We start from the raw sequence: 57671 nt of genomic DNA on the forward strand, positions 1-57671 counted from the left end.
CGTATGACACGAAGCGGCCGATCGTCCCCGGCCGGTTGGTGCCGTGAATGGCGTATTGCCCGCCGCCGGAGAGCGTCATCGCTGCGACGCCCATCGGATTCGCAGGCGAACCGCCAGCGATCACGTCCGCGATTTTCGGATTGTCGCGTTTTACATCGTCCGGGGGCGCCCATGCCGGGTCGCGATACTTGCCCTCGATGCTCGCGGTGCCTGTCCATTGCTTGCCGGCTTTGCCGACGCCAACGGGATATCGCAGCGCGCGATTCGAATCGATGATCAGATACAGCCGGCGCTCGTTGGTTTTCACGACGATGGTACCGGGCGCATAGTCGCCCTGATAGCCGACCATATCAGGCCGCGCTTCGGCTGATGGGATGCCGGAAAAGCCCATTGTGATCATGGCGGCAAACACCGCCGCAACCCGCCTCAACATTTTTCGCTCCAATCCGCTTCAAAACGAGTCCGCTTCAGAAAAAGTCCTGCTTCAAATCTGTTTGCAAATGAGCGGAGGGAGAAAGATGCTAACCCGCCCGCGCCAAGGTGCCGTCTATCATCGCGATGGCATTCTGCGCGCCGTAGACCGCGACGAACGAGCCGAAGCGCGGTCCCTTCTCCTGACCCAGCAACACCTGATAGAGCATATTGAACCAGTCGAGCGAGACGCCGGGCCGTCCGTCCTTGGCGAGCTTTTTGTGGTTGAGAAAAGGTTCGCGGCGGCCGATCTCGTAGACCGTGTTCTGGATGTCTTCTGCCGAGACGTCTGCGGGCAGTTGTGACAACGCATCGCGCAGGTCTTGCAAGGCGGCTCGTTCGCTCGCGGTCGGCTCGCGGAACGTTTTGGTCGGTGCCACGAAATCGCGGTAATAGTTGATGGCATAGCCGACCAATGCATCAAGCTTCGGATGGGTGGTCGGCGTGACGCCCGGCCGATAGCGGCCGATGAAACCCCACAGGGTTTCGGCATTCTCCGCGTTCGAGGACGAGACCAGCGTCAGCAGCAACTGGAACGTGACCGGCATGTCGGCCGCGGGCGGATGGCCGGCATGAATATGCCACACCGGATTGACCAGCTGCTGCCTCGCATCCTGACGCGGATAACCTTCGAGGAACTGCTGATAGTCGTCGACGTTGCGTGGGATCACGTCGAAATGCAGCCGCTTCGCCGCCTTCGGTTCGCGGTACATGAACAGCGACAGCGATTCCGGCGAGGCGTAGCGCAGCCACTCGTCGATGGTCAGCCCATTGCCCTTCGACTTGGAAATCTTCTGGCCCTTGTCGTCGAGGAACAGTTCGTAGTTGAAGCCTTCCGGAGGCGTGCCCCCGAGCGCCGAACAGATTTTGCCCGACAGTTTGACCGAATCGATCAGGTCCTTGCCGGCCATCTCGTAATCGACGCCGAGCGCGGTCCAGCGCATCGCCCAGTCCGGCTTCCATTGCAATTTGCAATGCCCGCCGGTGACGGGGACTGTGACCCGCTCTCCGGTTTCGGGGTCGTCGTAGGAAACCGTGCCGGCTGCCGCGTCGTGCGCGACAATCGGCACCTGCAGCACCGCGCCGGTGCGCGGGCAAATGGGCAGAAACGGCGAATAGCTCGCCGCGCGTTCCTCGCGCAAGGATGGCAGCATGATCGCCATCACCTTGTCGATGTTTTCAAGCACCTTCAGAAGTGTCGCATCGAAGCGGCCCGACGTGTAGTAGGCGGTCGAACTGGCGAACTCGTAGTCGAAACCAAAGGTGTCGAGGAAAGCGCGCAGCCGGGCGTTGTTGTGCTCGCCGAAGCTCGGATGAGTGCCGAAGGGATCGCGGACTTTCGTCAGCGGCTTGCCGAGATCCAGCGCCAGCAGCTCTTTGTTGGGCACATTGTCCGGCACTTTGCGCAAGCCGTCCATGTCGTCGGAAAACGCCAGCAGCCGTGTCTTGATTTTGTCTTCGGTCAGCACGCGAAAGGCGTGACGCACCATCGTGGTGCGCGCGACCTCGCCGAAGGTGCCGATATGCGGCAGGCCGGAGGGGCCGTAGCCTGTCTCGAACAGCACCTCATCCTTCGGCGCCTTCTTCAGGCGAGCGACGATCGCCTTGGCCTGTTCGAACGGCCACGCATTAGATTGATCGGCGAGTTCACGAAGATCGCTCGCTGATGGGACGTCAGACATTCTGCTCTCCATGGCGCGGCGTCTTCCGCTGCGCCACATTTTTTCAGGATCGTGCTCTAAAACGGACTGACGGAAAAATACCGCAGCCACAGATCGGTATACCGGCCTTTCTCCCAGATCCGGAATAGCGCCCAGTTCAGTGTCTGGCGCAGCACGTCATTGCCCTTTTTCACAGCAATGCCGATGCCCTCGCCGAAATAGCGGCTCTCGATAAAGGGGCCGCCGCTGAATGCGCAGCAGCTTTCCGAATCGGTGCCGTTGATCCAGAACGCCAGTGAGATGGCGTCACCGAAAATAAAGTCGACTTCGTTCCGGCGCAGCGCCTGCCGCAGCGTCTCGTCGTTCGGATAGCCGTGGAGTTCGGCGTCGGTGAAGAAAACCTTGAGGTAGGCCTCGTGCGCGGATCCCCCGATGACGCCAACCTTCTTACCCTCGAGATACTCCGGGCGCACCTCGGCCATGACGACGTCGCGCCGTGACACGAAGCGGGCAGGCGTTCGATAGTAAGGGTCGGTGAAATCCACACGCTTGCGTAATTCCGGAGTGACCGCGAGAGAGGCGATGATGGCATCGCCCCGGTTACTGGAAAGCGCGTCCACCAGCGTCTCGAATCGCCGCATCTGTACCGTGCAGGTGACCTTGATCTCCTCGCACAGGGTGCGCGCCAGATCGACATTGAAGCCGGCCGGGTTGCCGTCGGGACCGGTATAGTTGAAGGGCGGATAGTCGGTTTCCGTCAAAAAGCGAATCACGGTGAGGCGGGACAGATCGGGCCGGTCCGGACGGTGGCGCGGATCCCAGAAGCCCGGCACGGCCTGCGGCGCGACGGTTGCGGTCTGCGCGCGCGCGCAGCCGGTCGCTGCTCCGGCAACCAATATCCAGCCGGCGGCGAGCAAACAACCCAGCGTGGCCGCGCCGCGGCGGATCAATCTTTCGTTGTCGGAAACTGTAATCTGTGGTTGCATTGACGGGGGCTTTTCGAACGGAGGGTTTTATAGACCATCCGGAACGGGATGCGAGTATCGTTTGCGTGGGGACGCGACTTGCCGGGGCGGAATCGTGTAGAGGATGGCGGCCGGGCCGACGCGCTCCGCCGTGCTGTGCCTGAGAGTTCGGCGCTTGCTCCCGGCTTCATTTGCATCCCGCGGTCGAGCAACGATAACTGGTTGGGCGACCCCGAGCCCGGTCCGGCGAGCGAACTGGATTGCCTGCGGCATGTTCTCGCTCCGGCGCTGCTGAGCGCTGCCGAGGCGCGCGGCCGGGAAGTGGGCACCGGCGCGGACCAAGCGCTGATCCGGTCGGGCGTCATTGATAAAGACGCTTATCTGCAAGCACTTTCCTTTCAAACCGGTCTTGCGATCGAGACGTTCGCCGAGATTTCCCGCTCCGATTGCCCCTTGCCCGATCGTTACTTATCCCGCGTCGCACAACACGGGCTGCTTCCGCTGCGCCAGCGAGGACAGTTGCTTTGGGTTGTCGCGCCGCGCGGGTTCACGGTACGGCGACTCTGCCGTCTCGCCGCCGCCTATCCATCTTTACGCGACCGGGTCCTGCTGACATCGAAGCAAAACCTCGATCACTTTCTGCTGCGGCAGGAGGCGGGCGACGCGCTCGGCCGCTCCGCCGCCAATGCGCTCGGCCGACGATTCCCGGCCCTGTCCGCTGCGCCGGCTGCCGACGACACCTCCCGCGGACGCCGGCTGCGCACAATGCGACGGCTTGCTCAGACTGTCCTCCTGAGCGTTATGATGACGCTGACGCCGACGGTCGTCCCGGACATCTGGAGCAGCGCGCTGGCGCTGTGGTTCCTCGCATTTATCGGCTTGCGGCTCGCGGCCAGCTTGACGCCGCGGCGCTCGGTCCGGAGCCCGCCACGCATTCCCGATAATTGTTTGCCGGTCTACACGGTGATTGCGGCGCTTTATCGCGAGGCCTCATCGGTCGCGTCGCTCTTACAAGCCATCGGAGCCTTGGACTACCCGCGCGAAAAGCTCGACGTTATCATCGTGATCGAGCTTGACGATCTCGAAACCCGCGCCGCTCTGGCAAGACTTGGGCCGATGCCGCAAGTCCAGGTCCTGCTCGCTCCGGCGGAAGGGCCGCGCACCAAACCGAAGGCGTTGAACTGCGCGCTGCCGTTCGCGCGCGGCAGCTTCACCGCCGTATTCGATGCCGAAGATCGTCCTGATCCCGGCCAGTTACGCGCCGCGCTCGATGCCTTCCGTACTCAAGGCGTCGATGTCGCCTGCGTGCAGGCCAGCCTTTGCATCGAAAACCAGTCGGACAGCTGGCTCTCGCGCATGTTTGCCGCCGAATATGCCGGACAGTTCGACGTCTTCCTTCCCGGGCTCGCGTCCTTCGGCGTGCCGCTGCCGCTCGGCGGATCGTCGAACCACTTCCGCACCGCGGTCCTTCGCGAGGTGGGCGCCTGGGATGCTTACAACGTCACCGAGGATGCCGACCTCGGCTTTCGGCTGGCGCGCTTCGGCTATCGATCGAGCACCTTCGCGTCGACGACTTTCGAGGAGGCGCCGGCGCGTTTCGGCGGATGGTTGCGCCAGCGCTCGCGCTGGATGAAGGGTTGGATGCAGACCTGGAGCGTGCATATGCGCCGGCCCCGGCGGTTATGGAAGGACGCGGGCGCAAAGGGGTTTTTCACGCTGAATGCCATCATCGGGGGCAACGTGCTGACGGCGCTGACCTTTCCGATCCTCGTCGTCGATATGACGTTGCGCTTGCTGGCGGATGCCGGCGCCATCAGCGGCGGATTTGCCACGGGCGCGGTCACGCCGCTGCATCTGACCACAATCGCCGCCGGCTTCGTCTCCACGATCGTGGTTGGCCTGATGGGCCTTGCGCGGCGCGGGCAGTTGCATCAGGGCTGGATCCTGGCGTTGACGCCGATCTATTGGGCTTGTCTTTCGATTGCGGCGTGGCGCGCGCTGTATCAACTGCTGAGCGAACCATATAAATGGGAAAAGACCGAGCATGGCCTTTCCCCGCAAATCCGATCAGCCGCCGCCTCGCGGATGCTCGTCCCCCGCGACACGGCTGCGCAACGGTGGCAGCGCTACAGATAACGCTTGAGATCGGCGGCGGCCGCTTCAGCCGAACGTTTGAGATCGAACGGCGAGACGAAGCGGCCCTCGCGATCCATCAGATAGATCAGCGCCGTGTGATCCATCGAATAGGCACCATCCTTCAGCGGGACTTTTTTTGCGTAAACCCGAAAGGCGGCCAGGGCTTTCTGGACAGCCGCCGGATCGCCGGTCAAGCCTTTCAGATGTGGGTCGAAGCTGGAAAGATAGCTTGCCATCGTTTCCTGCGTATCGCGTTCCGGATCGACCGTGACGAAATAGGCGTTGATGCGGTCGGCGTCCGGCCCCATCGCCCGCAACACCTCCGACATCTCGAACAGCGAGGTCGGGCAGACGTCGGGGCAGTGGGTATAGCCGAAGAAAATAATTGTCGGCCTGCCGACCATGCTCTTTTCGGTGACAGTCTGACCGGTCTGGTCGGTCAGTTTGAATGGGCCGCCGCCGATCGACGTTGCGGTGCGCGTGCCGGCGAACCCGCCGAGCAGCCAGAGCACCACCGTGAGACCGACGACGAGACTACCGGCGAAGGCCGCAAACAGGATCAGCGGACGGGCGAATCTATTTGACATCGGGTATCCTTGGTATCGCGCCTTCCGAAGGCCGCGTCCTCGCTATCAAGCCTTCGTAACTTGCGGAAAAGCCTAGAGCATTTTCGCTTCTGACGAATCAGAGGCGAAGCTCTAGATTGTTGTTTGACGCGTTTTCTTCACGCGAACAGGTCACCACTTCGCTCGAAAACGCTATGGAAGCGGGCGGCGAGGCCGGAAGCGTGCGTCGCGAAGACCCAGTGGTTCCGTAGCGCGCCCACAGCGCCCTGCCGACACGGCGAGGCTTCAGATAAGGCCAGTCTCGCCCTTAAGGCAAGCGCAACCGGGTGCGATCACGTGGTGATGAATTGGCCACTTTTGACGATGAATTGGCAATGTCAGATCAGCGCGCCGACGATGCCTGCGCGTCAAGGTAGCATGGACGATACATGTCAGCGAGTTGGCGGCCACGAAGAAAGATCATGCGCCGCGTCAAACCACCGCGCTCTTTGATCCAGCGCTGGATTGCGGAAGGGTACATCGAATACAGCATAAGGGTCGCCTCGGAATTGGTGACGGCGCGGCCGTTCGATCCGAGATCCCAAGCGGCATGAAACCCGAGAGCAGCGTGGGACGTCACGCAAATCTTGTCATGCGGGACCGTACCGAGAACGATGGTGCAAGCTGATGCACATAGACCGTCGATGATGACGGACTGGCCAGAATTGCGAACGGCCTCATATTTATCAAGATAGGTTCCGATCCGGCCGCCCCGATCCTCTCCGATCCGAACCACGGCATGACTTGCAGCAACATGTCCCAGCAGGAATATCACTGCAAGCAATCCCGTCACGACCCTCATCATCTGCCCCGTGTCGATTTCGAATCGGCGGTGATCTTTGTGCGACTCCAAGTCCGTAGCCTCTGGTGAGATTGGCGTTTTGTCCAGATCGCCTTGATCACTCAAATAAGATTCGAATTCAGTGTTGCCGACGCGCTGCACTTACCCGAGCGTGTTCGGCTTAAACCCAGGTCGCGTGAAGAAATGCTTGATCAATTTGCTCGGATACCGAGGCAAAACCAGTATCTACTTTTTCTCACGCCGCTCGAACGGGACGATTCATCGGGACAGCGGAATTATGGTTAACAAACTAATGCCGGGAACCTGGCCGACTTTGCCGCATCTATTCCTCTAACGGTGGAGTATCCCGAGATCCGGAGTGAGGCGCATGCAACAGGTTCAGTCCCGGCTCGTCGCCGGCCCGTGCGACGACGATCTAGAACTGGTTCGCCGCGCTCGTGCGCGCGACGAAGGCGCAATCCGTGCCATCATGCAGGCGAATAATCGCAAACTGTACCGGATCGCGCGTGGCATCCTGCGCAACGATAGCGAGGCCGAGGACGTCGTGCAGGAAACCTACGTTCGTGCCTTCACGCATCTTGAGAGCTTTCGTGGCGACTCCCGTCTCGCAACCTGGCTGGCGCGTATCGCCATCAACGAGGCGCTTGGCCGGAGGCGACGCCTGCGCCCCACCGTCGACTGGACCACGCTGGAGCCGGGTGTGCTGAACGCCCAGATCATCCAGTTTCCCGTGTCCGCCGTTTCCGATGACCCCGAAAAAACCATGGCCCAGCGCGAAATACAGCACATCGTCGAGCAGGCGGTTGACGAACTGCCCGAGGCATTCCGCATCGTCTTCATCACCCGCGTGATCGAGGGAATGAACGTGGAGGAGACCGCTGAGCTCCTCGATCTCAAGCCGGAAACCGTGAAGACGCGGCTTCATCGTGCTCGCACGATGCTGCGTGCGAACGTGGAAAAGAAGGTCGGCCCGGTCATGATGGAGGCCTTTCCCTTCGCCGGCAAACGATGCGCGCGCCTGACCGATGCGGTTCTCGGCCGGCTTGGTCTGACTAGATAATTCGGGAACCTGTTCCGCGGGGCCGCATCCAATCCTGTGTATCGCAACAAAACGTCCGGCGATTTTCGAATCGCGGCGTCACAGGAGTATCAAGAATGTTCGTTCGACTGAGCACGGCGATCGCCGCCGCAGCACTGCTAAGCAGCGGTGCCTTCGCGCAGGGCGCGAAACCCACCGATCCGCAGATCGCGCATATCGCCTACACCGCCGGCGTCATCGATGTCACCGCGGCGAAGCAGGCGCTGGAGAAATCCACCAACAAGGACGTGAAGGCCTTTGCCGCCGATATGGTGCGGGATCATGAGGCGGTGAACGACAAGGCGCTCGCACTGGTCAAGAAGCTGAAGGTCACCCCTGAAGACAACGACACCAGCCGCACGCTGTCCAAGAACGCCGCCGCCAAACTCAAGGAGTTGTCGAAACTGAAGGGCGCCGCGTTCGACAAGGCCTATGTCGACAACGAGGTCGCCTATCACAAGGCGGTCGACAACGCCCTTGAAACCCTGCTCATTCCGTCGGCCAGCAATGACGAGCTGAAGAGCCTGCTGCAAACGGGGCTGAAGATCTTCCAGGGCCACGAGCAACATGCCGAACAAGTCGCGGCCGAACTGAAGTAGGGCGCGCCATGAAACCGGACGGATATCTCCCGATTGCCGCAGCCTTGGTAATCTCAGCCCTGAGCATCGTGGGCATGGGGGTCGCGACCTTGGGACTATCCGCCGCGGCCCGCGCGGCGACGGTTCGAGTTTCGATGCAGGACCTCGCTTTCATGCCGGTCGAGACGGAGGCCAAGGTCGGCGACACCATCGAATGGGTCAACGAGGACATCTTCGCACATACCGCGACAGCGCGAAACGGCGACTGGGACGTGACGCTGCCGCCGAACAAAACCGTCAGGCTCGTTCTGAAAAAGGCGGGAATGATCGACTACTACTGCCGCTTCCATCCCAATATGAAAGCCAGGCTGACGATCGCGCCGTAGTCCTTGGAAGCCGGAAGCGCACGGTCGAGCGGCAGGAGACCACCGAACGACGTTGGAGCGGGCGAAGGGAATCGAACCCTCGTATGCAGCTTGGGAAGCTGCCGTTCTACCATTGAACTACGCCCGCTTATCGGCTCTCCATCCCCTGATGTAACCGATGGCGCTCAGCCCGCCAAGACGTCAAGCGAGCGAACCGCTCCGCAACAGCGGGGAAAATGTCCGAAGGATCGTTCTAAAGCACCCGCACGATCTGTAAGCCCGCGATCACCGCGCCAACCGATAGCACGACGGAAACGATCATGTAAAAGGCGGCGGCAGCCACTTCGCCCCGCTGGATCAGATAGAATGAATCGAGCGAGAACGTGGAGAACGTGGTGTAGCCGCCGCAGATTCCGACGATAAGGAAGATGCGTACGGCTTGAGGCAGACTCCATCGGACAGCGAACAGGCCGGCGAACAGTCCGATCAGAAGCGACCCCGTGACATTGATGACGAGCGTTCCCCACGGAAACTTCGGGCCCAGCAATTTGCCGAAACCGATGGCGACGAGATAGCGGGCCACCGATCCCAGCGACCCGCCGGCTGCGACGGCCAGGATATACGTCCACTTCAAGGCTTTTGCTCCTTCTGCGGCCATTCGGCCATACCGCCCAAGACGCCGATGACCACCAGAGGGATCGCCAGAAGAACCGCCAGAGAGATCAATAGGGAAATCACCGGGAGGGTCTCGGAATCCATCAGGTAGCCGATCGCAACGGCCACCCAGCAAACGCCGACGCCCCACAACGAGACCGATAGCGAACTCGGAAGTCTGTTCATCACGCGCCCTTTCTCGGGCGCAGCGGGGAAGGAAATAGCTCCTACCGACGCAAAGGCGCCCGGTAGGAGTCATCAGCCTGCGGCGGTTGTCGGGGGACTCCATCCCCATCGATTTCGGTTATGCTAGAGCATGATCCCGAAAAGGGGAAGCCGGTTTTCGGATAAGATCATGCTCAATCAAAGGATGAGGCTAGTGCCTTTCCGCTTCTGATGGACTCAGCAGCAGGCCTTTACGATCTTACAGCCGGAAATGCTTTGACAACTTGAGGCCCTGGGCCTGGTAGTTGGAGCCGATGCGCTGGCCGTACATCGCGTCGGGCCGCGACAGCATCTTCTCATAGACGAGGCGGCCGACGATCTGGCCGTGCTCGAGAATGAACGGCACCTCGCGCGAGCGCACCTCGAGCACCGCACGTGACCCCTGTCCGCCCGCGCCGGCATAGCCGAAGCCGGGATCGAAGAAGCCCGCGTAGTGCACCCGGAACTCGCCGACCAGCGGATCGAACGGCACCATTTCCGCGGCGTAGTCCGGCGGCACCTGAACAGCTTCCTTCGAGGCGAGAATATAGAACTCGCCAGGATCCAGGATCAGGCTGCCGTCCGGCCGCGCCGCGATCGGCTCCCAGAACTCACCGACCGCATAGCCGCCGCGGCGATCGATATCGACCACTCCGGTATGGCGCTTGGCGCGATAGCCGACAAAGCCGTTGGCATAGTCGCCCGAAAGATCGACGCTGAGCGCCACGCCGTTGACGAGATCGGCGTCGTCGACATCGACGAGCCGCTCCCGTTCGTGCAGGGCTTCGAGCTCGTGGGCATCGAGAACGGCCTCTCCGGTGCGGAAGCGGACCTGCGACAGCCGCGATCCCTCGCGCAGGAGCACTGGAAACGTCTTGGGACTGATCTCCGCATAGAGCGGCCCGTGATAGCCGGCGCCGATCATGTCGAAGCGCCGGGTGCCGTCGGCGATCACGCGCGTGAATACGTCGAGGCGGCCGGTCGAGCTTTTTGGATTAGCGGCGGCGATGATTTCGGGCGGCAGGGCCAGGCTCTCCAGCAGCGGCACGATGTAAACGCAGTTGGTCTCCAGCACCGCGCCGTCGGAAAGATCGACTTCGTGCAGCTTGAGCTCATCAATGCGTTCAGCGACGGTTGCGTCAGGCCCCGGCAGAAAGCTGGCGCGCACCCGATAAGCCATGGCGCCGAGCCGCAGATCGAGGCTTGCCGGCTGGATCTGGCTCTCGACAAACGGATATTCCGGCAGGATCAGGCCTGCGTCGGCCATCGCCGCGATCATGCGGTCGGGCAGAATGCCGTTGGCGTCGGGAGGGAGCGAGAATGACACGATGTCGTCTTTACGGCCTGGGCGATATCGACCCGAAACAGGAGCAGGGGCTTTAGTGCTTGTCCGTCGGCGAGAGGCAGGGTTCTGGCGTCTGAATCCGGATTTGCAGCCAGCCGATTGCGATTGTCAATTGATTGGCTTGACGGACGGGAGAGGCGGGACTAGGCATGACAGCGTTCCGTGGTGATTTGAGCCGGCCGGCTTGCAGCCACGTTAAATAAGTCGCTAAACAGGCCGGGGACAATGTGATCCCGGCTTGTGGAGTTCTTCCAGGCCGGTTTTTTTGTGGCCGCTGTCCGCGGTGGACACGCAGGAGATCATATGTCCGAGACCAAGTCCGCACCCCGCTATCACCCTGAAACCCGGCTGGTTCATTCCGGCACGCTGCGTTCGCAGTTCGCCGAGACCTCGGAAGCCCTGTTCCTGACTCAAGGTTACGTCTACGACACCGCCGAACAGTGTGAGGCGCGATTCAAGGGCGACGATCCCGGCTTCATCTACTCGCGCTACTCCAACCCGACGGTCGCGATGTTCGAGCAGCGCATGGCTGCGCTCGAAGGCGCGGAGACCGCGCGCGCCCTCGCGACGGGCATGGCCGCGGTGACCACCGCGATGCTGGCGCCGCTGAAGGCGGGCGATCATGTGGTGGCGGCAAAGGCCTTGTTCGGCTCCTGCCGCTATGTGGTCGAAGACCTGCTGCCCCGCTACGGCATCGAATCCACGCTGGTTGACGGCCTTGATCTCGATCAATGGCGCAAGGCGATGCGGCCGAACACCAAAACCTGCTTCATCGAAAGCCCGACCAACCCGACGCTCGACGTGCTCGACATCGGTGGCATCGCCGAGATCGCGCATCAGGCTGGCGCTCGGCTGATCGTCGACAATGTGTTCGCGACGCCGATCTGGCAAAGCCCGCTGGAGCTCGGCGCCGACGTCGTGGTGTATTCGGCCACCAAGCACATCGATGGCCAGGGACGGACGCTCGGCGGCGTCATCCTGTCGTCGAACGCTTTCGTCCAGGATCATCTCCAGACCTTTATACGCCAGACCGGACCGTCGATCTCGCCGTTCAACGCCTGGATTCTCCTGAAGGGATTGGAGACGCTCAGCGTCCGCGTGCGCCAGCAAACCGAGAGCGCCGCGGCGATCGCGGAGGTGCTGGCGTCGCATCCGAAAGTGTCCCGCCTCATCTATCCCGGCCGGCCGGACCATCCGCAGGCGGCGCTGGTGAAAAAGCAGATGCGCGCCGGCTCGACGCTGATCGGCTTCGATGTCAAGGGCGGCAAGGCGGCGGCGTTTCGGTGTCTCAACGCGTTGAAGCTCGCGCGCATCTCGAACAACCTCGGCGACGCCAAGAGTCTCGTCACCCATCCGGCAACCACCACCCACCAGCGTCTTGCCCCGGAAGTCCGCGCCGGGCTCGGGATCGGCGAAGGCTTCATCCGCTATTCGGCCGGTCTCGAACACAAGGACGACCTGATCGAGGATCTTGTTGCCGCACTGGAAAAGGTGTGAGGCTTTCTTCCCTTTCCAACAAGGAGAGGGGGTAAAGTCTCACAAAGGCCGATTGACAGTCGCAGCCGCCGGTAAACTGGCGCCAGCCTGGACCTGATCCACCGACTTGATGATGTTGTCGCCGAGCAACTGGGCGAAACAGGCATAACCCCAGTCGTTCATGTGAAGGCCGTCCTTGGTCACGAAGGTGTCGAACGGTAGCGACTGCCGGTCGTGCCAGTCGCGCATGACCTCGAAGCGCGGGAAAATCCCCACATGCCTGTAGTGCGCGACCCGGTTCAGCAGACCGACCATTCTGCCGGCACTCTCGCCCCTGGCATTGACGGCGGGCGCGTATTGCGGATCGATCAGGACCAGATCGGCGCCGGAGGCCTGAATGGTCGCGACGCCGTCTTCGACGGTTTTTGCGGTGCTCGCGGGATCGAGATTGCGTAGCACCGCGTTGGTGCCGACCTGCCAGATCACCATGTCCGGCTTGGCATCGATCACTTCCGTTCGCAGCCGCTTTATCATCTCGGGCGCGTCCTCGCCGCCCTTGCCGCGATTGAGCACGGTGATGGCGGCGGCCGGATATTTGCGGTGCAACTGGGCCGCCAGGCGGTTCGGATAATTGAATTCTGGCGACGTCGCGCCGTAACCCTGCGTCGAGGACGAACCGAAGGCGACGATGACAACCGGTTTGTTGGCTGCAAGCTTGGCCGCCACATGAGGCAGTGATCCCACCGACTGCGAGACACCCTTCGGCGGCAGGCAAGGGACGCGATTGAAGATGTCGCGCGCGCGGGCAGCAATTGTCGCTACCTTGTCGATCGTCCTTCCGGACAGGCTCTGCGTCGGCGTGCCGGATTGCGCGGTTGCGACCGAAGAAACGGGTGCGGTGCTGCCTGTCGACAGCGCGGAGGCGTTGGCCGGCGCCGTTTGTGCGAGCGCGGTGGAGGCCGATACTGCCGCCAGTATGACCGCCGCGGCCGGGCCGAGGGTTCTGCGGAAGCGAAGGATCATCATCAACGCTTGGTCCCGAGTTCGGTGGGGTTGATGCGAGCGGTCTCGATCACGAAGGTCGATAAGGCGCTACCGAGACAACTGTGAACGCGTTTGGCAAGGCTTACTCCCCGCACTGGGCTGAATAGATCGAATTCACCGCTCTCGTTCCACTTACTCATGATTGTAAAGCGGTCGAACACTGGTACGTCGCGCTGCTGCGCGACGACGCGCATGTTGTCGATGTAAGATGTCATTGAAACCATGGTTTCCGTGCGCGGGCTGTACTGCATGTTCATCAGCACGACATCCGCTCCCGCTTTCTGCAATGAGGTCACGCCTTGGTCGAGGGCCTCGCGAAAGTCGTCGATGTCGACGGACCGGATGGCATCGACAATGCCGGTCTGCCACACCACCAGAGTTGATTTTTTCGCCTCCGCGAGCTTGCCGAGGCTGGGCGCGACATCCTCGGCGGTCTTGCGCAGAGCCAGTTCCACGGACACGTTCACGAGAATGCCCGGCAATTTCTCGCGAAGTGCAGCCTGCAATTTCGCCGGATAGGCTTCCTCCTCGGCTCCGGATATTGATGAGGAACGGCTGCCCACCACCAGAATGTTGAGCGGGCCGCCCGCCCTGACCGCCGAGGCGACCCGGGATAGTGTACTATCGCTGGTCAGTAGATAGGCCGGCACGGCGCAGTTTTTGGTCACATCGTCAGCACACGCGGAGACGCTGGCCGATGAAGCGGCCAGCGCGATCAAGACCGACGCCAAGCCGGTCCTCATGCTCCTCCTCCCGCAAGATCCGAGTCGCCATCGGCAGGTTTGGCGCGGCTTCCGCCCTTGCCCGCAACCCTCTTGTACCACGAAAACACCCATGCGGCGGCGGACATGATCAGGATTCCGCAAATGCTGATAATGAGGTGAATCGTGGCGCCGCCGGAGCACTCTGCGAGGATGAACTGCCCGGCGAAGGCCAGAAAGACCCCGATACAGAAGATCTGGAGCGAACTCTGGCCGCACAGGATCAGCGGCTTAAGCCAGGGGGACGCCAATCCCGGCCAGTTCCTGGGCAGGAAGCGGACGGCCAGCGCGGCGAGCGCCAAAAAGTGGATGATGCGCAGCACGTCGAGATTGGTCTTGTCGATCGGATACATCCACTGTTCGGCGATGTCCGGCATCAAATGATTGAGCTGCGGCACATGCCAGGTCAGCGTGGTGTAGAAAGCGAACAGCAGATAGGTGACGCAAATCCAAAGTGTTGCCGGCAAAGACAGGATGCGCGAGATGCGCTTGGCGCCTCCGAGCGCGCACCATGCGCCAAACACGAACAGCAGTTGCCAGGCGAACGGATTGAAGAACCAGACCCCGTTGGGATAGGCGGGGAGTGCCAGCTCGAACCACCGGGTGAGTGCATAAAAACCGACCGACAGCGCTAGCCCCAGATCAGCCTTGCGCTGCATCACCAGCAACACCGGCGGAAAAAAGAGCATCAGCGCGACGTAGAGCGGCAGCACGTCCATGTTGACGGGGCGGAATTTCAGAAGCAGCGCCTGCACGATCGTGACGTCGGGCTGCTTGAGAAAATCGAGGATGCCCATTTCCTCGGTGTAAAGCGGGTTCTCAAAGCTGCTCGCGACGTAGGAAATTTCCGCGAGGAAAATCGTGAATAGAAAGATATGTGCTACGTAGATTTGCCAGACTCGCCTGAGAATGCGCGCGGCGGCGACGACAAATCCGCGCTCGCGCATAGCGCGTCCGTAAACGAGGGCGGCGGTATAGCCCGAGATGAAGATGAAAATCTCCGTGGCGTCACTGAAGCCATAGTTGCGGAGAGTGAGCCAGGTCAGGAGGTTCTGCGGCAGATGGTCAATGAAAATCAACCATAGCGCGAGCCCGCGAAACAGATCGAGCCTCAGCTCGCGCTCGCGCGGCGGGGTCGGAATCAAAACGGCCGGCGCATCGCGCGTGACGCCCGCAGGGGCCGCCCTCGTGCGCGCTCCGACAATCTGATCGGTAACTGGCGGCATACGCTCGGCTTCGATAAGGCCATCTCAATCGCCTGCGCGATCGAGATGGATTTACGGGAGGACAGCTTCACGCTAACGGTGGCAAAAAATCAATATTGCCGCCGGGATCATAGTGTGGAACCAGGCTGACGCACGATCACAACGAAGGGGGCTGGTTCATGCGCCTGTTTTGGCTATGATCGCTCGAATACTAGAGAGTTTGCGATGTACCGTGCCGTTACCCGCCAGATCGAAGTCACCGTTGAACCGAATTTCATGCCGGAGAGGTCGTCCGCCGAGCGAGGCCATTTTTTCTGGTCCTATACGGTGGTTATCATAAACGCCGGTCCCGAGACCGTGCAGTTGCGCACCCGGCATTGGATCATCACCGATGCCTCGGGAAGGAAGCAGGAAGTCCGCGGCGAGGGCGTCGTGGGCGAGCAGCCGGTGCTTGCGCCCGGCGAGCGCTTCGAATACACGAGCGGGGTTCCTCTGCCGACCGCCACCGGCTTCATGAGTGGCCGCTACCAGATGATCTCGATCCGAAGCGGCGAACCCTTCGAAATAGACGTTCCGACCTTCTCGCTCGACAGCCCCGACAGCAAGCGCGTGCTGAACTAAGGTCGCGTCCAATCGCGCCTACTCCACGCCGGCTTCCTGCGGGGTAAATTCGTACACCGAATTGCAGAACTCGCAGGTCACGGCAACCTTGCCATCCTGCACCATGCCCGAGCGGTCCTCCGGCGTGAAGCTTTTCAGCATGGCCGCCACGGCGTCACGCGAGCATGAACACCGCGCGTGCAGCGCTTGCGGCGAAAACACCCTGACGCCGCGCTCATGGAACAGGCGGTAAAGCAGACGTTCACCGGACAAGTCGGGATCGATCAGTTCGAGGTCCTCGACGGTGCCGATCAGCGACTGACCCTCGGCCCAGGCATCATCCTCGCTCACCGTATGCACGGCGCCACCGTCGGGGGCATCGCCGGGATGGAGATCGGCCTGGCGCGCGCGCTCCAGCGCCTTGGGCAGGAATTGCAGCAGCATGCCGCCGCCACGCCAGCCGCGCTTCGGTCCATCCCCCTCCCGGCGCCACTCCTCGCCGACCGCGAGCCGGACCCGCGTCGGAATCTGTTCCGAGCGCAGAAAATACTCATGCGCCGCATCTTCGAGGTTGCCGCCTTCCAGTGCCACAAGACCCTGATAGCGGTTCATGTCCGGACCCTGATCGATGGTCATCGCGAGATGGCCGCGGCCCAGCAGCGCGCCCGAGTCGGAAGCATCGCCGAGCCGGGCCTTGTCGAAACGGGCATAGGCTCGCAGCCCGGCCGGGGCCCGAAAGTCGACAATCAGGAACGACACCGGTCCATCGGTCTGGGTTTGCAGGATGAACCGGCCCTCGAACTTGAGCGATGAGCCGAGCAGCGTCGTCAGCACGATCGCCTCGCCGAGCAGCTTGGCGACCGGTGCGGGATAGTCGTGCCGGACCAGCAACTCGTCGAGCGCCGGCCCTAGCCGGGTCAGTCGTCCACGCAGGTCGAGTGTGCTCACCTCAAACGGAATCACGGCGTCGTCGACCGGAATGGATGAGGGCGCGCGCACGGGGGTTTCACGCGACGTGGCGGGGTCGGGCATTTGTGAGGTCATGCCCTCTATCTGGGGTCGACTGGCCGGGATCGAAACCCCATGAGAGGGAGGAGCGTCATATAAAGCTCCGTTTGAGGATGGGCTGCGGAATATCGGCGCAGCAGCTGAGAAATAAAAGTCACGCGTTTCAAATATTTAGGGGATTTCCGTCAACGAGAAAACAGATATTCTGGAGATGCCGGCTGCAGCGCATCATTGCTCAAACCGGTGGGTTGAAGCATGGATCCGTCACATGCAGTTCACAAACTGCGGTGACAGCGCGCGCGGCCTCCGTTATCCGGATAAGCGATGGACCTCGCAACGACAAAAGAAGCGGCGGACGGCGCCGGTTTCGATACCGTCCGGATCATCGGCGAAATTGATGCGCTGGCCGAAAAGCACGCTGGGCACGGGGACGTTTTCCGTTCTGCCGTGTCCAGGTTGTTGAAGGTCGAACTCGCGAAAGTGCGCGATGCGGCGCAGGCGAGGCTTCTGCGTGACCGCCACGGGCGGCGCTGCGCCGAATGGCTTTGCTTCGTTCAAGACGAAATCATTCGTCTGGCGTTTTCGGCCGCGACCCGTCATCTCTATCATTCCCCTATTCCGTCCGATGGCGAGCGCATGGCCGTGGTGGCGACCGGCGGCTACGGGCGCGGTTTGATGGCGCCGGACTCGGATATCGATCTGCTGTTCATTCTGCCTTACAAACAGACGGCGTGGGGCGAACAGGTCGCCGAGGCTATCCTGTATTGTCTATGGGACATGGGGTTGAACGTCGGTCACGCGACGCGCTCGGTCAATGAATCGATCCGGCAGGCGCGGGGCGACATGACCGTCCGCACCGGAATTCTGGAAGCCCGCTTCGTCACCGGCGACCGGGCACTTTACGACGAACTGGTTAGCCGCTTCGACACCGAAGTGGTGCGGGGAACAGCGGCGGAATTCGTCGCTGCCAAACTTGCCGAGCGCGAGGAGCGCCATCACCGCGCCGGCCAGTCGCGCTATCTGGTCGAGCCTAACGTCAAGGATGGCAAAGGGGGATTACGCGACCTGCATACGTTGTTCTGGATCGCGAAGTATGTCTATCGGGTGCGTGAAAGCCACGAATTGCTCCAGTGCAATGTGTTCGATGTTCGCGAATACCGGACCTTTAGCCGCTGCGCCGATTTTCTATGGTCGGTACGCTGTAACCTGCACTTCGCGACAGGGAGGGCGGAGGAACGGCTGTCGTTCGACTTGCAGCGGGAGATCGCGGTCCGGCTCGGATATACGTCTCATCCGGGGATGCAGGATGTCGAACGCTTCATGAAGCACTACTTCCTGACCGCCAAGGATGTCGGCGACCTCACCGCAATTCTATGCGCGAAGCTCGAGGATCAGCAGGCTAAGCCGGCACCGGTTCTCAGCCGCGTGATGTTGTGGCCGCGGGGCACGGAGGTTCGGCGGGTTCCGGACAACGACGACTTCATCATCGACAACAACCGCATCAATCTCGCGACGCCCGATCTCTTCAAGCGCGACCCTGTCAATCTGATCCGTTTGTTCCGCCTCGCGCAGAAGAACAACCTGGCTTTCCATCCGGACGCCTTGCGGCTGGTGACGCGGTCGCGACGGCTGATCAACGCGGAGCTTCGCGAAAACCCGGAAGCCAACCGGCTGTTCATGGAGATCCTGACCTCGAATGATGCGGAGACCGTGCTGCGCAGGATGAACGAGACCGGGGTGCTAGGTCAGTTCATCCGCGCCTTTGGCACGATCGTCTCGATGATGCAGTTCAATATGTACCATCACTACACGGTGGACGAGCATCTGATTCGCTGCATCGGCATCCTTCAGGATATCGAGCGCGGCGACAATGACGAGGTCGCGCTCGCCAGCGAGCTGATGCGCAAGATTCTTCCCGAGCACCGGCCTGTCATCTACATCACCACACTGCTTCATGACGTTGCAAAGGGCCGGCCCGAGGATCATTCGATCGCAGGCGCCAAGGTAGCGCGCAGATTGTGCCCGCGCCTTGGCTTCAACGCAGCCGACACCGAACTGGTCGCGTGGCTGATCGAACAGCATCTGACGATGTCCAAAGTGGCCCAGTCTCGCGACCTATCCGATCGCAAGACCATCGAGAATTTCGCGGCCGTGGTCCAATCGGTCGAGCGGATGAAGCTCTTGACCATCCTGACGACCGCAGACATTCGCGGCGTCGGCCCCGGCGTCTGGAATGGCTGGAAGGCCCAGCTGCTCCGCACTCTTTATTATGAGACAGAACCCGTGCTGACCGGCGGCTTCTCCGAGGTCAATCGCGCGCAGCGCATGGCGGCGGCTGAGGCCGAGTTCCGTGCCGCTTTCACCGAATGGCCCGACCATGAGCTTGATGCCTACATTGTCCGGCATTATCCGGCCTACTGGCTCAAGGTCGATCTCGAGCACAAGATCAGGCACGCGCGCTTCCTGCGCGCCAGCGAAGGAAGCGGCAAGAAGCTTAACATCAACGTCGGCTTCGATGAGGGGCGCGGCGTCACCGAGCTGACGATCCTTACCGCCGATCATCCCTGGCTGCTGTCGATCATTGCGGGAGCATGCGCGTCGGCCGGGGCCAATATCGTCGATGCCCAGATCTATACGACCATCGACGGGCAGGCGCTCGATACCATCGCGATCTCACGCGAATATGAGCGCGACGAGGACGAAGGCCGGCGCGCCGGCCGCATCGCCGAGATCATCGAGCAGGTGCTCGAAGGCCGGTTGCGCCTGCCCGACGTGATACCGAGCCGCGCCGGGGGAAAGAGGCTGCGGCCGTTTGTGGTCGAACCCAAGGTCACCATCAACAATCAATGGTCGGACCGCCACACCATGATCGAGGTTTCAGGGCTTGATCGACCTGGGCTTCTGTTTCAGCTCACCACGGCGATCTCGAAGCTCAACCTCAATATCGCCTCGGCCCACGTGGCGACATTCGGCGAGCGCGCGCGCGACGTGTTCTACGTCACCGACCTGCTCGGCGCCCGGATCACCGCTCCGACACGGCAGACCGCGATCAAGCGCGCGCTGGTCCATCTGCTCGCTAACGGCAGCACTGCGAAATAATTCGCCGTCGGGAGGCAGCGTCTTGCAAACTCCCCTTGCAATGGGTTTGGCCCTCATTCTGGCCGGACCAGCCGGTCGGGCTGTGAACGTCGCGCGGATGACAGGACGCGGCTTGTTCGACTTGGGTCGGCGGTTCCAGCCCTAATGTTGCATTAACTTTCAGGTAACCGCGCCTTAAAGCCCGGCCGCTAGGGTCCGTCTGATTTTGACGTTCGCATCAACGGTTGCTGCAAGAACATGCGAACTTCGAAATCGGCACACTGGCGTGCAGGGTCGGCGTGAGCGTTGTTGCGTATGGCGTGGGGACAAAAAAAGCGTAGCGGGCGCAAAGAGCCGGTATTCAGTGGGTTCGCAGCTTCGCTTTCGGAGTTGCGCATCAATCCGCTCGACCGCGTTACGATCGCTGACGACAAGCCGCCGGACAGGCGAGCCCGCCCGCGCAAAGCAGCCGCTCCGAATACTGAAGGCCCGCGCAGGCCTCCGGGTGAGGGTGGACGGCGAGCGAAGAAGCGTACACGCGCGCGTCTCTCGCGGCTGTTTTATTGGGGCGCCGTCCTCGCATTGTGGGCGGTTATCGCTGTCGTCGGCCTGCTGATCTATATCGGCGCGCATCTGCCGCCAATCCAGTCGCTCGAAATTCCAAAACGTCCGCCGACCATTCAGGTTGTCGCTGCGGACGGCAGCGTGCTGGCGACGCGCGGCGAAATGGCCGGAAACAACGTCTTGCTCAAGGACGTGCCGTCCTATTTGCCGAACGCCTTCATCGCGATCGAGGATCGCCGGTTCTATTCGCATTACGGCGTCGATCCGATCGGCATCCTGCGCGCAGCCGTTGCCAACGTGCTGCACTTCGGCGTATCGCAGGGCGGCTCGACGCTGACCCAGCAACTTGCCAAGAATCTGTTCCTGACCCAGGAACGTACGCTTGAGCGGAAGCTCCAGGAAGTCGAACTCGCGCTCTGGCTGGAGCGCAAGCACACCAAAGCGCAGATTCTCGAGCTTTACCTCAACCGCGTGTACTTCGGGTCTGGCGCGTATGGTGTCGAAGCGGCGGCGCAGAAGTATTTCGGAAAGCCCGCGAAGAACGTCACGCTCGCCGAAGCCGCCATGCTGGCCGGTCTCGTCAAGTCGCCGTCGCGGCTCGCACCGGATCGCAACCCGGAAGGTGCCGAAGCCCGCGCAAAGATCGTGCTCGCGGCAATGGCGGACGCTCACCTCATCACGGCGCAACAGGCGCACGCCTCGGCCGCCCAACCCTCCTACGCCGTGAAGCCGGCCAGCGCCGGTACCACCAACTACGTTGCTGACTGGGTCGGCGATGTCCTCGATGATCTGGTGGGCCAGGTCGATCAGAACATTGTCGTCGAAACGACCATCGATCCGAAATTGCAGAGCGTGGCGGAAGCCGCCTTGATCGACGAACTGGCCGCGAAAAGCGTCAAGTTCAATGTCAGCCAGGGCGCATTGGTGGCGATGACGCCCGACGGCGCGGTCCGCGCCATGGTCGGCGGCCGCAACTACGCCGACAGCCAGTTCAATCGGGCGACCATGGCAAAGCGTCAGCCCGGCTCCGCGTTCAAACCGTTTGTGTATCTGGCCGCGATCGAGGCCGGGCTCACGCCCGAGACGATCCGTCAGGACGCTCCGCTCGACGTCAAAGGCTGGCGGCCGGAGAACTACTCTCATGAGTATTTCGGCGCGGTGACGCTAACTCAGGCGCTCGCAATGTCTCTCAATACCGTCGCCGTCCGGCTCGGACTGGAAGTCGGTGCTGCAAAAGTGGTGCGAACCGCGCACCGCCTCGGCATCACATCAAAACTTGAGACGAACGCATCAATCGCGCTTGGCACTTCAGAGGTGTCGCCGCTGGAGCTGGTTGGTGCCTACGCGCCATTCGCAAACGGCGGATATGCCGCCAGTCCCCATGTCGTCGAGCGCATCCGCACCGTCGACGGCAACAAGCTTCTCTATGCGCGCGGGAAGGAAGCACCCGACCGGGTGATCGATCCACGGGGGGTCGCCATGATGAACACGATGATGGAGCAGACGCTCATCAGCGGCACCGCGCGCAAGGCCGAGATTCCCGGATGGACAGCCGCCGGCAAGACCGGAACCAGTCAGGATTTTCGCGATGCATGGTTCATCGGTTATACCGCGCGGCTCGTGACCGGGATTTGGCTCGGCAACGACGACAATACGCCGACCCGCAAGGCGACCGGCGGCGGTCTGCCGGTGGAGGTCTGGACCCGCTTTATGCGAGCCGCTCACCAGGGCGTGCGGCCCGAGCCGATTCCCGGCACACAGCGGGGCGGCTTCCTGCCTGAAGTCGCGCAGTTCGGCCAACCCGTCGACGTACCGGTCCCTGCGGCTTCGCCTGCGGTCGAGCGCCAGCCGCAGCCGGTGCGGACCAATGTGCGGCCGGAAGCTGCTGGCGGTCTGGATGGCTGGCTCGTGGACCGGCTGTTCGGCGGTCACTGAAGCATGACAAAATAAGATGAAAGCACTCAACGCGTCATTGCGAGATCGCGACAAAATTGGCTGCCAATTTTGTGCTGAGCGAAGCAATCCAGATAGCAAGAAAGAGAGTTGGATTGCTTCGTCACCGTCGTTCCTCGAAGACGAGGAACTGTGCTCCTCGCAATGACGAAGCGCTTCAGTTCCAACCAAAGCAATCAAGCCCTCGTACGGCTTCGGCCGCGTCGGCAGTTCCGAGGTTAGTCCTGAATACCGTAGCGATGGAGGTCGTTGCCTTCAACGTCGAGCCACTTCTTGGCCCGCTCGACATGATTACAGATGCGAGCCACCACCTTCCAAAACCGTGGCGAGTGATTCATTTCAACGAGATGGGCGACCTCGTGCGCGGCGAGATAATCCAGCACGAACGGCGGCGCCAGGATGAGCCGCCATGAGAACGAGAGCGATCCGGAGGACGTGCATGATCCCCAGCGGCTCGATTGGTCGCGGATCGAAAGGCGCTTGACCTTGACGCCAAGCGCGTCGGCATGGCGCTGCGAAGCTTTTTGTAGGTCTCGTCTTGCTTCCCGTTTCAGGAAATCATGGACCCGCCGGTCGAGATATTCGAGTTCGCCGGCGACACAAAGAATACGCTCGCCGCTATCGCGCGTCTCGGTCCACACGGTACCGCGCTCGCCGGCGCGATGCACGATCCGATGGGCGATGCCGCGCAGCGGAATGACCGCGCCGTGGTGGAAGGGCGCCGCCTTCGGCAGCCGCCCGAGACGCGCCGCGATCCAGCCGCCGTGACGTTGCGCAAAGTCTTTTGCTTCCGCGAGCGTTCCTCGCGGCGGCATCGTCAGGATCGCTTCGCGGTCACTCGGATGGATTCGCAAGGTGTAGCGGCGCGCGCGGCGATGCCGGCGCAAGCGGACTGAATAAACCTGGGATCCATGCTTGATGAGAAGCCGGGATGGTTCGGCGGGACGTCGATAAAGGAGCGCACGGGCCATGTCTGCAAATCCGGGACGGGAAATCTCGCCCGGATTCTGCCATATCCGGCGCCACTCAAATCGATCGGCGCAAAAACAAATCATTTGCCCAATATACAGGGGTAACCTATCCCTGATTGGCTATATAAGGGGTGCAGGAACAAGAAAATTTATACTTCATTCGGCTGAGTTGACCCTCGAAGCGATGAAAATGAGTTCATCTCTTGAAAACGAAAGAAATGAACCGATCATGGGAGGGTTGCCGCAGGATCCCGCGCCCCTGACTGCGGGATCGATCAGGCGATTGTTTCCGTTCGGATTTACGTGCGATCGATGCAGCGGCCGCAGCGTGCGATGCTTACGCTGGCTGTCTGGCGTTCGACTGCATGAAGTCATTGATGCGAGGGACGATCTCCGATCTGAACCGCGACCCGTTAAACACCCCGTAGTGACCAACATCCTTTTGCACGTAATGGGTTCGCCGGTTGTTTGGGATCGATGTGCATAACGCGTGCGCCGCTTCGGTCTGGCCGAGACCGGAAATGTCGTCCTTCTCACCTTCGATCGTCATCAACGCGACGCGCGTGATCTTCGAAGGTTCGACCAGCCGGCCGCGATGGGTCATCTCGCCCTCGGGCAGCGCGTGCTTGACGAACACCAGATCGACCGTTTGCAGATAATACTCGGCGGTCAGATCCATCACAGCGAGATACTCGTCATAGAAATCGCGATGCTTGTCGACCAGGTCGCCGTCGCCTTTAACGAGATTCTCGAACAGACTCTTGTGCGCCTTCATGTGGCGATCGAAATTCATGCTGATGAAGCCATTGAGCTGCAAGAAGCCGGGATAGACGTCGCGCATCACCCCAGGGTGCGGAAACGGCACCTTGGTGATGACGTTATTGCGGAACCAATCGGTGCCCCTTTCGGCGGCGAGATTGTTGACCGCGGTCGGATTCTTGCGGGTATCAATCGGCCCTCCCATTAACGTCATCGACAGCGGAACATACGGATCGCGCTCGGCCTCCATCACCGACACGGCGGCCAGCAACGGGACCGACGGTTGGCAGACAGCGATGACGTGGACGTTTCCGCCGAGCACATGCAGCATCTCAATCAGATAGTCGACGAAATCATCGAGATCGAAGCGCCCCTCGGCGACCGGTACCATTCGGGCATCGGACCAGTCGGTAATGTAGACGTCATGCGTCGGCATGAACGCTTCGACGGTTCCGCGCAGCAAGGTCGCGTAGTGACCCGACATCGGAGCCACCAGCAGCAGGCGCTGCTGCGGCACGCGCAGTGGACGTGTGTGCATTCGATCGAAGTGGAGCAGACGACAAAAGGGTTTCTCCCAGACCGAGCGGATCTCGATCGGTGTGCGCACACCGTTGACTTCGGTTTCGTGGAGGCCCCATTCCGGCTTCGCGTAACGGCGGGTGGTGCGTTCGAACAGTTCGCAACCCGCGGCGACGGATTTGCCCAACTCGGTATGCGCCCACGGATTGAGCGGGTTCTGGAACAGCATCCTGGTTGCATCGGTGATGGCGCGAGCCGGGTTGAGCGACGCCTGAGCCATTTCGTACATCCAGTACATCGGCGCCGTCATCGACGGGCTGACTTCCGCCGGCATCTCCGGCGGCCGTCCAAATTCACCGATCGGCATTGGCTTGTTCCCCTTTTTGCGTCGCAACATAGTGACCGTTGCGATACAGAGCGTCAATCCACCGCTTGCCTAGATATAGTAGGTTGATGCTTTTAGAGAAACCTGAGGTGGAAAAAATCTCTTTCCGGCCTCGTTTGAGGCCAGAACGCTGCTATGCCGCGCAAGGTGGCGCTGTGTTATCAGTCTCGGAAATTTCATGCGGGCTTGGCCCGGTCCCATGAAATGAAAGCCGGCTCCGCATTTTATTTTAAGATGTCTTCTCCGAAAGCAGTTCTCACCTTTCAGAATGATGCTCTAGTCTTCGAGAATGACCGACGTTGCTGCTTCCGATTTCCGCCATCCCCGCCGCTACGTCCGGCTGGACACTCTTTTGCGGCTGCGGTGGCTTGCGGTATTGGGGCAGCTCGCGGCGATCTTCGTTGTCGAGCAGGGACTTGAGTTCGATCTGCCAACCGCTCCCTGTTTGACGATCGTCGGGTTGTCGTCGCTACTCAATCTCGCTTTGCAAGTCAGCTTCAATCCGATGAAGCGGCTCGAGCCATGGCATGCGGCAACGCTGCTTGCGCTGAACATTGCTCAACTAGCCGCCCTGCTGTTCTTCACCGGCGGTTTGCAGAATCCATTCTCCTATCTGTTTCTGGCGCCGGTACTGATCTCGGCCACCGCCTTGCCGACGCAAATGACCATGGCGCTCGGCGGCTTCGCGGTCGCCTGCGCGACGGTCCTGGGCTTCACGCATTTGCCACTGCCGTGGGATGCGTCCAATCCGCTCGTCTTGCCGCCGATCTATCTCATAGGAGTCTGGCTATCGATCGTCCTGGCGATCGGTGTCACGAGCCTTTACACATTCCAGGTGACGGAGCAGGCGCGCAAGCTGTTCGACGCCCTGGCGGCGACCGAACTGGTGCTGACCCGCGAACAGCATCTGACCCAGATCGACGGCCTTGCTGCCGCGGCCGCCCACGAACTCGGAACACCGCTCTCAACCATCTTTCTGATTTCGCGCGAGCTGGAAAAAGCCTTGCAGGAGAATGGCGCTCAGGATCCACAACGGCTCGCCGGCGATCTCGGGATCGTACGGGAGCAGGCGCAGCGTTGCCGCGATATTCTCGCCAAGATCGCGCAACTGTCCTCATCTGGCGCGCCCTTCGATCGTATGCCGCTGTCGACGCTGATTGAGGAAACCGTTGCCCCGCATCGTGACTTCGGCATCGACATCAAGACCCGGATCGAGGCCGCAGGTGACCACGAACCGGTCGGCATGCGTAACCCCGCGATCCTTTACGGCGTCGGCAACATTCTCGAGAACGCCGTCGACTTCGCCCGCAGCGCGGTCGAAGTGAATGCCTGGTGGGACAGAGACAATGTTGAGATCGTCATTGCGGACGACGGACCGGGCATTGTCCCCGACATTCTGAAGAGGATCGGCGAGCCTTATCTGTCGCGCCGTCGCAACGCCGGCGATGCCCAGGGCGGACGTACAGGACTGGGTCTTGGAATTTTTATCGCCCGAACCTTGCTGGAGCGAACCGGCGCTAAGGTATCATTCAAGAACCGAAAGTTTCCTGAGCATGGCGCGGTGGTCAGGATTGTGTGGCCACGTGTCCGTTTTGAAACAGCAAAAACGATTGCGGAGACAATAGGATAGAGATCGCGGCCGTGGATTTGGGCAACAATTGCTTGCGGTGCGGTGTTCAGCGATCATATGATTTCAGACCAATCACGCGAGGTATCAATGTGAACGCCACCCCCGACGTTATCCCGCAAGCCGACCGCTCGCTGCTTATCGTTGAGGATGACAAACCGTTTCTGGAGCGGCTGTCGCGCGCCATGGAAACGCGCGGCTTCACTGTGACCTCATGCGGCAGCGTCTCTGATGGTCTTGCGCATATCGGAAAGTCCGCGCCGGCTTTTGCCGTGGTCGATTTGCGGCTGGGCGATGGCAATGGCCTCGACGTTGTGTCAGCGCTTAAGCGCGAGCGGCCCGATGCTCGAGCGATCGTGCTAACCGGCTACGGCAACATCGCGACCGCTGTGACGGCGGTGAAGATGGGGGCGATCGATTATCTGTCCAAGCCTGCCGACGCCGACGACGTGGTCGCAGCGCTGCTTGCCAGCGGTACAGAAAAATCCGAGTTGCCGCCGAATCCAATGTCCGCCGATCGCGTGCGCTGGGAACACATTCAGCGCATTTACGAGATGTGCAGTCGTAACGTGTCGGAAACGGCGCGGCGGCTCAACATGCACCGCCGCACGCTGCAACGTATTCTGGCGAAACGCGCGCCTCGCTGAGACTGAATTGTTATCCTCCGTTCAAGGGGCGACAGCCGTTCAGCTTTAAGTCAGACGCAGCGTTTCGAGCGAAGTGGCTTATCGCCTTGCGCTGGCGCCGCCCTCGAGTCACATTCATGCTTTAAAATTCACCGTCGGTGTAGCCCTGCGGATCGGCCAGGCGATTGAGACGTTGCGCCGCCGCGATCCCGAAGCGCAGCATCATCGCCTTGCGCGTCGGTGCCGACAGGCGGTGCTCGGGCGCCTCGCAATGCAAGTAGGCGCCATAGGCGTCTGCAACGATTAGCCCCGTATCGCCGGGGAAAATATCGCACGGCAGATCGCGCGTGAAAGCGAAGAACAGGCGATCACAATGCTCTCGGTAATCCTGCCACTTCCTGTCCGCACGCAAATCCTCGGCCGATGACTTGATCTCGACGATCCAGATCTCGCCGCGTGCATTCACTGCAACGAGATCGGCACGGCGCCCGGACGGAAGCGACAATTCGCTGAGACACGCAAATCCAAGCGATCGCAAAAGTCTGCCGGTCCCGCGCGCGATCGCCAGCGCGGTCTCCGACTGGCGGCGATCCGGCAGGGCCACAAAGGCGATGTGAGCGGTATTCGTTTCCATGCGACTATAGCGTCTTCGAGCGACGTGGGTGCCGGTTCGCGTGAAGAAAACGAGTCAAATCAAAACCATAGAACACTACTTCTGATTCCGTCAGAAGCGGAAGGGCTTAGAGCATTTTCCAGCTAAGTGGAATCCGGTTAGCCGTACGAAAATGCTCTTAATCAATAACGTGTGCGTACTCTGACCGCAAAACGGTATCCACCTTTGCGGAGTACGCGCTAGGCTCGGTGTGTCGCCGGTGATGACGTTAAATCGCTTGGCGAGGCCGTAAAAATCGGCATTGTGCGCGTATGAGCCGGGACGACCAAAGCAGCACCAAAGTCGGCGCCACCATCATCCCGGTGACGCCGTTCCGACAGAACTGCACCCTGTTGTGGTGCGAAGCCACCAAGGATGGGGTGGTGATCGATCCTGGAGGCGATATTCCGCTTGTCAGGGCCGCCATTAAAAAGGCCGGTGTGAGCGTCGGACGGATCTGGCTGACGCACGGCCATATTGATCATGTGGGCGGCGCCGCGGAGTTGCGCGACGTGCTGAAGGTCCCCATCGAGGGTCCGCATATCGCCGACAAGTTCCTGCTCGACCATGTCGTCGAAAGCGGATGCCACTACGGCATGACCGGAATGCGCAATTTTGTCCCGGACCGCTGGCTCGAGGAGGGCGACCGGGTCGAGTTCGGCCAACTTGCATTCGATGTGCTTCATTGTCCCGGCCATTCGCCGGGAAGCGTGGTTTTTTTCAGCCCGGAGATGCGCTTTGCGCATGTCGGCGACGTGTTGTTCAACGGTTCCGTCGGCCGCACCGACTTGCCAGGCGGCAGCCATGCCATGCTGATCAAGTCGATTACCGACAAGCTGTTGCCGCTTGGGGATGACGTTGCTTTCATCTGCGGACATGGTCCGGGGTCGACCATCGGCTACGAGCGCGCAAGCAATCCGTTCCTGACCGGCAACGTGTGACTCCTCTCAGGTTCGAGACCAAGAGTGATCGCCTGTCGGTCTCGACACAGAACGGATCACGCCATGCGCAGGACCGCCGCCACTCTCCACGGCGATGGATGATGGATGGTGCCGACACACATCTCGCAAGCCGATATCAGCGGGAAATGATGTCGCGGACACGCTGCGAAAGATGGCTGAGATCGAACGGCTTGGTGATCATGTCCATGCCGGGCCTGAGGAAGCCTTTGGCGTTTGCGGCATTGTCGGCATAGCCGGTCATAAAGAGGATTTTCAAATCTGGCCGGAGTTCCCGCGCCTGATCCGCCAGTTGGCGTCCGTTCATGCCCGGAAGCCCGATGTCGGTGAGCAGGAGATCGACGGGAGTGTCCAGTTGCAGGATCCGCAAGCCCGCCGCTCCGTCCGCGGCCTCGCGTGTGACATAACCTTGATCGTGCAGCATTTCGACAATGATGCTGCGCACGACCGGTTCATCCTCGACCACCAGCACGGTCTCCCCGGTCGCGGTGATCCTGTTCACGGGAGACGCCTGATGAGCCTCGGCAATGCTATCATGGCGCGGCAGAGACAGGCTGATCGATGTGCCTCGTTCCGGCACGGTGTCGAGTGCGATGTGGCCATTCGATTGCCGGGCGAATCCGTAGATCATCGACAGGCCGAGTCCGGTACCCTGTCCGATCGGCTTGGTGGTGAAGAATGGATCGAAGGCGCGCGCCGCTATATCGGCGGTCATGCCTGTTCCAGTGTCGGCGACGGTGATGCAGATATAGTCGCCCGGTTGCTTGGCGGAGGCCCCGGACTCGATGGCCTCGAGGGTCACGTTCGCCGTGGTAATCGTGAGCCTGCCGCCGCTGGGCATGGCGTCCCGTGCATTGATCGCGAGATTGAGCAGCGCGCTTTCGAGCTGATTGGGGTCGCACAGCGTCGGCCAGAGCTGTTTTGATGGGGCGATTTTCAGCTCAATGGTCTCGCCGATCGTCCGGCGCAACAAGTCTTCCAGCGAGAGGATCAGCTGGTTGGCATTGACCGGCTTCGGCACCAGGGGCTGTCTGCGGGCGAACGCCAGCAGGCGGTGCGTCAGCGCCGCGGCCCGATTGGCGGAGGTCATTGCGGCCTCGATGTAGCGTCCCGCGCGATCGGTCCGCCCCTGATTGAGGCGCGTCTGCAATAAATCCAGCGAGCCCACGATGCCGGTGAGCAGGTTGTTGAAGTCGTGGGCGATGCCGCCGGTCAACTGGCCGACTGCTTCCATCTTCTGCGATTGACGTAGCGCTTCTTCGGCCGCCCGCAACCGTTCGGCAGCCGCCTTCTCGGCAGTGACATCGCGCGCCACGGCGTAAATCAGGTCCTGATCCGGAACAGCGGTCCAGGACAGCCACCGGTACGAGCCGTCCTGGTGACGAAGCCGGTTTTCGAATCGAACGGTAGCCTTGCCGCGTGCAAGGCGGCGGACCTCAACTCGGGTCTTAACGATATCTTCGGGATGCTCGATCCATTCGGCGGTGCGCTCCATCAGCTCGGCTTCGCTCCAGCCGAGCGTCCTGGTCCAGGCAGGATTGACGGAGCGCCAGATACCGTTCTGGTCCATGACGAGCAGCAAGTCCCGGGACACGTTCCAGATTCGGTCACGCTCGCGGGTTTTTTCTTCGACGCGCTCGGCGAGCGTCGCATTCAACTCGGCGAGTTTTGCCGCGATCCGCTTCTGATCGTGGACGTCGGTGTTGGTGCCGATCCAGCGGGTGATACGACCGTCGTCATCGCGCGCCGGCACCGCGCGGGATAGAAACCAGTGATAGCTGCCGTCAGACCTCCGCAGCCGAAACTCGATCTCATAGGGTTCGCCGCTGTTCACCGCGCGGGTTCTTGCGGCGGCAGCGGCCGATGCGTCCTCCGGATGGACGATCTTACTCCAGTCGTAGCCGCTGAGTTCGCCCGGTTTTTTACCGACATAGTCGTAGAAGCGTTGATTGAACCAGTTAAATGAGCCGTCGGACGTGGCGGTCCAGACGTGATGCGGCAGCGCCTCTGCAAGCGTACGAAATTCCTGTTCGCGCTCGCGGATCGAACGCTCCGCTTCGACCTGGTCGGTGACATCGATGTGCGCGCCGAACAGACGGAGCGCTTTCCCCTCCGCATCGCGCTCGATCACTGATCGGGCGGAAATCCAGCGTGTCGCGCCGTCGCTCGGCCGGATGATACGGTAGCGTACCGCGTACTCGCGATCACCGCCCCGCACCGCATCGATGAACTGCCCTTCGGCGACCGCGCGATCGTCGGGATGAACGCGGCGAAGCCAGTCTTCACGATTCTCGTGGACGGCTTCGGGCGGAAGGCCATGTATCTTCAAATACTCGGGCGACTTGCGACTGCGATGCCCGGTGCGCAGATCGACTTCGAGGCCGCCGATCCGTCCAATCGCCTGCACGCGCGCGAGCTCGGTCTCCCGCTCCTGCAAGGCAAGTCTGGCAAAATGTTCACGCGTGACATCGCGGCATACGACGAGCACGCCTCCAACACCTTCATCGTTATCGATGGGGCTGAAGCCGTAGGTCCAATAGACCTGCTCCAACCTGCCGTGCCGCGTGACCGGAACAAGCTGCTCCTCATGCCACGTCGCGCCGCTGCCGGCCATGACGTGCTCGATCTGGGGGCCGATGATGTCCCAGATCTCGGTCCAGCACTCTTTGCCCTTCTGCCCGAGCGCGCTGGGATGCCGCTCCGGTCCCATGGTCTGCCGATAGGCATCATTATAGAACTGGATCAGGTCCGGCCCCCACCAGATGAACATCGGGTGGTTGGTGTTCAGCATGATCCGGACTGCCGTGCGCAGACTCTGGGGCCAGGTATCGGAAGCGCCGACCGATGTAGAGGCCCAATCGAATCGGCGCGTCAAATCACCCATCTCCCCGCCTCCGGCGAGAAAGGCTCCGGAACTGACACCTTCCTTCTCAAACATTGATGGACAAGTTTTGTTAGGTAGCCCGTCGGGAGGGGTGACCCCAATGACGCCGCATACCGGGTCACAATCGGCACAGAACGCGCTGTCCTCCCTTTGGTTCCAATTATTTTTTTGCGGATGTGACGCCGGCGCCCCCGGAGCCGACGTCGCGCCCCGCTCTCGCGGCGGACGGACAGCCGTCAGTTCAGCTTGACCACTTCCACCCGGCGATTCCTGGCTCGGCCGTCGTCGGCGTCATTCGAGGCGGCGGGCGCCATCATGCCGACGCCGGCTGCGCGCAGCCGCTTCGGATCGATCCCGTGGTTTGCCGCCAACACCTTCACTACCGCCTCGGCCCGGCGCCGCGACAGGTCGAGGTTGTGGTCGAACGCGCCCTGATTGTCGGTGTGGCCGACGATCAGCACCGCGAGCTTCGGGTCGTTCTTGAGCAGACCTGCGATCTCGGCCAGCGTGAGGCCGGACTCGGGTTTGAGCTCGGCTTTGTCGGTGTCGAAGAAGATGCCGTAGAGCGCGACTCGGCCGGTCGTACCGATGCTCCGCGCCATCTCCTCGGCCTTAACCACGACCATCTTTTGTTCGCGGGGCTTGGGTTCGACAATATGGACCAGCGCCACGGTTCGTTCATTAAATGCCTTGCAGTACAGGTTGTCCTCGACCTGAAAGGTTTGCACGGTGACATAGGCATCGCCGCCGCCTTGCGGGATCTTCGCAGCGAAGAACCGCTGATCGTCGACATGGGATGTCAGCGCGCATTTGCCGTTTGAAAAGTCGGCGTCCTTCAGCTGGTTTGCGTAAACGAAATACATCATGAGGCTCATTTCGCCGCCGCCGCCCTCGCTGGAGCGCTCGGGATCGCCGCCGCATTCTTCCTTCTTGCAAGTGTAGAGGATTTCGCCACCGGCCTCCTTCACGACGTCCTGATAGTTGCGCAACACCTCCAGCGGCGAGCGTCCGGCCGGTAGCAGATAGGCAATACGAGTGCGCGCGCCCTCGATTTCGATTTCCTTTTTCGGTTTGAACACCTGATTGTTCATCCGATCGCGCTGATCGTCGCCCGCCTTCTCAAGCCTTGACAGCGGCACCTTGAAATCGGTGAAGGCGAGGCGCTCATAGCTCACGATGAACGAGCCGTCGTAACGCTTCAGCAGCGCGTTATCCCTGGCGCCGGCAATATCCTTGGTTGGAATGACAGCGTCGGCGCGAGCCGCGGTCGCACCGAATAAACCGATCGCAACAGTCAGCATGGCAATCTGCTTGAGCATTCTATGAAATCTCCATGGCAAAGCATCACACCAAGCCGATTGGCTGTTCTCTGACAAGGGACTATCGTGTCGAAGGATCGCTGGGGAAAAGGAGTCGATGGACGTGCGCCGTCGGACTCGCCCGACCGCGCTGATTACCGTTGCTCAATACTTGACGGACTGCGGCTCCTTAACCCCACGGACCCCGGCGAGGGCCACTGTTCCAGGGGCCGCGGGAGTCAGGCGCCGCGCGGGGGGCAAGACCTTCGCCGGACTGCCCGGCGAGCTTCTGCAATGCGGCGATGCGGTTTTCGGTCGAGGGATGAGTCGCGAACAGGTTATCCATACCGTGTCCCGACAGTGGGTTGATGATGAACATGTGCGCGGTCGCGGGCACGCGCTCCGCCTCCATGTTTGGGATCTGATGCGCGGCATTGTCGATCTTGGCCAGTGCCGAAGCGAGCCACATCGGCTGGCCGCAGATGCGCGCGCCCATCTCGTCGGCGGCGTATTCGCGGGTGCGGCTGATCGCCATTTGCACCAGCATGGCTCCGAGCGGCGCGAGGATCATCATCGCCAGCGAGCCGATGATACCGGGGCCGTTGTTGTCGCGGTTACCACCGAAGAACATGCCGAACTGCGCCAGCATCGAGATCGCGCCCGCGAAGGTCGCAGTAATGGTCATCAGCAACGTGTCGTGATGTTTGATATGCGCAAGTTCATGCGCGATCACGCCGGCCAGTTCCTCGCGGCTGAGCGACTGCATCAGTCCCGTCGTCACCGCCACGGCGGCATTCTCCGGATTGCGGCCGGTGGCAAAAGCGTTGGGCTGCGGTTTGTCCATCACGAACACGCGCGGCATCGGCAGGCTGGCACGCGCAGCAAGCTCGGACACCAGCCGGTGCAGGTCTGGCGCGGTGCCGGCATCGGCCTCATGTGCGCCGTACATCGACAACACCATGCGGTCGGAGTTCCAATAAGCGAAGATATTGGTCGCGGCGGCGACGACGAGCGCTATCGTCGCGCCGCTGGCGCCGCCGATCAAATAGCCCACGCCCATGAACAGGCCGGTGAGCCCCGCCAGCAGGATCGCAGTACGGAAATAGTTCATTAAACCTCTCGAAACCCTCACCGGATTTGGTGGCCGGCATCCAGAACATGGGAATTGCGTATCAGGGCGCGCAAGTGCGGCGGCCCGTCGCGGCGCCAGATAGATCGATTTTTCTTCTATGAAGCGATCAGCTGGCCAAATCTGGTTCAGGATCGGCATAGGCATGGCCTGCGACGCTCCCGCCAATTCCAGGACCAGAAACGTCGCCATTCCAGCGCTCCGAAGCTCCGAGTCATCCGGCGAGATCCGGAGCGACAAGCTCGAAGGTCGCGGTCCCGAAACGGACGGCGTGATCGGACTCGGTAATGGCGAGAAGGTCGGCCCCAAAGGGGCTTGGATCAGGTGATGGGGTTATGGCGCGAGGGCTATTTCCGCTTCCGCCGAATAACGGACTGCCTTTGGCCGGACCCGTACCGTGCCGCATATTACGATCGTAAGGCCTTGCGCAAGGACAGCGCATCCGCAGAGCTTCGGTCGCGGAGCAAGAGCGCCGCCTGGCTAGAGTCTTTGATTTGACGCGTTTTTTTCACGCGAACCGGATTCCACTTCGCTCGCGACCGGTTCATGAAGAAAGCCGCATCGCGATGCGATGCGGCTTTCTTGCCCACTCCCCCAAGATTTGTTCCGTCAGACCAGGACTTTGAAACCCTGGCCTTTTCCGATCAGTAGTTTGCGACCGTCGGCGTATTGAAGTGATAGTTCAGGCCGGTGCGGAAGATGTGCTCCTCCGCGCCGGTGCTCATTACGAACGGCCCGCCACCGATATTGAATCGTGAACGGCCGAGATCGACGTAGAGATATTCCGTCGTTGAGGTCCAGTTCGGCCCGAACAGGGGGCCGCCGAACAGGTTCACGATGGGAAGCGGCGTCTCGATGCCACCGCCCACGGTGTAGCCGGTGCGGGTGTTGGAGAAGCTAAAATTGTTGAGCGCAGTCTTGACGTTGCCATAGGCGAAACCGCCGGTCGCGTAGAACATCGAGGGTCCGATGGCGTAGCCGAGGCGGCCGCGCGCGGTGCCAAACCACTGCAGCTTCGAATTGAAATTGACAGAAGCCCCCGGCACGCAGCCGAAGCAGGTCTTGTTGTCCTCCAGGGTCGAGCCCTGGAAGTCGGTCTCGAGGCCAAAGACGATGTTACCAGCCTGCCAGTTGTAGCCGATCTGGCCGCCGCCGATGAAGCCGCTGGGCGCGAGATTGAATCGGGCGAGCGGATTTCCAGCCGCATCGGAGATGGTGTTGCGGTTGCGACCGAGTCCGCCGCCGGCATTGCCGCCGATATACAGGCCGTTCCAGTTTGCCGTGACTGTCGGTACGTACGGGCTGCCGGGGCCGCCGATGCGATAGTTCACGCCGGCGCGGAAGATATTCTCGTGCAGCTCGGAACGCAGCGCCTGACCGGGAAGACCTGCGAAGGCTTGGTTACCCAGATCGAGATAAAGGTACTCGATCTTGCCGGTCCAGTTGCCGCCGAGCGCGGCTTCGACGCCGCTGCCCCAGGTCCAGCCGCTGCGTCCGCCGCCGAACGCGGACGGCACGCCACCTTGAATGACTGTGGTGCCAACGTTACCGTAGGCCCAACCGCCGGTTAGGTAGGTCATCATCGGACCGTTAACCAGACCGACGCGGCCGCGCGCCGTGCCGAACCAGTTGAGTCTCTGATTATACTGGAGCGCGCCGACAAAATTGGTCCGGGTGTCGGTCATGTCGGCGCCTTGGAGGTCAGCTTCGACGCCGAATACGATCGGGCCCAGGAACGAATTGGTCTGCCAATTGTAGCCGATCTGGCCGCCGCCAACCGCGCCGAGCGGCTGCAGATGCGTCGAAATTGCCCCGGGGGGACCAAAATTATGCACGGTTTGATTGCGACCAACCCCGAGGCCGGCGTTCACGCCGAAGTAAAGGCCAGTCCAGTCATAGACCGGAGCCATCGGCGGAGCCTTGGTGTAAGGCCGCGGTGCAAGATCCGCCGCCTGGGCGCTCATCGCGGTGCTGGCCAGCAGAACGCCGAGCAGAATTTTTTTCATTTTCATTATGATGGTCCCCGACTGCAAATGACCGCGAGACTGTACGCTTCGGCGGGAAACTTGTCTGTGGTTCGGTAGCCACACCTGATAGGGAATGATGTGGTGACGGCGAAAACCTTGCAAAATCAGCATCAAAATCAGCATCTGGCATAACAATGCCGGACCCTATCGCGGCTTGTCCGCGCCTCCCAAGCCGCGCTGAACCCCACTCCGACCGTTTGCGGGGGGATGCTGATTCGCTTTCGATCCCCGCCAACTCGACCGGACGGGCGGGACGGCCTACCTTCTCGGAGCGTGGGAATCGCTGATCGCGAAAAGCAGCCCTTGCTGCCTGACGGCTTTCTGCGCTGGTTTGCGGCGCGGGGATGGTCGCCGCGTGCCCACCAGCTGGCGTTGCTGCGAAAGGCCCGTGCCGGCCGTTCGGCGCTGCTGATCGCCCCCACCGGCGCGGGCAAGACGCTGGCCGGATTTCTGCCCACGCTGGTGGACATCTCTTCTCCCTCTCCCCTTGCGGGAGAGGGAAGGCACCTTCACACCCTCTATATTTCTCCACTGAAAGCGCTGGCGGTCGATATCGCCCGCAATCTGGAAACCCCGATCACCGAGATGAATCTGCCGATCCGGGTCGAGACCCGCACCGGCGATACGCCGGTGTCACGCCGGCAGCGGCAGCGGCGTTATCCGCCGGACATCTTGCTGACTACCCCTGAACAGATCGCGCTTCTGCTGGCGTCGGACGATGCGCCGTTTTTGTTTTCGTCGTTGCGGCGCGTTGTGCTCGATGAACTGCACGCGCTGGTGACCTCGAAACGAGGCGATCTGTTGTCACTGGCGCTCGCCCGGCTGTGGCTGCTCGCTCCGCGAATGCGTACGATCGGCTTGTCGGCGACGGTGGCCGAACCGGAGTCGCTGGCGCGATTCCTGGTGCCGCAGCCCGAAGGCAAGGCCGTTTCGGCTGACATTGTCGAGGCCGAAGGCGCAGCCGCTCCAATTGTCGAGATGCTGGATACCAGCGAACGGCTGCCGTGGGCGGGACATTCGGCGCGTCATGCGTTGACTGAAATCTACGATCTCATCAGGCGCAACAGGACCACGCTGGTGTTCGTCAACACCCGGAGCCAGGCTGAGATGTTGTTTCAGGATCTCTGGCGCATCAACGACGACGGTCTCGCCATCGCGCTGCATCACGGCTCACTCGACGTCGCGCAGCGCCGCAAGGTGGAGCAGGCGATGACGGATGGCCGGCTGCGCGGGGTGGTCTGCACGTCGTCCCTGGATCTTGGCGTCGATTGGGGCGACGTCGATCTCGTCATCAATATTGGTGCGCCCAAGGGTGCCTCGCGGCTGATGCAGCGGATCGGCCGCGCCAATCACCGTCTTGATGAAGCCTCGCGCGCAGTTTTAGTGCCGGCTAATCGGTTCGAAGTGCTGGAATGCCGCGCCGCCATTGATGCGGTCAACGAAAATGCGCAGGACACGCCGCCGTTGCGCTCCGGTGCGCTCGATGTGCTCGCGCAGCATGTTCTGGGCTGCGCCTGCGGCGAGCCGTTCCGCGCCGATGAGCTTTATGACGAGGTGCGAACCGCCATACCCTATGCGGCGCTGACGCGTGCTGATTTCGACGGCGTGATCGATTTCGTCGCCACCGGCGGCTATGCGCTGAAAAGCTACGAACGATTTGCCCGCATCCGGCAGGACAAAGAGGGGCGCTGGCGCGTCGCCAATCCGAAGGTAAAACAAAGCTACCGCCTCAACGTCGGCACCATCGTCGAGGAGGCGATGCTGAAGGTGAAGCTGGTGCGCTCGCGGCACGGCGGTTCCGGTTCGACCGGCGCGATCGCGCGTGGCGGCCGCATGTTAGGTGAGATCGAAGAATATTTCATTGAAGGTCTCGTCGTCGGCGACACCTTCGTGTTCGGCGGCGAGATTGTGCGTTACGAGGCGCTGTCCGAGGATCAGGTCTATGTTTCGCGTGCCAATGACGAGAGCCCGAAGGTGCCGTCCTACATGGGCGGCAAGTTTCCGCTCTCGACCTATCTGGCCGAGCGGGTTCGCAACCTGCTCGACGACAAGCGCGCATGGCGCGGCCTGCCGGAACAGGTGCGCGAATGGTTGATGCTGCAGTCACATTTTTCGCGTGTGCCGCATGCGCGCGAGATGATCGTTGAAACCTTTCCGCGCGCCGACAAGCATTATCTGGTCTGTTATCCGTTCGAAGGCCGGCTTGCGCACCAGACTCTCGGCATGTTGCTGACGCGGCGATTGGAGCGTGCGCGTGCGCGACCGCTTGGCTTTGTCGCCAACGAGTATGCGCTCGCGATCTGGATGCTGGGGGACGCTTCGTCGATGATCCGGGAGCGCCGGTTCGATCTCGATGCGTTGTTTGATCCGGACATGCTGGGTGATGATCTCGAGGCATGGCTTGCGGAATCCGCGTTGATGAAGCGCACCTTCCGCAATTGCGCAATCATTTCGGGCCTGATCGCCCGCCGTTTCACCGGGGCGGAAAAGAGCCGACGGCAGGTCTTGTTCTCGACCGATCTTGTTTACGATGTGCTGCGCAAGCATCAACCCGATCATGTGCTGCTGCGAGCGGCCCGCGCCGACGCTGCGACCGGACTGCTGGATATCCGCCGCTTGAGCGATATGCTGGCGCGGATCAAAGGCCGGATTACCCACAAGCCGCTCGATCGCATTTCGCCACTGGCGGTTCCGGTGATGCTGGAAATCGGCCGCGAGGCGGTTTATGGCGAGGCGTCCGACGAGTTGCTCGCGGAAGCGGCCGACGATCTCGTCAAGGAGGCGATGGAGCGGTGATGTCCTCGCGGTCCATATTTGCCGTGTTCCCATGGCCTCCGCTCTTTTCGGAAGATCGTTCGCATGATCTATGAAAGCAACGAGCCTCTTTCCGATTCGGATCATCTCTTGAGCGTGCTTGCGATCAACGACGTCCCGTTCCGCGCGACCGTGCTTGTCGGCGGCGTCGAATTTCTGGCTGATCTTTCGGGCGCGCTGTTCTGGGAACGGGAACGCTTGCTCGTCGTGTCCGACCTGCATCTCGAAAAGGGTTCGAGTTTTGCCATGTGCGGCGTGCTGCTGCCGCCCTATGATACAGTTGCGACGCTCGGTCGTCTCGCTGCGGTCATCGCACGGTTCGATCCGCGTACGGTGATCGCGCTGGGCGACAGCTTTCATGATAGCCAAGCGCATGAACGCCTGTCCGCACTGGACCGCGAGGCGCTTTCGGCTGTGCAGGCGCGCCGCGACTGGATCTGGATTTCGGGCAATCACGATCCGGCGTTGCCATCCGATCTCGGGGGCGTTGTCGCCGAAGAAGTTGCGATGGGTGAGATCGTATTTCGCCATGAGCCGACCGGTGCTTTCGGCGAAATCGCAGGTCATCTGCATCCCAAGGCGCGGGTTTCGACGCGGGGTCGTTCGATAGAGCGGCGTTGTTTCGCCAGCGATGGCGCGCGCATGGTGATGCCGGCGTTTGGCGCCTATGCGGGAGGCTTGAGCATCCGAGACAGAGCGTTCGCCAAAATCTTCTCGGCCGATTTCACCGCGCACGTGCTCGGCTATGCCCACATGCATGCGATCGCGGCCTCGCGCTGCTGTTGAAAGCCGCGACGCCGCGGCTCATTTCACTCGGACAATGCCGCGCGGCGCTCGTTCGCCGTCGGCGGCGTCAGACGGACGGGGAACCGGAACCGGCCGGTCCGTGTTGTCAACGCGGTCGGAGCTAAGACACACATTCAAGAGCGACAACGCGCGGATAACATGGAAAGTGGACGCCGGAACGAGCCACCTATGAAAGGTGCGCCTTTACGGCCGTTTCGTGATGTCTTCAAAACGCTCGGGCCGGGCCTTATCACCGGGGCCGCGGACGACGATCCCTCCGGCATCGGCACCTACAGCCAGACGGGTGCACAGCTCGGCTACGGAGCAAGCTGGACGATGCTGCTGACGTTTCCCCTGATGGCAGCGATTCAGGAGATTTCCGCGCGGGTTGGTCGCGTCACCGGACACGGCATTGCTGGCAACGTCTGCCGCCACTATCCCGCAAGCCTGCTGAACGGCATCGTCTCGCTGCTGTTTATCGCTAACACCATCAACGTCGCCGCCGACCTTGGCGCCATGGCGGATGCGTCCAGGCTGCTGTTCGGCGGTCCCGCCTTTGCCTACGTGCTGCTGTTCGGCATCACCTCGGTCGTGGCGCAGATCTTTCTTGATTACGCGCGCTATGTCGCTGTTCTGAAGTGGCTGACACTGAGCCTGTTCGCCTATGTCGCCGCGCTCGCGGTCGCGCATGTCTCCTGGGGTGAGGCGGTTGCGGGATTGCTGATTCCGCGCGTCGAGTTCAGCGCGCCGTTTCTCACCACCATCGTGGCCATTCTCGGCACGACGATTTCGCCGTATCTGTTCTTCTGGCAGGCCTCGCAGGAAGCGGAAGACCAGCGTGTCGATGCCCGAAAACGGCCCCTGATCCAAAGGCATCACGGCGCGCAAAAGGAATTCCACCGCATCCGCGCCGATACCATCGTCGGGATGGCCTTCTCCAGCTTGATCGCGATCGCGATCATTCTCACCGCCGCCGCGACTTTCCATGCCACCGGCAAGACCGACATCCAGACATCGGCCCAGGCCGCAGAAGCCTTGCGGCCGATTGCGGGCCGGTTCGCGGAAGTGATTTTCGCGCTCGGCATTGTCGGCACCGGGTTGCTGGCGATTCCGGTGCTGGCGGGTTCGGCGGCCTATGCCGTTGGCGAGGGGCGACGATGGCCGGTCGGGCTGGCGCGCAAGCCAAAGGAGGCTGCTGCGTTCTACGCGGTGCTGGCGTTGTCGGCGGCGATCGGAATTGTCCTCAATTTCACCCCCATAGACCCCATCCAGGCGCTCTACTGGAGCGCGGTTATCAACGGTGTGCTTGCGGTGCCCGTGATGGTGCTGCTGATGTTGGTGGCGCGGCACCACGAGATCATGGGCAATTTTAGGGTAGGGGGGCCGCTGTATTGGCTCGGTTGGCTCGCCACCGCCATAATGGCGTTCGGTGTAGTGGCGATGGCGATCGCATGGGCGCTATAGGGATATGACTCCAAGACCCTCAGTCTCTGCGGAAAACGATCGATGCCATCCAGCCGGCCATCAACGCCATAAGCGCCGTCGCCACGCCGTAAACCAGGCCGTGTTGTTTGGCGGCGGTGGCCACGAACTGCTCGAAACCGACCTTGACGATTTCGAACGCCGTATCGGTCTTTGCGATCAGCGTGCCACCGGCAAGCAGCTTGATTCCGATGGTGTAGGTGCCGATCGGCACCTCTGCCGGGAGCGGGATGCCGGTACGAAACAGGGTTGGGGTCAGGAAAGTCACGGCCGAGGTGTTCTCGCGGTACAGCCCTTGTTCGCTTCGCAGCCTTATGAAGGCGCGCCGGAACGGATCGCTCGGTAGCACGTCGGCGTAGTCGGGACCGACGCGCTGCGTCAGCAGCACGTTGTTTAGTCCGAGTCGCTGCTGGCGCAGGATGTCCGGCGCGGCGATCTTGTCCAGCGGCCGGTCGGCGAAGACCGCAAGATAGGCCGGAACCTGGAGGAATTGCCGGGAATTGGCGTTCACCCAGATGCCGAACCACCGCTCCTTGCGGCGCGTGATCATGTCCGCGGGAGGGCCGCTGACAGTTACGACGAGATTGTAGCCGGCGGACGGAAGCGGCGCACCGCCGTCACGCTCGATCGAGCCGAACAGCACCAGTTCCTCGCCGGAATAGTTCGGCGTGACGGTGACGCGATGGTTCGATACGGAGACGATTAGGTGCTCGGCGCGCGCATCGTCCGCGCCGAGCATGACCCCTAGCAACAGGGCAAGTCCGGCCGACCATGTTGCGCGCATCCTCATATGCCGCCCGTCGCTTCGCGGACGGCGTAGAGATCGGTGGGTCGGATGCCCAGTTCGATCGCGAAGCGAACACCGACCGCCAGAATTAACAGCCCGAGCAGTAGCCGAAGGTGTTCGCCGCGGATGCGCTGCCCGGCCCGGGCGCCGAATTGTGCGCCGGTCACACCGCCGGTCATCAGGATCAATGCCAGCACGGCGTCGACGAGATGGTTGGTGGCGGCGTGCAGCACCGTGGCGAACGTCATGGTGATGAGGGTGAGCATCATGGAGGTACCGATCACAGTCGACGTCGGTACGCGCAGCAGGTAGATCAGCAGCGGCACCAGAATGAAGCCTCCGCCGATGCCCATGATCGCACCGATGAAGCCGATGAAGAGGCCGATGACGATCACCGGAATGGCCGAAAGGTAAATCTTGGAGCGCTTGAACCGGATTTTCAGCGGCAGGCCGTGGACCCAGCCATGGCCGCCCGCGCGTCGCAGCGGAATGGTCCCTCCTTTGCGGGACCGAAGCATGGCGCGCAGCCCCTCCCAGGACATCGCAGCGCCGACGCCGGACAGCAGCACAACGTAGGAGAGCGCGATCAAAAGATCGAGTTGCCCTAGCGAGCGCAGACGCGTGAAGGTCCAGACCCCGAATATGGTTCCAATAATGCCGCCGCTCAGCAGAACCAGCGCGAGCATTGGGTCAACTGTCCGCTTGCGCCAGTAGGACAGCGCTCCGGAGAAAGATGAGGCCGCGATGTGGCTAGTGACCGTTGCAACGGCAACCGCCGGGGCGATGCCGACAAAGATCAGCAGCGGTGTCATCAGGAAGCCTCCCCCGATGCCGAACATCCCCGATACGAACCCCACAGCTGCCCCCATCGCCAGGATGAGGAACACGTTGACCGGAATATCGGCGATCGGGAGATAAAGCTGCACGCGCGTTGTCTTCGGATTTGGCTGCTGGCTGGCCGGCGCCTTTCGCAGCTTGGACCTTCAGTCGCGGCACGGCCGCGAGCCGCACCCCTGCATAACCGAAATCATGGGCGGCCGGGGTTAAAGAATTGAGGACGGCCGGGCCTGCTGCCCCACCGTCACACCCGAAGTTGGTGAAGCTGGATTAATGCGCGATATGCCGCGCCATCGCCGGGGTCGCCGTCGCGGACTTGCGTGGCGCGGTTTTGGCGTGGGGCTTCGCGGTCGCGCTGTCCCATCCGCCGGCAGGACTGGGAACGTTGACGGCATCGTCGGGCTGAGGCGTGGGCGCGAACGTTTGAACCGCCAGCTTGGCCGCAGCGAGCGACTGCGGATCGAGTCGCTTGGCGACTTCGTCGCGCTTGCGCCCTGAATCCACGTCGCCTTGGGCGGCGGCGAGGCTGAACCACTTGTACGATTTCGCGAGATTCTGTTCGACGCCAATGCCGCGAGCATAAAGAATACCGAGATTGAATTGGCTGTCGGCTATTCCCCGCTCGGCCGCCTTGTGAAACCATTGCGCCGCGCTCGTGTAGTCGGCGCCCTTGCCGCCGCCATCGGCATCAAGTACGGCGAGGTTATGCATCGCCTTGGCGTTACCCCGGTCGGCCGCCTGTATATAATAATGCCGCGCCGTATCAACGTCCTTACTCGCGCCGAGTCCCTTTTCGTGCAGGGTGCCAAGTCTGAACATGGCAGGCACGATGCCAGCATGCGCCGCCCGTTCGTACCACTTCGCGGCTTCGTCGTAATTGACCGTGACGCCTTTGCCTTCGGCATAGCGAACGCCGACTTCGAACGCGGCCGCGGCGTCACCATGGAGCGCGGCGGTGCGCAGCGTAGCGCCGCCGATGCTCTCGGGGAGTGATTCGGAAGGCGGAGTTGCAGCCGGTTCGAGCGCGTGTGCGTCCGGGACCGTACCGGTGACGTCGGCGGATGTGGTCTCCGGCTGGCTCGCAGGCGTCGCGTCTGATGGGTTTGCGGTCGGCGCCGCACTGTCGCCGGCCGACGGTGCAATCATCGAGTGGCGGTCGATCGGTGTGGGCGCGATCATCGACGGCGACGGCGGAGTTTCAGTGCCGGGTCCGGCGTCGGCTGGCGGCTTCGTCACGGGAGCGGCCGGGCCGCTCTCGCTGAGGGTCTCGCGCGGAGAGCCGTCGAGCAGCGTCATCGCGAACTTGAAACTGCTGAGAACGATGACCACCACGCTCGCTGCAACGAGCAGGGAGCGGACCTTGGAGGTGATATTCGATCCGCCTGTGGCGGGACGTGCCGGTTCGATGGCGACCTTGGTTCGTCCGGCCTTGTCGGGGGGTGGCCCAGCGGCGGCAGCCGCCTTCGCCGCGCGGCGCGCGGCGGCGATGAATGATGAGCCGGACTGTTCGCGTGAGGCTTCGGCGGCGTCGCCGATCGCGCTTTCGGAGGCCGCGATTCGCTCCGACGGCGATGCTGTGCGTCCTGCCGGACGGGTGCCAGGCTCGAGTGGATGATCGGGCGGCAACTCCGGGCCGACCGCAGGATGCGGCGAGGGCGCGGTCGCGGATTGCGCAACCCGATCCGGATCGATGGTGTCTTTGGGGATCAGAACGTCAGCGATGGCGCGCGGGATCGGCGCCGCTGTTGCGGTGACGGCCGGAGCGGACTGCGTGGCCATCTGCGACAGCACGGGGTTCGGCAATTCCGGCTTGGGCGGCAGACCTGTCGCCTGTTTCGGCATCCCGTCGCGGGATGGCTCGGCCCGGACGGGCTGGGCGCGAACCGCGCGAAGGTCGCTTTCGATCATCGCCAGCCGGTCAACGACATGCTCGAGCGTGCTGTGAACGGCCTCAAGCGAGTCCTGGGTATGACGGTCGCTTTCCGATTGGCAGAAGCGCATCTCGGACAGTTCGCGCTTGATCGCCTCGACGACCTCGCTGTCCATGGTCGGGCCGGCGCTTCGTGGACTGTTCTCGGCCAGTGCCGCCAGACCGGCCTGCTGCCGTTCCAGATATTGCAGAATGTCCTGCAAACCTTCCTCGACGCGACCAAGATTGGGTCCTGAATGTTCGCCGGCGGCCTCCAGGCGTTCGAGCAGCAATGAGACCCGCTGTTCGAGGTGCGCCAGCGCCGAGGACGAGTCGTGGCCGGCCGGCAGCCGGTCGAGACGCTCGGACAGCGCCCGCACCGCCTCCTCAAGTTGTTCGGAACTGCTGCCCGAGGCCGTGCTTTCGCGGTTTTCGAGGGTCTCCGTCAGTGCGGCCACGCGCTGTTCGAGCGCGGAGAAAGAATCACCGTGGCTCTCAGGTCGGCCGAGCTGATCAACTTTAGACGACAGCATGTTGAGTTCGTCGCTGAGCCGCACCAGCGCGTCATTGGAGGCAACGTTGGAGACGATGCCGCGAAGCGCGCCGATCGCGTTCTCGAGCTGCTGCATCGTTCCGGTATCGCCGCTGCCCCGCACGATCGTATCGATCTTGTTGCCGAGATTGCGAATCGCGTCGTCAAATCCTGCGAGCTGTTCCGCCGGTTTCAGTGATCGCAGCGCATCGTGGATTTCATTGAGGGAGCGTTCGATATTCGCCAGCGCCTGACCATCGCTGCCGTTCTGGCGGATCTCGTCGATGCGCTGCGAAAGTAAACGAATCTCGTTTTCGATCGGCTCGATTGCACGGCGCGGCATAGCTTCGGTAATGACATGACGGAGACCGGCCAGCTCGATGCGGAATGCGGCGATCGACTGCTCGATCCCGTCCGGGCGTTGCAACGATTCGATCTGGCTCGTGATTTTGAGCAGTTGCCGTTCGAGGCCGGAGAAATCCGCCGCCGGTCGCGGTGTTCTCATCGCTGAGGCTGCAGGTGCTGAGCTGTATGAGGACGACGCGCGTGAAGTCTCATCGAGTTCGTGCTGACGCGCGATGACTTCCGCTATCGCAACTTCGAGCGTGACAGGCTCCGGTGATGACGATCGATTGTAAACCTCGGTTACGCCTCGATCGGCCCTGTAGGCATGTTGCTGCGTATTCTCTGTGGGTGTCTGGGCGGCGACCCGGGCGAGCCGGGCATCGAGCCGCGAAATGGCATCGTTGAGCTGGCGCGCGACCGCTGGTTCGCCGTTTGCGGCCGGGGTCGACAACTGATCGATCTGGCGCGTGATGGAATCCAGCCGCTGATGAATGTCCGCCATGTCGCGGTCATCCTGGCTCGAGACTACCGGCTGCGTTGGACCCGGTATGAAACCGCCAGCGTCGGGGCTGAGCCCGTCGTCGCGGGATACGCCGGCGCGCCGCGCGGCAGCGTCCGCCCCCTCGCGGCCGGATGGTTCGATTCCGTCGTCGCTCGACGATCCACGCGAATTCATGCTTTCGTCCAGTGTCGACCGCGCAAGATGCGCCCTCACGTTCCCCGAGCCCGTCTGGAATAAGACAATTCCAAACCGGCGCGGGTCCCGCCCTCGAGGCTCAACCTTTTCGTGTTACGGTAAACAAGGAGTTAAAGACTGGGGCGCTGCTCGCTAAAAGTGTCATTTTGAGACTGTGACGTGCAGGATCAACACCTTAAGCGTGTGTAGATTTTCTTTTTGCAACCTAAGATTGTTGGATTTCGGTTCTACCGTGCGACTGGGTTTTCGTGATGGTGCTCTCATTATTTTCCAATAGTAATGAGCGCCATTCCGGAGCCGTCAGGTCATTTAAGCCGAGCCGATTCGTGCTCGACCTTTTGCACCGCAAACGAATAGTCAGCGACCACGAACTGGGTCCGTCAGAATTCTGGCGTCGGTCGAGCGGCAAGTCGGCTCCAAACGCTCGGTTGACGCCGCAATGCTTTGCGGGCTGCTTGACCGGCCCGGTTGTTCCTGCAATGAGGCTCAGGCGCTTGCAGTGAGAGACGGTGCGTCCGCGCGATGATGTCTCTTTCATCTTTCGCGATTGCGGGCCACGGCTCGATACTCTTCTAAACCGACACCGCGTGCGCTCGATCGCAACGCCCCGCATCGGGATCTTTCATGGCGCGTGACCAGATCGATATGACGCCGCTGCAATCGCGCGACGAACTCGTGGCTTGGCTGGAGGCAGGCGTGAAGCCTTCGTCCGAATTCCGCATCGGCACCGAGCACGAGAAAACTCCGTTCACGCTTCAGGGTCACGACCCGGTGCCTTACGAAGGGTCGCGCGGCATCGGCGCCTTGCTCGAGGGTATGCAACTGCTGCTCGGCTGGGAGCCGATCATGGAGCAGGGCAACATCATCGGTCTTTATGACGTCACCGGGGGCGGTGCGATTTCACTGGAGCCGGGAGGACAGTTCGAACTGTCGGGTGCGCCGGTCGAGACAGTGCATCAGACCCAATCCGAGCTTGCAGCGCATCTGGCGCAGGTCAAGGAGATCGCGACGCCGCTCGGTATTGGATTTCTCGGCCTCGGCATGACGCCCTCGTGGTCGCTGGCGCAGATTCCGATGATGCCAAAGGGCCGCTATAGGATCATGCGCGACTACATGCCGAAGGTCGGCCGCTACGGCCTCGACATGATGTTTCGGACCTGCACGGTGCAGACCAATCTCGACTTCTCGTCCGAAAGCGACATGGTCAAGAAGCTGCGGGTGTCGGTGGCGTTGCAGCCGGTTGCGACGGCGCTGTTCGCAAATTCTCCGTTCACCGAAGGAAAACCGAATGGTTTCCTGTCGTATCGTTCGGAAATCTGGCGCGACACAGACAACGCTCGCGCCGGCATGATCCCCTGGGCGTTCGAGGACGGCATGGGTTTCGAACGCTGGGTCGACTACGCGCTCGACGTTCCCATGTATTTTGTCAAACGCGGCGAAAATTATATCGACGTATCCGGCTCATCGTTTCGTGATTTTTTTGACGGCAGGAATAAGGCCATCCCCGGCGAACGGCCGACTCTTTCGGACTGGGCCAATCATCTGTCGACAATTTTCCCGGAGGTGCGGCTCAAGCGGTATCTGGAAATGCGCGGCGCCGACGGCGTGCCTTGGGCGCGTCTGCCGGCGCTTTCGGCGTTCTGGGTCGGCTTGCTCTATGACGACGCCAGTCTCGATGCCGCGTGGGACATCGCGAAGCGCTGGAACGCGCAGGAACGGCAGGCGTGGCGCGATGACGTCTCGCGCTTGGGATTCAAGGCTCGGATCAAGAATCGCTATCTGTTCGAAATTGCCAAGGAGTGCCTTATGCTGGCGCATGGAGGCCTGCGCCGGCGCGGTCGTATCGACCATTTCGGTCGCGATGAGTCGCGGCATCTGGAGCCGCTCGATCAAATTCTGGATTCGGGCCGCTCTCCGGCAGAAGAGATGCTGGAGAAGTTCAACGGCGCGTGGGCTGGGTCCGTGGAACCCGCCTATAGCGAATACGCTTTTTAGAGGAGCCTTGGGTCGCGTCGCGAACAGGCGGCGGAACGGGCGACAAATACAAATCCGTTCCGTTTGCTTTGCGGGTGTGGGAGATTCGATTCTGCCGAATCGAGGGATCATTGGGTCAGCGGGTTGTTTCGCGGCAATTGTTCATCCGACGTACATCGAGGTCGCGATTTAATGAAGCCCATCCGCGCACGTCCTTGTTCGGGATACGTCGTTTTGCGGCACGTGATGAAAGCCTATGCACCCAAGGTCGGCCTGACGCTGCTGGCAGCACTGTTGTCGATCTCCGTTCCGGCGACGCGTCCGGCCTATGCCCAGACGAATTTCGATCGACCGGGCGCTGACTATCTGCGGGCGCCGCTGCGCTCGGGCGATCCGGCCGATTGCGGCTTGGCATGCGAACGCGACCGCCACTGCCGAGCCTGGAGCTTCAGCTATCCCACCGAACGGTCGGAAACCGCGGTGTGCTGGCTCAAGAACGCCGTACCGCCGCGGATCGCGAATCGGTGTTGCGTGTCCGGCGTTCGCGGCGCGGGCGTGATCGAGCGACGGATCGGTCCGGTGGAGACCTCCACCGATCGCTCGGGCGGCGACTATCGCAATTTCGAAGTCAAGAAAGACGATAGAGCCGACGCGGATCAGATTTGCAGGCATGCCTGCGATACCGATAGCAAGTGCCGGGCCTGGACCTATGCGCGGCCGGGATACGCCGGCAAAGCCGCGCGATGCTTCCTGAAAAAGGAAATCAAACCGCCGCATCGTAGACCCGGATTCACGTCCGGTGTCGTGCGATAGCTCGCGCAATCGCTATCCGTGCTGGGCCGGGACGCGCCTTTTGAGACGCCGCAGATTCATACGTCCACATTGGCGCTGAGCGAGTTGTCCTGGATGAACTCGCGACGCGGTTCAACCACATCGCCCATCAGCTTGGTGAAGATGTCGTCGGCCTCGTCGACCTCCTTGATCTTCACCTGCAGCAGGGTACGCTCGCCGGTGTCGAGCGTGGTTTCCCAGAGCTGGTCCGGGTTCATCTCGCCGAGGCCTTTGTAGCGTTGCAGCGCCACGCCCTTGCGCCCTGAGTCGGTCACCGCCTCGAACAGACTGACCGGACCATGGATCGCGGTTTCCGTATCTTTTCGGCGCAAGAGGCCGGGCCGCGGATAGGCGTCCTGCAGCTTCGCGGCGTATTCATCCAGCTTGCGCGCATCGGCCGAGCCAAGCAGCGCGTCGTCAATGATGGCGACGTCCTTGACGCCGCGCACGGTGCGCTCGAAGAAAAAGCCCTGACCTTCCGCAAAGCGGCCGATCCACCCGCGTTCGACTTCGTCGGCGAGCGCGTCCAGCCGCTTCGCGATGTAATCGGCGGCGGCGTTGGCAGTGGCCAGATTTTCGGTGATCCTCGGATTCATCACGCCGGCGATAGCCGCCTGCTCGATCACCTCGCGGTTGTAACGGCTATGCAGATTCTGCAGCACGTTCCGGATCACGCGGGCGTCCTCCACCAGCGCCAGCAGATCGCGTCCGCCGCGGTTTTCGCCGGTGGCGAGCTTGAACACGCAGTCGTCGAGGCCAGTCTCGATCAGATAGTCCTCCAGCGCCCGCTCGTCCTTCAGGTACTGCTCGGACTTGCCGCGGGTCACCTTGTAGAGTGGCGGCTGTGCGATATAGAGATGGCCGGCCTCGATCAGCGCCGGCATCTGGCGGAAGAAGAAGGTCAACAGCAGCGTGCGAATATGCGCGCCGTCGACGTCGGCGTCGGTCATCACGATGATCTTGTGATAGCGCAGCTTCGCGAGATCGAAATCCTCGCGGCCGATGCCGGTGCCGAGCGCGGTGATCAGCGTGCCGATCTGCTCCGACGACAGCATCTTGTCGAAGCGCGCGCGTTCGACGTTCAGGATCTTGCCGCGCAACGGCAGGACGGCCTGGAATTCGCGGTTGCGTCCCTGCTTGGCGCTGCCGCCGGCCGAGTCGCCCTCGACGATGAACAGTTCCGACTTCGCCGGGTCGCGTTCCTGGCAGTCGGCGAGCTTGCCGGGGAGCGAGGCGACGTCGAGCGCACCCTTACGCCGCGTCAGTTCGCGCGCTTTGCGCGCGGCCTCGCGGGCGGCAGCGGCCTCGACAACCTTGCCGACAATGAGCTTCGCCTCGGTGGGATGTTCCTCGAACCAGGCGGCGAGCGCCTCATTGATGACGTTCTCGACCACGGGCCGTACTTCCGACGACACCAGTTTGTCCTTGGTCTGTGACGAGAATTTCGGGTCCGGCACTTTCACCGAAAGCACTGCGGTGAGGCCCTCGCGGCAGTCGTCGCCGGTCAGCGCGATTCTCTCCTTCTTGGCCATGGCTTCGGCATAGCCGTTGACCTGCCGCGTCAGCGCGCCGCGGAATCCGGCCAGATGGGTGCCGCCGTCGCGCTGCGGAATGTTATTGGTGAAGCACAGGACATTCTCGTGGTAGCTGTCGTTCCACCACAACGCCGCCTCGACATTGATGCCGTTCATGTCGGCGCGGATCATGATCGGATCCGGTACCATCGCTTTCTTGTTGCGGTCGAGATATTTGACAAACTCGGTGACGCCGCCGTCGTACATCATCTGCTCGCGCTTCTCGACGGCGTGTCGCATGTCCGAGAGCAGGATGTTGACGCCCGAGTTCAGAAACGCGAGTTCGCGCAGGCGATGCTCCAGCGTGGCGAAATCATATTCGACGCTGGTGAAAGTCTCGGTCGATGCGAGAAAGGTAACTTCGGTGCCGCGCTTGCCGCCGGCGTCGCCGACGACTTTCAACGGCGCCAGCGCATCGCCATGGGCGAATTCGATCAAGTGTTCCTTGTCCTTGCGCCAGATGCGCAGGATCAGCTTGCTGGAGAGCGCGTTGACCACAGAGACGCCGACGCCGTGCAATCCACCGGAGACCTTGTAGGAATTCTGATCGAATTTTCCGCCGGCGTGCAGTTGCGTCATGATGACTTCAGCCGCGGAAACGCCTTCACCCTTGTGAATGTCGACGGGAATGCCGCGACCGTCGTCGCGTACGGTCACCGAATTGTCGGCGTTGAGGATGACCTCGACGGCGGTGGCATGTCCTCCCAGCGCTTCGTCGATGGCGTTGTCGACCACTTCATAGACCATATGGTGCAGACCGGAGCCGTCATCGGTATCGCCGATATACATGCCCGGCCGCTTGCGCACGGCGTCGAGGCCCTTGAGAACCCTGATCGATTCCGCGCCATATTCGATTGGCGTGCCAGATTCGGTATCGGCAATTTGCTGCCGGGCAGGTTCGATCATGAAAGGCCTTCAGAAGGTGTCCCGAGAAGTATGCGGTACATGCGGCTGAGAAGTCTATTTCTGGCATGAAAGCGGCACCGCGCCTAGCGCAAAGTGACCCGCTGCAAGTTATTGAATAGATGTGATTTTTATCCGGTTTTTCAAGGACGGAAAAAGGCGATTCGCGGGGCCCTTAAAACGGCGATTCGCGACTCTGAAAACAGCCGCCCGGCCGCATTCCGATTGCGGCGGATAATAACCCGCTCAACCGCATCAGGAGCGGATCCGATACATCGGGGCTGATGGTCGCCGAGGAGCAGGTCAGTTGGCTGGTTTGAACCTCGGCGTAGACATGCGCGTGACATCAGTAAGCCTGCAGCGCCAGCACACCGCCATCGGGCCCGAGCATCAGGCCCCAGGCATCGTCGGCGCCGAGCTCAATCTGGCCCGACTTGGCGGGGTGTCCGGCCACTTTCGTTGTGTACTTGTATTTGGCAGGCGGCAGATCGAGCGCAGGATGCTGAGATGATTGCGGACCGCCTGCGCCTGCCGCCAGCTTGATGGTCTGCTTGTCGATGGTGATGGTGGCGTCCGATTGTCCCATGTTGCCCAGCATCAGCCTCGCCTGACCCGGCTTCGGCAGCACTTCTCCCTTGGCGGCGGCGGCCGGAATCTTCTGCGCGAGGTTGACTGTGGTCTCGGCGTTCTGGCGGCCGAGCTTCAGCATAGCTGGGCCGTCGGGAGAGGTGAATGCCAGTTGGACGCGATCCGGTTGGGTGATCGCGCGATCCGGCAATTCCTTCCATCCGCGCTTGCCCAGTTCGTCGCGATAGAAGGCAAGCACGGAAGCCAGATCGGCCGGAATGCTGGCCTCGAGCTCCTGGCGGAACGGTGCATCGCTGCCCGGCAGCTTGCCCGTTGAGAGGGAACTCAAGGTATGTTCCTTCGGGACCGGCAACGCGGAATCCGGCTCCGCTTCGAGCGGCTTTGGAGCTGCTTTCGCAGCCGATTGACCATCCGCGGCAGCGCCGGAGCCGGCATCTGCCATCTCGAGACCCGAACCGTTCGCGCTGACATTGGTTTTAGGACCCATCTGCATGACGGTGATCGAAATCTCCTTGCCGCCCTTGGAGAACTGCATCGCGGCCATGTTGGGATTGTTGATGACCGACGGCTGCGCCTTCCAGCCGAGCGGCTTCAGGGCGCTGCGATAAAAACCTGCAAGCGCTTTCACGCTCGATTGTGATTCGAACTCGAGTTTGCCGTCCGAGCCATCGAACTCGACATTCTCCGCGCCTTCCGGCAGCGGGATTGGCGTGGCCTTGCCGAACTGCGCATGCAAGGGAGCATCCGACAGCTTCGCGGATTGTTGCGCGCGATGAGCACTGTCGGCTGCGATCAGCTCCGTCGCCATCGACATCGCGTCCTTCATGAAATCGTCGTCGGCCTGCTTTTTCGCGCGCGCCCGGGCGGCCAGTGCGGCCGGCGTCACCTGCATGACGAAGCTGACGAGGGTCAGATCATGTTTGTGGCCGAGCTTGAGCGTGCCCGTCTCTTCAGGGGAGGTGAAATTGAGCGACACCTCGTCTGGTGTGATGATCGCTCCCTTGGCCTCTTCCTTCCAGTTACGCGCGGACAGTTCGCGACGATAGAAGGCGAGCACGGTAGGCATCTCGGCGGTCACCGTGGCGTGCGCCTCCCGGTGATCCGACGTCGCGTTGCCGGTGGTTCCGGCGTTTATGATATGGTCCGGTCGCGGTAGGCCGTCCATATCGGGACCCGCTTGGAGATCCTGCGGCAGGGCAAATGGCGCGATCCTGATGTCGACAGCGGCTTTGTCGTCATCGAGTCGCCGTAACGACACCATGATCGGTAACTGCCTGTCACGATCGTCACGCCTGAAATAGGCGCGCGCACCATTGTCGATCTTGTCGTCGATTGCGGCATTCGGCCAGCGCGTCTTGGCGTCGTCGGCGGATAACGCCGTCCACCCGGTTGCGGTGAGTTCGCGATTGAAGAAATCAAGATTCGCGTCGGTGTTGCCGGGGGCTGTGCAGCTGAAGTAAGGCCTGCGCTCATCGTAGACGATATCCGTTGCTCCCGGTGGAAACGGAATGTCGGCGTAGATCCGGTTGGCGCTGTAATGGACCGCGGATCGGTCCGGGCGGCCGAGAGCCTGTGTGAAGGATACCGACAGGCCATGGACGCCCTTCTTGAACAGCAGACCGGTCGCCGTCTCCTCGAGTGGCCGCACATATTGCATCCAGCCAGTGTCGGTCATCAAAGTCTTCACCGACTGAACTGTGGAAGGCACCACGCCCTGCACCGTGTAGACCACGCGGTCGGTTTGCGAGTCCGTGGTTTCCTGCGCGTCCGGAAGGCGCGGCAACTGGTTGACCTCGACCATGCCGCTCTCCGCCATCGCTACTGACGCGCCGGCAATCCACGCCAGCCAGAATGCAGCCAGAACGTATCGACGTGCCGGCGCGTGAGGTCGGCATTTCGGTGCGGGCATGATTGATCTCTCCGGAAAACACCAAAAGGGGCGGGCGGCAAGTGCGCCGGTCAGGATGTCGTACAAAGCCTGGAGCATGGTCCCGAAAAATGAGAACCGATTTTCGGATAGGATCATCCCGTTCAAAAGGACGAGCATTGAGTCTGATTCAACGCCGTTGAACAAACTCTAGTCGTGCAGGATGAACCTTTGGTTCAAAGCGATGCCGGTGCCCGGCGGGCGATCCGTCCCGAGTCGACGTCGAAAATCTCGCTGCCGGCGCCGACGTTGGCGAACGCGGCCGGGTCGGCTCCACTCATCCAGACCTGGGCGCCAAGACCTTTGAGTTCGCCGAACAGCGCGCTGCGGCGGTCAGGATCGAGGTGCGCCACCACCTCGTCGAGCAGCAGCAGCGGTGTGATCCCCGTCATCTCGGCCACGAGACCCGCATGGGCCAGCACGAGCCCGATCAAAAGCGCTTTCTGCTCGCCGGTGGAGGCGTCCTTCGCCGGCATGTTCTTGGGCGCATAGATCACTTCGAGGTCGATGAGGTGCGGGCCATCGAGCGTGCGGCCGGCGGCGGCATCGCGGGCACGGCTCGCGCGCAGGATTTCGCGGTAGCGATCCTCCACCGTCGTTGCGGGTTCGGTGAGCAGCGCGTTTTCCATCCAGCCGCCGATGCCGATTCTTGCCGAAGGGAATGAGGAGGCTCCGCCGCGCGCCTCCAATGCTGCGGAAAGGCGTGTCACGGTTTGTGCGCGCATCGCTGCCACCGCAACGGCAAGCTCTGCGGTTTCACGTTCGACGGCGCTGCACCAGAGATCGTCGTAGTTGCGCATCTCGAGCAGGCGGTTGCGCGAGCGTAGACTGCGCTCCAGCGCCGCGACGCGGCCGGAATGATCGTTGTCGATCGCCAGCACCAGGCGGTCGAGGAAGCGTCGCCGTTCCGATGCCGCACCAGCGAACAAGCCGTCCATCGAAGGCGTCAGCCACACCATGCGCAGGTGGTCGCCGAAAGCGGCTGCCGATGCGACGGGCTCGCGATCGATCCGGTAGCGCCGGGCGCTTGGTGCGGCTTCATCATTCGGCGCGTCGATGCCGGTGCCGAGCGTCGCAAGACCGAGCGCGCCCTGCACCTCGGCCGACACCGCCCAGGAGCCGTCGTCCGTGTTGTCAGCGATGTCTTCGCGCGTGGCACGCCGCAATCCGCGTCCCGGCGACAGGAGCGATACGGCCTCAAGGCAATTGGTCTTGCCGGCGCCGTTTGGCCCGACCAGCACGACCATCTCGCTATGCGTCTCGAACGTCGCGGCGCGGTAGTTGCGGAAGCGGGTGAGGCTCAAACGGCGAATGCGGGAGGAGATCATGGGCAACGATTATCACATCCCCGGTCATCATCCGCGAAGGCACGATGATCCGGTCGTCCATAAGGTGCGATGCGGGCAATGGATGTTCCAACGGAATACTGTATGCCCGCCTTCGTGGGCGTGACTTTGATGTTGGTTCGTTGTCGCCGGGTGCGGCTAAAGGGCCATCACACCCGCATCGGCATCAGCACGTAGAGCGCGCCCTTGGAATCCCTGTCCTGCACCAGCGTTGGTGACCCGGGGTCGGCGAGCTTCAGCACCGCAGCTTCGCCTTCGATTTGCGCGGCGATATCCAGGAGATAGCGTGAATTGAATCCGATATCGAGTGCGTCGGAGGCGTATTCGACCTCGAGTTCCTCGGTGGCGCTGCCGGAATCGGGGTTGGTCACGGACAGAACCAGCTTGCCCGCTGATAACGCCAGCTTCACGGCGCGGCCGCGCTCACTGGAAATCGTCGAGACGCGATCGACCGCGGCCTCGAAGTCCTTTTTGTCGACGACCAGTTCCTTATCGTTGTTCTGCGGGATCACTCGGCCGTAGTCCGGGAAGGTGCCGTCGATCAGCTTGGAGGTCAGCACGACGTGGCCGATGGTGAAGCGGATCTTGCCCTGCGACAATTCGATCCCGATCTCGGCCTCGCTGTCCTCGATCAACCGCTGCACCTCGCCGACAGTCTTGCGCGGGATGATGACGCCGGGCATTCCCTCAGCACCCTTGGGCAGCGCGAGATCGAGTTGTGCCAGGCGGTGACCGTCGGTCGCAACGCCGCGCAGCGTCGCGCTCTTTGCGCTGCCCGCGCCGTGCAGGTAGATGCCGTTGAGATAGTAACGGGTCTCTTCGGTCGAGATCGCGAATTGGGTACGATCGATCAGCCGTTTCAGGTCCGCTGCAGCCAGCGAAAAGGCATGCGTCATGTCGCCAGCCGCGAGGTCCGGGAAATCGTTCTCCGGCAGCGTCTGCAGGGTGAAGCGAGAGCGTCCGGCGCGGATGGTTAAAACCGAGCGGTCGCCGTCGCCTTCCAGCACGATTTGCGCACCGTCGGGCAGCTTGCGGACGATGTCGTAGAACATGTGCGCCGGAACCGTGGTCGAGCCGCCGGTTCCGGTTTCCGCTACCAGCGTTTCCGTCACCTCCAGATCGAGATCGGTGGCCTTCAGCGACAACTTGGCGGTTTCGGCGCGAACCAGCACGTTTCCCAAGATCGGGATCGTATTCCGCCGTTCGACCACGCGATGCACGTGGCTAAGCGATTTCAGCAGTTGCGCGCGTTCGACGGTGACCTTCATTGCAAATCCGTCCGATCAAATTCCCGTCATGTGCTGAAAATGCCGCGGGACCGCGGCACGTAAACCCCGAGTTCAACGCCGATTTCGCTTAAATTCGGCGGGACCGCAAGGTGGCGCGGAAGCCCGTCCGGCGCAAGCCTGCGGTTCGCTCCGGTCCGGCCTTTTCCCGATATTTTGGCAGAAAGTTCTCGCTGCGCCGCGCCTATTCCTGAAGCTGGCGTTTCAGCAATTCGACTTCGTCGGAGAGCGTCACGTCTTTCGACACCAGCGCCTCGATCTTGCGGACGGCGTGCAGCACGGTGGTATGATCTCGCCCCCCGAACCGGCGGCCGATCTCGGGCAGGGAACGCAGCGTCAGCGTTTTGGCGAGATACATTGCGACCTGCCGCGGCCGCACCACATTGGCGGTGCGGCGCGAAGACAGAAGGTCCGAGCGGCTGACATTGTACTGCCGCGCGACGACCCGCTGGATGTCCTCGATCTTGATGCGCCTCGGTTCTTGGGGGCGGACCAGGTCACGGACCTCGCGCTCGGCCATTTCGAGAGTGACCGGCTGGGCGTTGAGCTTGCTGTGCGCCAGAAGCCGGTTGATCGCCCCCTCGAGGTCGCGCCCGTTGTGCGTGATCGTTTTCGCCAGATAATCCAAAACTTGCTCAGGCACGTCGAAACTGGCGTGATGCGT

General features: G+C 61.8%; 44 protein-coding genes, 1 tRNA gene and 2 riboswitches (2 of these 47 running past the window's edge). Of the genes, 17 read left to right on the top strand and 28 right to left on the bottom strand.

Annotation, left to right across the window (positions count from 1 at the left end):
- The 3 genes from AC1RT6_RS14365 to AC1RT6_RS14375 form a co-directional block, all read right to left on the bottom strand.
- Positions 1 to 433: the 5' portion of a L,D-transpeptidase gene (locus tag AC1RT6_RS14365; RefSeq protein WP_079445249.1), read on the bottom strand. The gene continues 86 nt to the left of window position 1, outside the view; only the first 433 of its 519 coding nucleotides appear in the window; the start codon lies at positions 431 to 433; its stop codon lies beyond the left edge, outside the window.
- An 88-nt stretch (positions 434 to 521) separates the two neighbouring features.
- Positions 522 to 2153: a lysine--tRNA ligase gene (locus AC1RT6_RS14370; RefSeq protein ID WP_087881087.1), complete on the bottom strand. Its 1632-nt coding sequence runs from the start codon at positions 2151 to 2153 to the stop codon at positions 522 to 524.
- Positions 2154 to 2209: 56 nt separating this feature from the next.
- A complete protein-coding gene (locus AC1RT6_RS14375; protein ID WP_079445251.1) occupies positions 2210 to 3118 on the bottom strand; it encodes a transporter substrate-binding domain-containing protein in 909 nt (302 codons plus the stop codon).
- A 78-nt stretch (positions 3119 to 3196) separates the two neighbouring features.
- Between AC1RT6_RS14375 and AC1RT6_RS14380 the strand changes: the two genes are divergently transcribed.
- Complete coding sequence (locus AC1RT6_RS14380) at positions 3197 to 5233, top strand: glycosyltransferase (protein ID WP_472791040.1); 2037 nt, start codon at positions 3197 to 3199, stop codon at positions 5231 to 5233.
- Here the strand turns inward: AC1RT6_RS14380 and AC1RT6_RS14385 are convergent.
- Together AC1RT6_RS14385 and AC1RT6_RS14390 are read right to left on the bottom strand one after the other, a co-directional pair.
- A complete protein-coding gene (locus AC1RT6_RS14385) occupies positions 5224 to 5820 on the bottom strand; it encodes an SCO family protein (protein WP_079445252.1) in 597 nt (198 codons plus the stop codon). The two genes, AC1RT6_RS14380 and AC1RT6_RS14385, sit on opposite strands and share 10 nt — an antisense overlap.
- Before the next feature lie 361 nt (positions 5821 to 6181).
- Positions 6182 to 6640, bottom strand: a complete 459-nt coding sequence (locus tag AC1RT6_RS14390; protein ID WP_079445299.1) for a hypothetical protein — start codon at positions 6638 to 6640, stop codon at positions 6182 to 6184.
- A gap of 367 nt (positions 6641 to 7007) precedes the next feature.
- On the opposite strand from AC1RT6_RS14390, the gene AC1RT6_RS14395 reads away from it, so the two are divergent.
- The 3 genes from AC1RT6_RS14395 (at position 7008) to AC1RT6_RS14405 (ending at position 8682) form a co-directional block, all read left to right on the top strand.
- A complete protein-coding gene (locus AC1RT6_RS14395) occupies positions 7008 to 7700 on the top strand; it encodes an RNA polymerase sigma factor (RefSeq protein WP_079445253.1) in 693 nt (230 codons plus the stop codon).
- Positions 7701 to 7795: 95 nt separating this feature from the next.
- Positions 7796 to 8317 (top strand): DUF4142 domain-containing protein, encoded by a 522-nt coding sequence (locus AC1RT6_RS14400; protein ID WP_079445254.1) that lies wholly within the window; start codon positions 7796 to 7798, stop codon positions 8315 to 8317.
- Between the two features lie 8 nt (positions 8318 to 8325).
- Positions 8326 to 8682 carry a cupredoxin domain-containing protein gene (locus tag AC1RT6_RS14405; protein WP_079445255.1) on the top strand — a complete coding sequence of 119 codons (357 nt, stop codon included), beginning with the start codon at positions 8326 to 8328 and terminating at the stop codon, positions 8680 to 8682.
- Positions 8683 to 8735: 53 nt separating this feature from the next.
- Here the strand turns inward: AC1RT6_RS14405 and AC1RT6_RS14410 are convergent.
- The 4 genes from AC1RT6_RS14410 to AC1RT6_RS14425 all read right to left on the bottom strand — a co-directional run bounded on the left by AC1RT6_RS14410 (position 8736) and on the right by AC1RT6_RS14425 (position 10846).
- A tRNA-Gly gene (locus AC1RT6_RS14410) sits at positions 8736 to 8809 on the bottom strand.
- Between the two features lie 105 nt (positions 8810 to 8914).
- A complete protein-coding gene (crcB, locus tag AC1RT6_RS14415; RefSeq protein ID WP_087881084.1) occupies positions 8915 to 9295 on the bottom strand; it encodes a fluoride efflux transporter CrcB in 381 nt (126 codons plus the stop codon).
- Positions 9292 to 9501, bottom strand: a complete 210-nt coding sequence (locus tag AC1RT6_RS14420) for a hypothetical protein (RefSeq protein ID WP_079445257.1) — start codon at positions 9499 to 9501, stop codon at positions 9292 to 9294. The genes crcB and AC1RT6_RS14420 overlap by 4 nt, the downstream gene beginning before the upstream one ends.
- Before the next feature lie 56 nt (positions 9502 to 9557).
- A riboswitch (Fluoride riboswitch) is annotated at positions 9558 to 9617 on the bottom strand.
- A 122-nt stretch (positions 9618 to 9739) separates the two neighbouring features.
- A complete protein-coding gene (locus AC1RT6_RS14425) occupies positions 9740 to 10846 on the bottom strand; it encodes a 2'-deoxycytidine 5'-triphosphate deaminase (RefSeq protein WP_079445258.1) in 1107 nt (368 codons plus the stop codon).
- 170 nt (positions 10847 to 11016) lie between these two features.
- A riboswitch (SAM riboswitch) is annotated at positions 11017 to 11096 on the top strand.
- A 71-nt stretch (positions 11097 to 11167) separates the two neighbouring features.
- On the opposite strand from AC1RT6_RS14425, the gene AC1RT6_RS14430 reads away from it, so the two are divergent.
- Positions 11168 to 12361 (top strand): O-succinylhomoserine sulfhydrylase, encoded by a 1194-nt coding sequence (locus AC1RT6_RS14430; RefSeq protein ID WP_079445300.1) that lies wholly within the window; start codon positions 11168 to 11170, stop codon positions 12359 to 12361.
- A gap of 39 nt (positions 12362 to 12400) precedes the next feature.
- Here AC1RT6_RS14430 and AC1RT6_RS14435 read toward each other — a convergent pair whose 3' ends face one another.
- From AC1RT6_RS14435 to AC1RT6_RS14445, 3 genes are read right to left on the bottom strand one after another with little or no spacing between them, the layout of a single operon-like run.
- Positions 12401 to 13363: an SGNH/GDSL hydrolase family protein gene (locus AC1RT6_RS14435; protein WP_244553368.1), complete on the bottom strand. Its 963-nt coding sequence runs from the start codon at positions 13361 to 13363 to the stop codon at positions 12401 to 12403.
- A 2-nt stretch (positions 13364 to 13365) separates the two neighbouring features.
- Positions 13366 to 14127 carry an SGNH/GDSL hydrolase family protein gene (locus AC1RT6_RS14440; RefSeq protein WP_079445260.1) on the bottom strand — a complete coding sequence of 254 codons (762 nt, stop codon included), beginning with the start codon at positions 14125 to 14127 and terminating at the stop codon, positions 13366 to 13368.
- Complete coding sequence (locus AC1RT6_RS14445) at positions 14124 to 15371, bottom strand: OpgC domain-containing protein (protein ID WP_079445261.1); 1248 nt, start codon at positions 15369 to 15371, stop codon at positions 14124 to 14126. The genes AC1RT6_RS14440 and AC1RT6_RS14445 overlap by 4 nt, the downstream gene beginning before the upstream one ends.
- 204 nt (positions 15372 to 15575) lie before the next feature.
- On the opposite strand from AC1RT6_RS14445, the gene apaG reads away from it, so the two are divergent.
- The gene (apaG, locus tag AC1RT6_RS14450) at positions 15576 to 15971 is read left to right on the top strand and encodes a Co2+/Mg2+ efflux protein ApaG (RefSeq protein WP_079445262.1); all 396 of its coding nucleotides are present in this window, start codon (positions 15576 to 15578) and stop codon (positions 15969 to 15971) included.
- An 18-nt stretch (positions 15972 to 15989) separates the two neighbouring features.
- Here the strand turns inward: apaG and AC1RT6_RS14455 are convergent, their stop codons facing one another.
- Positions 15990 to 16994 (bottom strand): Hsp33 family molecular chaperone, encoded by a 1005-nt coding sequence (locus AC1RT6_RS14455; RefSeq protein WP_079445263.1) that lies wholly within the window; start codon positions 16992 to 16994, stop codon positions 15990 to 15992.
- Positions 16995 to 17282: 288 nt separating this feature from the next.
- Here AC1RT6_RS14455 and AC1RT6_RS14460 point away from each other — a divergent pair, with 288 nt between their 5' ends.
- Both AC1RT6_RS14460 and AC1RT6_RS14465 read left to right on the top strand, forming a co-directional pair.
- A complete protein-coding gene (locus AC1RT6_RS14460; RefSeq protein WP_079445264.1) occupies positions 17283 to 20057 on the top strand; it encodes a [protein-PII] uridylyltransferase in 2775 nt (924 codons plus the stop codon).
- A gap of 294 nt (positions 20058 to 20351) precedes the next feature.
- Positions 20352 to 22535: a transglycosylase domain-containing protein gene (locus AC1RT6_RS14465; RefSeq protein WP_079445265.1), complete on the top strand. Its 2184-nt coding sequence runs from the start codon at positions 20352 to 20354 to the stop codon at positions 22533 to 22535.
- Between the two features lie 236 nt (positions 22536 to 22771).
- Here the strand turns inward: AC1RT6_RS14465 and AC1RT6_RS14470 are convergent, their stop codons facing one another.
- Positions 22772 to 23608 (bottom strand): M48 family metallopeptidase, encoded by an 837-nt coding sequence (locus AC1RT6_RS14470; RefSeq protein ID WP_079445266.1) that lies wholly within the window; start codon positions 23606 to 23608, stop codon positions 22772 to 22774.
- 253 nt (positions 23609 to 23861) lie between these two features.
- A complete protein-coding gene (locus AC1RT6_RS14475; protein ID WP_079445301.1) occupies positions 23862 to 25169 on the bottom strand; it encodes a polyhydroxyalkanoate depolymerase in 1308 nt (435 codons plus the stop codon).
- 307 nt (positions 25170 to 25476) lie between these two features.
- On the opposite strand from AC1RT6_RS14475, the gene AC1RT6_RS14480 reads away from it, so the two are divergent.
- Both AC1RT6_RS14480 and AC1RT6_RS14485 read left to right on the top strand, forming a co-directional pair.
- Complete coding sequence (locus AC1RT6_RS14480) at positions 25477 to 26817, top strand: ActS/PrrB/RegB family redox-sensitive histidine kinase (protein WP_309774372.1); 1341 nt, start codon at positions 25477 to 25479, stop codon at positions 26815 to 26817.
- An 89-nt stretch (positions 26818 to 26906) separates the two neighbouring features.
- Positions 26907 to 27461 carry an ActR/PrrA/RegA family redox response regulator transcription factor gene (locus AC1RT6_RS14485; protein ID WP_079445268.1) on the top strand — a complete coding sequence of 185 codons (555 nt, stop codon included), beginning with the start codon at positions 26907 to 26909 and terminating at the stop codon, positions 27459 to 27461.
- Positions 27462 to 27582: 121 nt separating this feature from the next.
- Here the strand turns inward: AC1RT6_RS14485 and AC1RT6_RS14490 are convergent, their stop codons facing one another.
- Positions 27583 to 28074: an MmcB family DNA repair protein gene (locus tag AC1RT6_RS14490; RefSeq protein ID WP_079445269.1), complete on the bottom strand. Its 492-nt coding sequence runs from the start codon at positions 28072 to 28074 to the stop codon at positions 27583 to 27585.
- A gap of 290 nt (positions 28075 to 28364) precedes the next feature.
- Between AC1RT6_RS14490 and AC1RT6_RS14495 the strand changes: the two genes are divergently transcribed.
- Positions 28365 to 29033 carry an MBL fold metallo-hydrolase gene (locus tag AC1RT6_RS14495; protein WP_079445270.1) on the top strand — a complete coding sequence of 223 codons (669 nt, stop codon included), beginning with the start codon at positions 28365 to 28367 and terminating at the stop codon, positions 29031 to 29033.
- 136 nt (positions 29034 to 29169) lie between these two features.
- Here the strand turns inward: AC1RT6_RS14495 and AC1RT6_RS14500 are convergent, their stop codons facing one another.
- The 3 genes from AC1RT6_RS14500 to htpX all read right to left on the bottom strand — a co-directional run bounded on the left by AC1RT6_RS14500 (position 29170) and on the right by htpX (position 34344).
- Positions 29170 to 31989 carry a hybrid sensor histidine kinase/response regulator gene (locus tag AC1RT6_RS14500; RefSeq protein ID WP_079445271.1) on the bottom strand — a complete coding sequence of 940 codons (2820 nt, stop codon included), beginning with the start codon at positions 31987 to 31989 and terminating at the stop codon, positions 29170 to 29172.
- 182 nt (positions 31990 to 32171) lie between these two features.
- A complete protein-coding gene (locus AC1RT6_RS14505) occupies positions 32172 to 33254 on the bottom strand; it encodes an OmpA family protein (RefSeq protein WP_472791039.1) in 1083 nt (360 codons plus the stop codon).
- 169 nt (positions 33255 to 33423) lie between these two features.
- Positions 33424 to 34344 carry a zinc metalloprotease HtpX gene (gene htpX, locus AC1RT6_RS14510; RefSeq protein ID WP_079445273.1) on the bottom strand — a complete coding sequence of 307 codons (921 nt, stop codon included), beginning with the start codon at positions 34342 to 34344 and terminating at the stop codon, positions 33424 to 33426.
- Between the two features lie 163 nt (positions 34345 to 34507).
- Here htpX and AC1RT6_RS14515 point away from each other — a divergent pair, with 163 nt between their 5' ends.
- Entirely contained in the window at positions 34508 to 34690 is a 183-nt protein-coding gene (locus AC1RT6_RS14515; protein ID WP_139372802.1) for a hypothetical protein, read from the top strand.
- A 316-nt stretch (positions 34691 to 35006) separates the two neighbouring features.
- On the opposite strand, the gene AC1RT6_RS14520 is transcribed toward AC1RT6_RS14515, so the two are convergent.
- Complete coding sequence (locus tag AC1RT6_RS14520; RefSeq protein WP_079445302.1) at positions 35007 to 36368, bottom strand: outer membrane protein; 1362 nt, start codon at positions 36366 to 36368, stop codon at positions 35007 to 35009.
- 294 nt (positions 36369 to 36662) lie between these two features.
- On the opposite strand from AC1RT6_RS14520, the gene AC1RT6_RS14525 reads away from it, so the two are divergent.
- The 3 genes from AC1RT6_RS14525 (at position 36663) to AC1RT6_RS14535 (ending at position 41453) form a co-directional block, all read left to right on the top strand.
- Complete coding sequence (locus AC1RT6_RS14525) at positions 36663 to 39185, top strand: ligase-associated DNA damage response DEXH box helicase (RefSeq protein ID WP_079445276.1); 2523 nt, start codon at positions 36663 to 36665, stop codon at positions 39183 to 39185.
- A 63-nt stretch (positions 39186 to 39248) separates the two neighbouring features.
- Positions 39249 to 39989, top strand: coding sequence for a ligase-associated DNA damage response endonuclease PdeM (gene pdeM / locus AC1RT6_RS14530; protein WP_079445277.1), 741 nt, complete (start codon positions 39249 to 39251; stop codon positions 39987 to 39989).
- A gap of 189 nt (positions 39990 to 40178) precedes the next feature.
- Complete coding sequence (locus AC1RT6_RS14535; protein WP_244553369.1) at positions 40179 to 41453, top strand: NRAMP family divalent metal transporter; 1275 nt, start codon at positions 40179 to 40181, stop codon at positions 41451 to 41453.
- Between the two features lie 19 nt (positions 41454 to 41472).
- Here AC1RT6_RS14535 and AC1RT6_RS14540 read toward each other — a convergent pair whose 3' ends face one another.
- The 3 genes from AC1RT6_RS14540 to AC1RT6_RS14550 all read right to left on the bottom strand — a co-directional run bounded on the left by AC1RT6_RS14540 (position 41473) and on the right by AC1RT6_RS14550 (position 46557).
- Positions 41473 to 42255: a TIGR02186 family protein gene (locus tag AC1RT6_RS14540; protein WP_079445303.1), complete on the bottom strand. Its 783-nt coding sequence runs from the start codon at positions 42253 to 42255 to the stop codon at positions 41473 to 41475.
- A gap of 2 nt (positions 42256 to 42257) precedes the next feature.
- Positions 42258 to 43184 (bottom strand): sulfite exporter TauE/SafE family protein, encoded by a 927-nt coding sequence (locus AC1RT6_RS14545; RefSeq protein WP_079445279.1) that lies wholly within the window; start codon positions 43182 to 43184, stop codon positions 42258 to 42260.
- A gap of 181 nt (positions 43185 to 43365) precedes the next feature.
- On the bottom strand, positions 43366 to 46557 hold the full coding sequence (locus tag AC1RT6_RS14550) for a tetratricopeptide repeat protein (RefSeq protein ID WP_079445304.1): 3192 nt from the start codon (positions 46555 to 46557) through the stop codon (positions 43366 to 43368).
- 645 nt (positions 46558 to 47202) lie between these two features.
- Between AC1RT6_RS14550 and AC1RT6_RS14555 the strand changes: the two genes are divergently transcribed.
- Together AC1RT6_RS14555 and AC1RT6_RS14560 are read left to right on the top strand one after the other, a co-directional pair.
- The gene (locus tag AC1RT6_RS14555; protein ID WP_079445280.1) at positions 47203 to 48573 is read left to right on the top strand and encodes a glutamate--cysteine ligase; all 1371 of its coding nucleotides are present in this window, start codon (positions 47203 to 47205) and stop codon (positions 48571 to 48573) included.
- Positions 48574 to 48798: 225 nt separating this feature from the next.
- Complete coding sequence (locus AC1RT6_RS14560) at positions 48799 to 49365, top strand: PAN domain-containing protein (RefSeq protein WP_079445305.1); 567 nt, start codon at positions 48799 to 48801, stop codon at positions 49363 to 49365.
- 56 nt (positions 49366 to 49421) lie between these two features.
- On the opposite strand, the gene gyrB is transcribed toward AC1RT6_RS14560, so the two are convergent.
- The 5 genes from gyrB to dnaA all read right to left on the bottom strand — a co-directional run.
- Positions 49422 to 51863, bottom strand: coding sequence for a DNA topoisomerase (ATP-hydrolyzing) subunit B (gyrB, locus tag AC1RT6_RS14565; RefSeq protein ID WP_079445281.1), 2442 nt, complete (start codon positions 51861 to 51863; stop codon positions 49422 to 49424).
- A gap of 343 nt (positions 51864 to 52206) precedes the next feature.
- The gene (locus tag AC1RT6_RS14570; RefSeq protein ID WP_079445306.1) at positions 52207 to 54357 is read right to left on the bottom strand and encodes a hypothetical protein; all 2151 of its coding nucleotides are present in this window, start codon (positions 54355 to 54357) and stop codon (positions 52207 to 52209) included.
- 194 nt (positions 54358 to 54551) lie between these two features.
- Positions 54552 to 55703, bottom strand: a complete 1152-nt coding sequence (gene recF / locus AC1RT6_RS14575) for a DNA replication/repair protein RecF (protein WP_079445282.1) — start codon at positions 55701 to 55703, stop codon at positions 54552 to 54554.
- A gap of 167 nt (positions 55704 to 55870) precedes the next feature.
- On the bottom strand, positions 55871 to 56989 hold the full coding sequence (gene dnaN, locus AC1RT6_RS14580) for a DNA polymerase III subunit beta (RefSeq protein ID WP_079445283.1): 1119 nt from the start codon (positions 56987 to 56989) through the stop codon (positions 55871 to 55873).
- A 202-nt stretch (positions 56990 to 57191) separates the two neighbouring features.
- Positions 57192 to 57671 carry the final stretch of a chromosomal replication initiator protein DnaA gene (dnaA, locus tag AC1RT6_RS14585; RefSeq protein ID WP_244553370.1) on the bottom strand. It continues 948 nt past the right edge of the window, so 480 of the gene's 1428 nt are visible here — the last part of the coding sequence; its start codon lies off the right edge, out of view; its stop codon occupies positions 57192 to 57194.

The organism is Nitrobacter sp. MLSD-S21 (assembly GCF_058809865.1).

Excerpts from the sequence above, each read along its gene's own strand:
- AC1RT6_RS14370 (WP_087881087.1), bottom strand. The coding sequence starts at position 2,153 with ATGTCTGACGTCCCATCAGCGAGCGATCTTCGTGAACTCGCCGATCAA.
- AC1RT6_RS14375 (WP_079445251.1), bottom strand. The coding sequence starts at position 3,118 with ATGCAACCACAGATTACAGTTTCCGACAACGAAAGATTGATCCGCCGC.
- AC1RT6_RS14385 (WP_079445252.1), bottom strand. The coding sequence starts at position 5,820 with ATGTCAAATAGATTCGCCCGTCCGCTGATCCTGTTTGCGGCCTTCGCC.
- AC1RT6_RS14390 (WP_079445299.1), bottom strand. The coding sequence starts at position 6,640 with ATGAGGGTCGTGACGGGATTGCTTGCAGTGATATTCCTGCTGGGACAT.
- AC1RT6_RS14395 (WP_079445253.1), top strand. The coding sequence starts at position 7,008 with ATGCAACAGGTTCAGTCCCGGCTCGTCGCCGGCCCGTGCGACGACGAT.
- AC1RT6_RS14400 (WP_079445254.1), top strand. The coding sequence starts at position 7,796 with ATGTTCGTTCGACTGAGCACGGCGATCGCCGCCGCAGCACTGCTAAGC.
- AC1RT6_RS14405 (WP_079445255.1), top strand. The coding sequence starts at position 8,326 with ATGAAACCGGACGGATATCTCCCGATTGCCGCAGCCTTGGTAATCTCA.
- AC1RT6_RS14420 (WP_079445257.1), bottom strand. The coding sequence starts at position 9,501 with ATGAACAGACTTCCGAGTTCGCTATCGGTCTCGTTGTGGGGCGTCGGC.
- AC1RT6_RS14430 (WP_079445300.1), top strand. The coding sequence starts at position 11,168 with ATGTCCGAGACCAAGTCCGCACCCCGCTATCACCCTGAAACCCGGCTG.
- AC1RT6_RS14435 (WP_244553368.1), bottom strand. The coding sequence starts at position 13,363 with ATGATCCTTCGCTTCCGCAGAACCCTCGGCCCGGCCGCGGCGGTCATA.
- AC1RT6_RS14440 (WP_079445260.1), bottom strand. The coding sequence starts at position 14,127 with ATGAGGACCGGCTTGGCGTCGGTCTTGATCGCGCTGGCCGCTTCATCG.
- AC1RT6_RS14445 (WP_079445261.1), bottom strand. The coding sequence starts at position 15,371 with ATGCCGCCAGTTACCGATCAGATTGTCGGAGCGCGCACGAGGGCGGCC.
- apaG (WP_079445262.1), top strand. The coding sequence starts at position 15,576 with ATGTACCGTGCCGTTACCCGCCAGATCGAAGTCACCGTTGAACCGAAT.
- AC1RT6_RS14455 (WP_079445263.1), bottom strand. The coding sequence starts at position 16,994 with ATGACCTCACAAATGCCCGACCCCGCCACGTCGCGTGAAACCCCCGTG.
- AC1RT6_RS14460 (WP_079445264.1), top strand. The coding sequence starts at position 17,283 with ATGGACCTCGCAACGACAAAAGAAGCGGCGGACGGCGCCGGTTTCGAT.
- AC1RT6_RS14465 (WP_079445265.1), top strand. The coding sequence starts at position 20,352 with ATGGCGTGGGGACAAAAAAAGCGTAGCGGGCGCAAAGAGCCGGTATTC.
- AC1RT6_RS14470 (WP_079445266.1), bottom strand. The coding sequence starts at position 23,608 with ATGATTTGTTTTTGCGCCGATCGATTTGAGTGGCGCCGGATATGGCAG.
- AC1RT6_RS14475 (WP_079445301.1), bottom strand. The coding sequence starts at position 25,169 with ATGCCGATCGGTGAATTTGGACGGCCGCCGGAGATGCCGGCGGAAGTC.
- AC1RT6_RS14480 (WP_309774372.1), top strand. The coding sequence starts at position 25,477 with ATGACCGACGTTGCTGCTTCCGATTTCCGCCATCCCCGCCGCTACGTC.
- AC1RT6_RS14490 (WP_079445269.1), bottom strand. The coding sequence starts at position 28,074 with ATGGAAACGAATACCGCTCACATCGCCTTTGTGGCCCTGCCGGATCGC.
- AC1RT6_RS14495 (WP_079445270.1), top strand. The coding sequence starts at position 28,365 with ATGAGCCGGGACGACCAAAGCAGCACCAAAGTCGGCGCCACCATCATC.
- AC1RT6_RS14500 (WP_079445271.1), bottom strand. The coding sequence starts at position 31,989 with ATGTTTGAGAAGGAAGGTGTCAGTTCCGGAGCCTTTCTCGCCGGAGGC.
- AC1RT6_RS14505 (WP_472791039.1), bottom strand. The coding sequence starts at position 33,254 with ATGCTCAAGCAGATTGCCATGCTGACTGTTGCGATCGGTTTATTCGGT.
- htpX (WP_079445273.1), bottom strand. The coding sequence starts at position 34,344 with ATGAACTATTTCCGTACTGCGATCCTGCTGGCGGGGCTCACCGGCCTG.
- AC1RT6_RS14515 (WP_139372802.1), top strand. The coding sequence starts at position 34,508 with ATGGCCTGCGACGCTCCCGCCAATTCCAGGACCAGAAACGTCGCCATT.
- AC1RT6_RS14520 (WP_079445302.1), bottom strand. The coding sequence starts at position 36,368 with ATGAAAAAAATTCTGCTCGGCGTTCTGCTGGCCAGCACCGCGATGAGC.
- pdeM (WP_079445277.1), top strand. The coding sequence starts at position 39,249 with ATGATCTATGAAAGCAACGAGCCTCTTTCCGATTCGGATCATCTCTTG.
- AC1RT6_RS14535 (WP_244553369.1), top strand. The coding sequence starts at position 40,179 with ATGAAAGGTGCGCCTTTACGGCCGTTTCGTGATGTCTTCAAAACGCTC.
- AC1RT6_RS14540 (WP_079445303.1), bottom strand. The coding sequence starts at position 42,255 with ATGCGCGCAACATGGTCGGCCGGACTTGCCCTGTTGCTAGGGGTCATG.
- AC1RT6_RS14550 (WP_079445304.1), bottom strand. The coding sequence starts at position 46,557 with ATGAATTCGCGTGGATCGTCGAGCGACGACGGAATCGAACCATCCGGC.
- AC1RT6_RS14555 (WP_079445280.1), top strand. The coding sequence starts at position 47,203 with ATGGCGCGTGACCAGATCGATATGACGCCGCTGCAATCGCGCGACGAA.
- AC1RT6_RS14560 (WP_079445305.1), top strand. The coding sequence starts at position 48,799 with ATGAAAGCCTATGCACCCAAGGTCGGCCTGACGCTGCTGGCAGCACTG.
- gyrB (WP_079445281.1), bottom strand. The coding sequence starts at position 51,863 with ATGATCGAACCTGCCCGGCAGCAAATTGCCGATACCGAATCTGGCACG.
- AC1RT6_RS14570 (WP_079445306.1), bottom strand. The coding sequence starts at position 54,357 with ATGCCCGCACCGAAATGCCGACCTCACGCGCCGGCACGTCGATACGTT.
- recF (WP_079445282.1), bottom strand. The coding sequence starts at position 55,703 with ATGATCTCCTCCCGCATTCGCCGTTTGAGCCTCACCCGCTTCCGCAAC.
- dnaN (WP_079445283.1), bottom strand. The coding sequence starts at position 56,989 with ATGAAGGTCACCGTCGAACGCGCGCAACTGCTGAAATCGCTTAGCCAC.